The 53,433-nt window shown below is 71.5% G+C and carries 62 protein-coding genes and 3 pseudogenes (1 of these 65 only partly in view); 21 read left to right on the top strand and 44 right to left on the bottom strand.

The features are described from left to right. The 19 genes from sph to ABZZ79_RS15470 all read right to left on the bottom strand — a co-directional run. Window positions 1–383, bottom strand: partial view of a sphingomyelin phosphodiesterase gene (gene sph, locus ABZZ79_RS15560; protein WP_356689458.1) — the start only. Its footprint begins 604 nt before the window's first position; 383 of the gene's 987 nt are visible here — the first part of the coding sequence; its start codon is at window positions 381–383; the stop codon falls past the left edge of the window. Window positions 384–516: 133 nt separating this feature from the next. Continuing rightward, on the bottom strand, window positions 517–987 hold the full coding sequence (locus ABZZ79_RS15555; protein ID WP_356689620.1) for a pyridoxamine 5'-phosphate oxidase family protein: 471 nt from the start codon (window positions 985–987) through the stop codon (window positions 517–519). 395 nt (window positions 988–1,382) lie between these two features. Continuing rightward, on the bottom strand, window positions 1,383–1,628 hold the full coding sequence (locus ABZZ79_RS15550) for a hypothetical protein (RefSeq protein WP_356689457.1): 246 nt from the start codon (window positions 1,626–1,628) through the stop codon (window positions 1,383–1,385). Beyond that, entirely contained in the window at window positions 1,625–1,984 is a 360-nt protein-coding gene (locus ABZZ79_RS15545; RefSeq protein ID WP_356689456.1) for a thermonuclease family protein, read from the bottom strand. The genes ABZZ79_RS15550 and ABZZ79_RS15545 overlap by 4 nt, the downstream gene beginning before the upstream one ends. A 1-nt stretch (window position 1,985) precedes the next feature. Continuing rightward, on the bottom strand, window positions 1,986–2,261 hold the full coding sequence (locus ABZZ79_RS15540) for a phage minor head protein (protein WP_356689619.1): 276 nt from the start codon (window positions 2,259–2,261) through the stop codon (window positions 1,986–1,988). Between the two features lie 8 nt (window positions 2,262–2,269). Continuing rightward, the gene (locus tag ABZZ79_RS15535; protein WP_356689455.1) at window positions 2,270–4,441 is read right to left on the bottom strand and encodes a phage portal protein; all 2,172 of its coding nucleotides are present in this window, start codon (window positions 4,439–4,441) and stop codon (window positions 2,270–2,272) included. Next, the gene (locus ABZZ79_RS15530) at window positions 4,441–4,794 is read right to left on the bottom strand and encodes a hypothetical protein (RefSeq protein ID WP_356689454.1); all 354 of its coding nucleotides are present in this window, start codon (window positions 4,792–4,794) and stop codon (window positions 4,441–4,443) included. The genes ABZZ79_RS15535 and ABZZ79_RS15530 overlap by 1 nt, the downstream gene beginning before the upstream one ends. A 41-nt stretch (window positions 4,795–4,835) precedes the next feature. Beyond that, a complete protein-coding gene (locus tag ABZZ79_RS15525; protein ID WP_356689453.1) occupies window positions 4,836–5,348 on the bottom strand; it encodes a hypothetical protein in 513 nt (170 codons plus the stop codon). A gap of 157 nt (window positions 5,349–5,505) precedes the next feature. Beyond that, on the bottom strand, window positions 5,506–6,015 hold the full coding sequence (locus tag ABZZ79_RS15520) for a hypothetical protein (RefSeq protein ID WP_356689452.1): 510 nt from the start codon (window positions 6,013–6,015) through the stop codon (window positions 5,506–5,508). Next, entirely contained in the window at window positions 6,015–6,794 is a 780-nt protein-coding gene (locus tag ABZZ79_RS15515; RefSeq protein WP_356689451.1) for an aldo/keto reductase, read from the bottom strand. Before ABZZ79_RS15515 ends, ABZZ79_RS15520 begins: the two co-directional genes overlap by 1 nt. Continuing rightward, a complete protein-coding gene (locus tag ABZZ79_RS15510) occupies window positions 6,791–7,390 on the bottom strand; it encodes an AAA family ATPase (protein ID WP_356689450.1) in 600 nt (199 codons plus the stop codon). Before ABZZ79_RS15510 ends, ABZZ79_RS15515 begins: the two co-directional genes overlap by 4 nt. Beyond that, window positions 7,387–7,989 carry a 3'-5' exonuclease gene (locus tag ABZZ79_RS15505; RefSeq protein ID WP_356689449.1) on the bottom strand — a complete coding sequence of 201 codons (603 nt, stop codon included), beginning with the start codon at window positions 7,987–7,989 and terminating at the stop codon, window positions 7,387–7,389. Before ABZZ79_RS15505 ends, ABZZ79_RS15510 begins: the two co-directional genes overlap by 4 nt. Beyond that, entirely contained in the window at window positions 7,986–9,179 is a 1,194-nt protein-coding gene (locus ABZZ79_RS15500; RefSeq protein ID WP_356689448.1) for a radical SAM protein, read from the bottom strand. Before ABZZ79_RS15500 ends, ABZZ79_RS15505 begins: the two co-directional genes overlap by 4 nt. A 25-nt stretch (window positions 9,180–9,204) precedes the next feature. Further along, entirely contained in the window at window positions 9,205–10,257 is a 1,053-nt protein-coding gene (locus tag ABZZ79_RS15495) for a nucleoside-diphosphate kinase (RefSeq protein ID WP_356689447.1), read from the bottom strand. After that, on the bottom strand, window positions 10,254–11,234 hold the full coding sequence (locus tag ABZZ79_RS15490; RefSeq protein WP_356689446.1) for a thymidylate synthase: 981 nt from the start codon (window positions 11,232–11,234) through the stop codon (window positions 10,254–10,256). Before ABZZ79_RS15490 ends, ABZZ79_RS15495 begins: the two co-directional genes overlap by 4 nt. A 123-nt stretch (window positions 11,235–11,357) precedes the next feature. Beyond that, entirely contained in the window at window positions 11,358–12,080 is a 723-nt protein-coding gene (locus tag ABZZ79_RS15485; protein WP_356689445.1) for a hypothetical protein, read from the bottom strand. Next, window positions 12,077–12,508: a DUF6415 family natural product biosynthesis protein gene (locus ABZZ79_RS15480; protein ID WP_356689444.1), complete on the bottom strand. Its 432-nt coding sequence runs from the start codon at window positions 12,506–12,508 to the stop codon at window positions 12,077–12,079. Before ABZZ79_RS15480 ends, ABZZ79_RS15485 begins: the two co-directional genes overlap by 4 nt. After that, a complete protein-coding gene (locus ABZZ79_RS15475; protein ID WP_356689443.1) occupies window positions 12,505–12,849 on the bottom strand; it encodes an ATP-binding protein in 345 nt (114 codons plus the stop codon). Before ABZZ79_RS15475 ends, ABZZ79_RS15480 begins: the two co-directional genes overlap by 4 nt. A gap of 131 nt (window positions 12,850–12,980) precedes the next feature. After that, window positions 12,981–13,274 (bottom strand): hypothetical protein, encoded by a 294-nt coding sequence (locus tag ABZZ79_RS15470; protein ID WP_356689442.1) that lies wholly within the window; start codon window positions 13,272–13,274, stop codon window positions 12,981–12,983. Between the two features lie 524 nt (window positions 13,275–13,798). Here ABZZ79_RS15470 and ABZZ79_RS15465 point away from each other — a divergent pair. The 3 genes from ABZZ79_RS15465 to ABZZ79_RS15455 are packed head-to-tail and all read left to right on the top strand — an operon-like array spanning window position 13,799 to window position 16,191. Then, a complete protein-coding gene (locus ABZZ79_RS15465; protein WP_356689441.1) occupies window positions 13,799–15,109 on the top strand; it encodes a hypothetical protein in 1,311 nt (436 codons plus the stop codon). A 27-nt stretch (window positions 15,110–15,136) separates the two neighbouring features. Then, window positions 15,137–15,682, top strand: coding sequence for a GNAT family N-acetyltransferase (locus tag ABZZ79_RS15460; RefSeq protein ID WP_356689440.1), 546 nt, complete (start codon window positions 15,137–15,139; stop codon window positions 15,680–15,682). Between the two features lie 14 nt (window positions 15,683–15,696). Further along, window positions 15,697–16,191, top strand: coding sequence for a gamma-glutamylcyclotransferase family protein (locus ABZZ79_RS15455; RefSeq protein WP_356689439.1), 495 nt, complete (start codon window positions 15,697–15,699; stop codon window positions 16,189–16,191). A gap of 49 nt (window positions 16,192–16,240) precedes the next feature. Here the strand turns inward: ABZZ79_RS15455 and ABZZ79_RS15450 are convergent, their stop codons facing one another. From ABZZ79_RS15450 to ABZZ79_RS15415, 8 genes are all read right to left on the bottom strand, one after another. Continuing rightward, window positions 16,241–16,702: a hypothetical protein gene (locus tag ABZZ79_RS15450; RefSeq protein ID WP_356689438.1), complete on the bottom strand. Its 462-nt coding sequence runs from the start codon at window positions 16,700–16,702 to the stop codon at window positions 16,241–16,243. A gap of 100 nt (window positions 16,703–16,802) precedes the next feature. Continuing rightward, a complete protein-coding gene (locus ABZZ79_RS15445) occupies window positions 16,803–16,958 on the bottom strand; it encodes a hypothetical protein (protein WP_356689437.1) in 156 nt (51 codons plus the stop codon). Between the two features lie 117 nt (window positions 16,959–17,075). Continuing rightward, a complete protein-coding gene (locus tag ABZZ79_RS15440; RefSeq protein ID WP_356689436.1) occupies window positions 17,076–17,333 on the bottom strand; it encodes a hypothetical protein in 258 nt (85 codons plus the stop codon). Between the two features lie 347 nt (window positions 17,334–17,680). Further along, window positions 17,681–18,142 carry a hypothetical protein gene (locus tag ABZZ79_RS15435; protein ID WP_356689435.1) on the bottom strand — a complete coding sequence of 154 codons (462 nt, stop codon included), beginning with the start codon at window positions 18,140–18,142 and terminating at the stop codon, window positions 17,681–17,683. Window positions 18,143–18,180: 38 nt separating this feature from the next. Further along, window positions 18,181–18,390 (bottom strand): hypothetical protein, encoded by a 210-nt coding sequence (locus ABZZ79_RS15430; protein WP_356689434.1) that lies wholly within the window; start codon window positions 18,388–18,390, stop codon window positions 18,181–18,183. Beyond that, the gene (locus ABZZ79_RS15425; protein ID WP_356689433.1) at window positions 18,387–19,043 is read right to left on the bottom strand and encodes a hypothetical protein; all 657 of its coding nucleotides are present in this window, start codon (window positions 19,041–19,043) and stop codon (window positions 18,387–18,389) included. Before ABZZ79_RS15425 ends, ABZZ79_RS15430 begins: the two co-directional genes overlap by 4 nt. Next, entirely contained in the window at window positions 19,040–19,273 is a 234-nt protein-coding gene (locus ABZZ79_RS15420; RefSeq protein ID WP_356689432.1) for a hypothetical protein, read from the bottom strand. Before ABZZ79_RS15420 ends, ABZZ79_RS15425 begins: the two co-directional genes overlap by 4 nt. Next, on the bottom strand, window positions 19,270–19,719 hold the full coding sequence (locus ABZZ79_RS15415; protein WP_356689431.1) for a hypothetical protein: 450 nt from the start codon (window positions 19,717–19,719) through the stop codon (window positions 19,270–19,272). Before ABZZ79_RS15415 ends, ABZZ79_RS15420 begins: the two co-directional genes overlap by 4 nt. Window positions 19,720–20,147: 428 nt before the next feature. Between ABZZ79_RS15415 and ABZZ79_RS15410 the strand changes: the two genes are divergently transcribed. The 4 genes and pseudogenes from ABZZ79_RS15410 to ABZZ79_RS15395 all read left to right on the top strand — a co-directional run bounded on the left by ABZZ79_RS15410 (window position 20,148) and on the right by ABZZ79_RS15395 (window position 23,715). Beyond that, window positions 20,148–20,507 (top strand): hypothetical protein, encoded by a 360-nt coding sequence (locus ABZZ79_RS15410; protein WP_356689430.1) that lies wholly within the window; start codon window positions 20,148–20,150, stop codon window positions 20,505–20,507. 71 nt (window positions 20,508–20,578) lie between these two features. Further along, window positions 20,579–21,408, top strand: a pseudogene (locus tag ABZZ79_RS15405) (IS5 family transposase). A 686-nt stretch (window positions 21,409–22,094) separates the two neighbouring features. Then, window positions 22,095–22,487 carry a VOC family protein gene (locus tag ABZZ79_RS15400; RefSeq protein WP_356689429.1) on the top strand — a complete coding sequence of 131 codons (393 nt, stop codon included), beginning with the start codon at window positions 22,095–22,097 and terminating at the stop codon, window positions 22,485–22,487. Between the two features lie 163 nt (window positions 22,488–22,650). Then, window positions 22,651–23,715: an adenosine deaminase gene (locus tag ABZZ79_RS15395; protein ID WP_356689428.1), complete on the top strand. Its 1,065-nt coding sequence runs from the start codon at window positions 22,651–22,653 to the stop codon at window positions 23,713–23,715. Between the two features lie 70 nt (window positions 23,716–23,785). Here the strand turns inward: ABZZ79_RS15395 and ABZZ79_RS15390 are convergent, their stop codons facing one another. Next, window positions 23,786–24,295: a DUF664 domain-containing protein gene (locus tag ABZZ79_RS15390; protein WP_356689427.1), complete on the bottom strand. Its 510-nt coding sequence runs from the start codon at window positions 24,293–24,295 to the stop codon at window positions 23,786–23,788. A gap of 17 nt (window positions 24,296–24,312) precedes the next feature. Then, window positions 24,313–25,239 (bottom strand): LysR substrate-binding domain-containing protein, encoded by a 927-nt coding sequence (locus tag ABZZ79_RS15385; protein WP_356689426.1) that lies wholly within the window; start codon window positions 25,237–25,239, stop codon window positions 24,313–24,315. Window positions 25,240–25,359: 120 nt separating this feature from the next. On the opposite strand from ABZZ79_RS15385, the gene mgrA reads away from it, so the two are divergent. After that, window positions 25,360–26,352, top strand: a complete 993-nt coding sequence (mgrA, locus tag ABZZ79_RS15380; RefSeq protein ID WP_356689425.1) for an L-glyceraldehyde 3-phosphate reductase — start codon at window positions 25,360–25,362, stop codon at window positions 26,350–26,352. Between the two features lie 10 nt (window positions 26,353–26,362). Here the strand turns inward: mgrA and ABZZ79_RS15375 are convergent, their stop codons facing one another. Together ABZZ79_RS15375 and ABZZ79_RS15370 are read right to left on the bottom strand one after the other, a co-directional pair. After that, the gene (locus ABZZ79_RS15375; protein WP_356689424.1) at window positions 26,363–26,647 is read right to left on the bottom strand and encodes a DUF1905 domain-containing protein; all 285 of its coding nucleotides are present in this window, start codon (window positions 26,645–26,647) and stop codon (window positions 26,363–26,365) included. A 107-nt stretch (window positions 26,648–26,754) separates the two neighbouring features. After that, window positions 26,755–27,138, bottom strand: coding sequence for a nuclear transport factor 2 family protein (locus tag ABZZ79_RS15370; RefSeq protein WP_356689423.1), 384 nt, complete (start codon window positions 27,136–27,138; stop codon window positions 26,755–26,757). A 343-nt stretch (window positions 27,139–27,481) separates the two neighbouring features. Here ABZZ79_RS15370 and ABZZ79_RS15365 point away from each other — a divergent pair, with 343 nt between their 5' ends. The 4 genes from ABZZ79_RS15365 to ABZZ79_RS15350 all read left to right on the top strand — a co-directional run bounded on the left by ABZZ79_RS15365 (window position 27,482) and on the right by ABZZ79_RS15350 (window position 31,828). Beyond that, window positions 27,482–27,892 (top strand): hypothetical protein, encoded by a 411-nt coding sequence (locus tag ABZZ79_RS15365; protein ID WP_356689422.1) that lies wholly within the window; start codon window positions 27,482–27,484, stop codon window positions 27,890–27,892. Window positions 27,893–27,960: 68 nt separating this feature from the next. Beyond that, window positions 27,961–30,309 (top strand): FHA domain-containing protein, encoded by a 2,349-nt coding sequence (locus tag ABZZ79_RS15360; RefSeq protein ID WP_356689421.1) that lies wholly within the window; start codon window positions 27,961–27,963, stop codon window positions 30,307–30,309. 6 nt (window positions 30,310–30,315) lie between these two features. Continuing rightward, entirely contained in the window at window positions 30,316–30,861 is a 546-nt protein-coding gene (locus ABZZ79_RS15355; protein WP_356689420.1) for a hypothetical protein, read from the top strand. Beyond that, window positions 30,851–31,828, top strand: a complete 978-nt coding sequence (locus ABZZ79_RS15350; RefSeq protein ID WP_356689419.1) for a serine/threonine-protein kinase — start codon at window positions 30,851–30,853, stop codon at window positions 31,826–31,828. Before ABZZ79_RS15355 ends, ABZZ79_RS15350 begins: the two co-directional genes overlap by 11 nt. Here ABZZ79_RS15350 and ABZZ79_RS15345 read toward each other — a convergent pair whose 3' ends face one another. Next, complete coding sequence (locus ABZZ79_RS15345) at window positions 31,829–33,100, bottom strand: streptophobe family protein (RefSeq protein WP_356689418.1); 1,272 nt, start codon at window positions 33,098–33,100, stop codon at window positions 31,829–31,831. It abuts the gene before it with no gap. Between the two features lie 169 nt (window positions 33,101–33,269). Between ABZZ79_RS15345 and ABZZ79_RS15340 the strand changes: the two genes are divergently transcribed. The 3 genes from ABZZ79_RS15340 (at window position 33,270) to ABZZ79_RS15330 (ending at window position 35,508) form a co-directional block, all read left to right on the top strand. Then, window positions 33,270–34,466, top strand: coding sequence for a DUF6777 domain-containing protein (locus ABZZ79_RS15340; RefSeq protein WP_356689417.1), 1,197 nt, complete (start codon window positions 33,270–33,272; stop codon window positions 34,464–34,466). 108 nt (window positions 34,467–34,574) lie between these two features. After that, complete coding sequence (locus tag ABZZ79_RS15335) at window positions 34,575–35,048, top strand: ATP-binding protein (RefSeq protein ID WP_356689416.1); 474 nt, start codon at window positions 34,575–34,577, stop codon at window positions 35,046–35,048. 79 nt (window positions 35,049–35,127) lie between these two features. Then, entirely contained in the window at window positions 35,128–35,508 is a 381-nt protein-coding gene (locus ABZZ79_RS15330) for a helix-turn-helix transcriptional regulator (RefSeq protein ID WP_356689415.1), read from the top strand. Between the two features lie 7 nt (window positions 35,509–35,515). On the opposite strand, the gene ABZZ79_RS15325 is transcribed toward ABZZ79_RS15330, so the two are convergent. Both ABZZ79_RS15325 and ABZZ79_RS15320 read right to left on the bottom strand, forming a co-directional pair. Continuing rightward, entirely contained in the window at window positions 35,516–36,118 is a 603-nt protein-coding gene (locus tag ABZZ79_RS15325) for an ATP-dependent Clp protease proteolytic subunit (RefSeq protein ID WP_356689414.1), read from the bottom strand. A gap of 2 nt (window positions 36,119–36,120) precedes the next feature. Continuing rightward, entirely contained in the window at window positions 36,121–36,759 is a 639-nt protein-coding gene (locus ABZZ79_RS15320; protein ID WP_356689413.1) for an ATP-dependent Clp protease proteolytic subunit, read from the bottom strand. Window positions 36,760–37,003: 244 nt separating this feature from the next. Here ABZZ79_RS15320 and ABZZ79_RS15315 point away from each other — a divergent pair, with 244 nt between their 5' ends. Further along, window positions 37,004–37,486: a VOC family protein gene (locus ABZZ79_RS15315; RefSeq protein ID WP_356689412.1), complete on the top strand. Its 483-nt coding sequence runs from the start codon at window positions 37,004–37,006 to the stop codon at window positions 37,484–37,486. 8 nt (window positions 37,487–37,494) lie between these two features. Here the strand turns inward: ABZZ79_RS15315 and ABZZ79_RS15310 are convergent. Together ABZZ79_RS15310 and ABZZ79_RS15305 are read right to left on the bottom strand one after the other, a co-directional pair. Continuing rightward, window positions 37,495–37,605: pseudogene (locus tag ABZZ79_RS15310) on the bottom strand (SGNH/GDSL hydrolase family protein); the annotation flags it as partial. A 195-nt stretch (window positions 37,606–37,800) separates the two neighbouring features. Further along, window positions 37,801–38,268, bottom strand: a pseudogene (locus tag ABZZ79_RS15305) (methyltransferase domain-containing protein); the annotation flags it as partial. 459 nt (window positions 38,269–38,727) lie between these two features. On the opposite strand from ABZZ79_RS15305, the gene ABZZ79_RS15300 reads away from it, so the two are divergent. After that, window positions 38,728–39,525 carry a VOC family protein gene (locus ABZZ79_RS15300; RefSeq protein WP_356689411.1) on the top strand — a complete coding sequence of 266 codons (798 nt, stop codon included), beginning with the start codon at window positions 38,728–38,730 and terminating at the stop codon, window positions 39,523–39,525. A gap of 59 nt (window positions 39,526–39,584) precedes the next feature. Beyond that, window positions 39,585–40,295 (top strand): ribonuclease H, encoded by a 711-nt coding sequence (locus tag ABZZ79_RS15295; protein ID WP_356689410.1) that lies wholly within the window; start codon window positions 39,585–39,587, stop codon window positions 40,293–40,295. A gap of 16 nt (window positions 40,296–40,311) precedes the next feature. On the opposite strand, the gene ABZZ79_RS15290 is transcribed toward ABZZ79_RS15295, so the two are convergent. Then, entirely contained in the window at window positions 40,312–41,136 is an 825-nt protein-coding gene (locus tag ABZZ79_RS15290; protein ID WP_356689409.1) for a tyrosinase family protein, read from the bottom strand. 49 nt (window positions 41,137–41,185) lie between these two features. Beyond that, window positions 41,186–41,596: a tyrosinase cofactor gene (locus tag ABZZ79_RS15285; protein WP_356689408.1), complete on the bottom strand. Its 411-nt coding sequence runs from the start codon at window positions 41,594–41,596 to the stop codon at window positions 41,186–41,188. A 333-nt stretch (window positions 41,597–41,929) separates the two neighbouring features. Here ABZZ79_RS15285 and ABZZ79_RS15280 point away from each other — a divergent pair, with 333 nt between their 5' ends. Then, window positions 41,930–43,147, top strand: coding sequence for an FAD-dependent monooxygenase (locus ABZZ79_RS15280; protein WP_356689407.1), 1,218 nt, complete (start codon window positions 41,930–41,932; stop codon window positions 43,145–43,147). A 9-nt stretch (window positions 43,148–43,156) separates the two neighbouring features. On the opposite strand, the gene ABZZ79_RS15275 is transcribed toward ABZZ79_RS15280, so the two are convergent. Next, window positions 43,157–44,872, bottom strand: a complete 1,716-nt coding sequence (locus ABZZ79_RS15275) for a cholesterol oxidase substrate-binding domain-containing protein (RefSeq protein WP_356689406.1) — start codon at window positions 44,870–44,872, stop codon at window positions 43,157–43,159. 122 nt (window positions 44,873–44,994) lie between these two features. On the opposite strand from ABZZ79_RS15275, the gene ABZZ79_RS15270 reads away from it, so the two are divergent. Then, window positions 44,995–45,480: a DUF6328 family protein gene (locus ABZZ79_RS15270; protein ID WP_356689405.1), complete on the top strand. Its 486-nt coding sequence runs from the start codon at window positions 44,995–44,997 to the stop codon at window positions 45,478–45,480. Here ABZZ79_RS15270 and ABZZ79_RS15265 read toward each other — a convergent pair. Both ABZZ79_RS15265 and ABZZ79_RS15260 read right to left on the bottom strand, forming a co-directional pair. Beyond that, a complete protein-coding gene (locus tag ABZZ79_RS15265; protein WP_356689404.1) occupies window positions 45,465–46,130 on the bottom strand; it encodes a DUF2238 domain-containing protein in 666 nt (221 codons plus the stop codon). The genes ABZZ79_RS15270 and ABZZ79_RS15265 overlap by 16 nt on opposite strands. Before the next feature lie 94 nt (window positions 46,131–46,224). Next, a complete protein-coding gene (locus ABZZ79_RS15260; protein WP_356689403.1) occupies window positions 46,225–47,265 on the bottom strand; it encodes a hypothetical protein in 1,041 nt (346 codons plus the stop codon). A 249-nt stretch (window positions 47,266–47,514) separates the two neighbouring features. On the opposite strand from ABZZ79_RS15260, the gene ABZZ79_RS15255 reads away from it, so the two are divergent. Beyond that, window positions 47,515–48,960 carry a serine hydrolase domain-containing protein gene (locus tag ABZZ79_RS15255; RefSeq protein WP_356689402.1) on the top strand — a complete coding sequence of 482 codons (1,446 nt, stop codon included), beginning with the start codon at window positions 47,515–47,517 and terminating at the stop codon, window positions 48,958–48,960. An 85-nt stretch (window positions 48,961–49,045) separates the two neighbouring features. On the opposite strand, the gene ABZZ79_RS15250 is transcribed toward ABZZ79_RS15255, so the two are convergent. The 3 genes from ABZZ79_RS15250 to ABZZ79_RS15240 form a co-directional block, all read right to left on the bottom strand. Continuing rightward, on the bottom strand, window positions 49,046–50,608 hold the full coding sequence (locus ABZZ79_RS15250) for a serine/threonine-protein kinase (RefSeq protein ID WP_356689401.1): 1,563 nt from the start codon (window positions 50,606–50,608) through the stop codon (window positions 49,046–49,048). A 92-nt stretch (window positions 50,609–50,700) separates the two neighbouring features. Further along, complete coding sequence (locus tag ABZZ79_RS15245) at window positions 50,701–51,681, bottom strand: pyridoxal-phosphate dependent enzyme (protein WP_356689400.1); 981 nt, start codon at window positions 51,679–51,681, stop codon at window positions 50,701–50,703. Window positions 51,682–51,787: 106 nt separating this feature from the next. Beyond that, complete coding sequence (locus ABZZ79_RS15240; RefSeq protein WP_356689399.1) at window positions 51,788–53,167, bottom strand: CAP domain-containing protein; 1,380 nt, start codon at window positions 53,165–53,167, stop codon at window positions 51,788–51,790. Window positions 53,168–53,433: the final 266 nt, after the last annotated feature.

The raw sequence follows: 53,433 nt of genomic DNA, 5'->3' as shown, positions 1-53,433 counted from the left end.
TCCGGCGTGGCCGAGGAGTACGACCCGCCCGTGGCGTCCCAGCCGGACGTGCTGCGGCCGACCACGGGGGTCTGGTACGGGTACTCGCCCGCGGCGGCCTTCTTCAGCGCGTCCGAGGAGGAGTTGTCGAACATCTCCTGGAGCACGACGACGTCGTTGCCACGCACGAACGGGGCCTTCGCGATCTCCGCGGCCCGGTGGTCCTGGCCCCAGTTGGGGTACAGGGTCTTGCTGAAGAGAAAGACGTTGTACGTCAGAACCCTCAGCCGCGGTGTCTGGTCGGCGGCCGACGCGGTGGGTGTCGCGCCGGCGAGTCCGGCGACCGCGAGCGAGAGGGCGAGCACCGCCGAGCCCTGTGCACGGCGCTGTGCGAGAAGCGTCACTGGATCTCCCTGTGGTCTAAGGGGGTTGAGTGGCGACGCACATCAAACCATCAGATATTACCCTTGGGTAATACCTTGGGTAACACCTTGGGGGGAATCGGATGGCGCGGGAGGGGGCAGGTGTCGAACCTGTCTAGACAAGCCAGACCCCGTCCCGCATCACGTACCGCTGCGGCAGCTCGCGTTCCTCGTGCCAGGCCTGCACCGCGACCGGCCGCACCCGGAACCACGTGTAGTCGGCCCGGTCGGTTCGCGGGTCCCAGCCGTACTTCGCCGTGAACGCCTCGGCCGCGGCGCCGGGCGCGTCCGGACCCGCGAAGGTCTCCACGTCCCCGTCGATCAGCACGACGTCCCGCGTGTCGCCCAACGCCAGCCTGGTGCGGCCGCCCGCACGCAGGTTGCGTCCGGTCGGATTCCGCGGCCGGGTCGCCAGCCAGACGTCCGTCCCGTCCCACAGGAACCACAGCGGCACCAGCCAAGGCACCCCCTCGCCGTCGGCGGAGGCGACCCAGACGTCCTGCTCCCGGTCCAGACGGTCCAGAACGTCCCGCCGACGGTCCACGGCCGCACGCGGGGATTCGGTGACGGGTGGGAGGCGGTCCAGGGCGTCCTGCCGAGGGTCCACGGTCTCGTGCGGGGAGTCGGTGCCGTCGGGCCGCGCGACCATGCTGACCCACTTGGCGCTGGTGGTGTGCCTGCGCCCCCTGAACTCGTTCGGTCCGCTCTGGTCCTGAACGAGGATGCGGTCATGCGGGAGCGCGCGGACGACGCGCGCGAGCTTGCCTCCCCACAGCCGCACCGTTCCACCGGTCTCGATGAAACGGCCCTTGCTGTCGCGGGGGTGCAGGGCAGGGTTCCACGGTCGACGCGTGACCTTGACCTCGAGGTCGCGACTCAGGTCCTGCGACTCAGCCTGTGCAGTGGGGCGATTCAGCATGGCGCGGACCATGCACAGTGCAGGTGGTTAGCGTCGCGGCCTCGCCGTGGGGGCCGGGCGGGCTACATCGTCTCGGTGAGGATGTGGAACAGGAACCAGATCGCGCCTCCGCCGAGGATGACCGTGAATGCCGCGCGGCCGACCTTCGAGCTGCGGATGCGAAAGAGCCTGCGGGTGTTCTCGCTCAGGGTGTCGTCGTCCTTCTTGTTGGCCAGCGCGATGGTCTCGTAGACGACGAAGAACAGCGTCCATCCGCCCCACAGGAGCGCGCTGGTGTTCTTGCGGATGAAGCGGCCTATGCGTCTCACGGGGACTCCTTGGGTGCGGGGATGGGGCGGGGGCCGTGGCCGTCGTAGGCGGCGGCGTGGGACGTGGCGAGCAGGTCGGTGTTCAGGCATGCGCCGTCGGCGGCCGTGATCGTGGCGAGCCAGCGGCCGTACTTCTCCTTGCGCTGGGTCTCGACCACCAGGCCGGTGGGGTGCTGGGTGAGCCAGTCGGTGACCCAGGTGCTGGCGGCGCGCCCTGCGGGGGTGTTCTTCTCGGGCGTGTTCAGGCCGAGGAGACGAACGCGCTGGCGGACGTGGATTCCGAAACCGAGGTCTATGTCGACGTCGAGGGTGTCGGCGTCGACCACGGCCTCGACCGTGGCGGGGTAGGTATTCACGTCAGCCCACCGCCTCGTCGGTCGCGTAGTGCAGGCGGCAGCGGCAGTTGACCGTGAGGGCGATGGGGGCGAACGGGTCGCCGGGGTAGCGGAGGCTGGCGCCGTCAACGGTGTACGGGGCGCCGACGGGCAGCGTCTTGCCGTGGAGCGCCTTGTGCGCGGGCCGCACGCGGGTGTCTCCGCGGGTGACCCAGGTCCGGACGACGTCGGGGCCGGCGTGTTCCGCCGCGGCGTCTGCGGCGCCGTTGATGGTCGCCACAGCGCATGTCTCGGCGATGCGGGCGATCAGGGCGGGCTCTGCGGACTGGTAGTAGCTGACGACGGCGTGCGCCAGGTCGTCGATGTGCTTGGCGTCGTGCTGGGCGGCCTGGAGGACCGTGGCGAGTTCGGCGAGGAAGGCGGTGATGGCCTCTCCGGCGTACGCCGCGGTGACGATGGCGGCGGCAGCCGCGGACGGGGCACTTCGTCCCTGCCGGTGAGGGCCTTGCCGACCTTGCGGGCCGTGGCGACGGCGGCCTGCTGCAGGATCGGTGTCAGGGTCTGGCTGGTCTCCTCGGCCCAGCGGGGGGCGCTGACGACACGGTTCTGGTCGAGGTCGGCGTCGACGCGCCGGACGTCGTTGTCGTTCTCGGGCTCCCAGTACCGCGTGTACCTGCGGATTTTCGGGGCCCGGAGCCGGGCGAGGATGACGCCTTCCTGCCGTGCGAGGAGCGCGGTGACGGCTGCGGCCACGGCCGTGGATAGGGCGTCGAAGTCGTCGTCGGTGACCTCGTAGCCGTCCTGCGGCAGGGCCTTGGTCTCGATCGAGGCGCGGGCGGCATCGACGTCCTCGGCGGCGTCGCCGGGCAGCGCGGCGTCCTGGGTGTCGCGGGCGCGGGCGACGTCGGCGGCCGCCTCGCCAGGGCCGGTGTCGAGGTCGGTGGCGCGGGCCGCGGCGACGGCGTCAGCGGCCGTAGGTCCTGCGGGCAGTGCAGGGGGCCCGTCTTGGGCTCGTGCGGCGGCGACGTCCGCCGCGGCGCTCGGGCCGGGCCCCAGGGCGCGGGCGGCGGCCACGTCCTCGGCCGCGGTGTCCGGAGCGGTGCCCGGGGGCAGCGGCGCACCGGTGGGCGCGGCGCCTGGCGTGCCTCCGGCAGCCGGATCGGGGCCGAGGCCCAGCGCTGCGGCGTCCTGCGGGTTGGCCGGTACGGGGGCCTTCTGCGGGGAAATCCACAACGCCCGGGACTGCGGGACGTTGAATGCTGGCTTCCCAGCGATCTTCCGGTACTCGTCGATCGTGATGAGGCCGGCTTCCCACTCTTTGCGGGCTTCCTCGCGGGCCTGGCGGCGGGGGAACTCCAGCGCCTGGACGCTGGAAGTGTCGAAGCGAACGATCCACTCGTCATCGAGGTCCGGATCGAATCCGGAAGCGATCAGGTTGAGGTGGGGCAGCTGCGTGTGGTCCCAAAAGTTGTATTCCTCGCGGTCGGCGTTGGCGTAGGTCCGCTCGGAGGCGTTGCCGACGATGGACTCCGGGACGCCGAACGCGGCCAGGATCTCGCCCTTGGACGTGCCGGCCAGCGTCTCGTAGGCCATCTCGCGCGGGCGGGCGGAGGTGTCGACGTAGGTGACGCCACCGGGCCCGGTGCCGACGAGGGTGAGCTGGCCAGCGTTGTGTGCGCCGGGGGCCAGACGCTGCTGGATGCGGTCGACTTCCCGCGGGTCGACGCCGTCGAGGTCGATACCGACGATGCCGCCGGGCCTGCCGTCGTCGGCGATGAAGCTGATGTTGTAGGTGCGCGCCTTGACGTCCAGGTCGATGGACAGGCCCGCTGCTTCGAGCGGGGTGACGCCACAGAACGGGTCGGTGGGGTGGGGGTCCCTGATCCATATGACGTGCTTGGGCTGCAGCTCGCGGATGTGCCCGCTGTAGTCGGTGAACTCGAAGTGCTTGACGTAGTCGGCGTTGCGGTCGTCGGGGATGATCTGGACGCGGTCCGGCGGAAGCAGGTCAAGGCGTACGAGGGTGCCGCCGCGACTGAAGGTCTTCTCGATGAACACGCCCTTCTTCGACAGAAGGAGCTGCGCGCTCAGCCGCTTCTTGAAGACGTCGCCCGTCTCCAACGGGTTGGCCTTCTTGTTGAGCAGCTTCAGCAGTGGGTGGCTGTCGAGGGTCTCCTCGAAGCGGCGCTCATCGCCGCCGCGGCCGATCTGGATCGGGAGCGTGCTGGCGTGCTTGCTGATCGCCTCGATGGACTTGAACGTCCAGATCGAGCGCTCGTAGCCCTCGATGATGACGCGTTCCATGTCCCAGCCGTCCGCGCGGCCGGGCGTGCCCCAGACGTTCGTGACGCCGGCGTAGGTCATCGAGACGTACGCGTTGCCCGCGAGGAGGTCCTTCGTCTCTGCGGGTGGCGGTGGGGGAGCGGCGGCGCGGGGGACGAGGAGTCCCCGGAGGGTGGGGAGGAACTGGCGAGGCATCAGGCGGTCTCCTCGTCTTCGTGCTCACGGGTGGTGAGCCACAGGCCGACGAGGACGACGGCGAGGGATACGCCGATCCAGCCCAGGGGGATGCAGAGGGCGAACGCGCAGCCGGTGAGGCCGCCGTATCCGGTGATGCAGACGGCGGCGCGGACGGCACGGGCCCAGCGGGGCGCGTCCGGATGGGGCTGGAGGAGGATGCCGGCAGTGAGTAGGCCCGCCATGGCGGCGGAGAGTCCGGCGGCCCAGTGGAGTGCGCCCAACGCCACGAGGACGCCGAGCAGGCCGAACGCGGTGAGGAACAGGCCGGCGGCTTCACGCGCGAGCGCCCAGGAGGTTCGCTGAGTAGTCACGCCGCGCACAGTGGATAGTCAGCGGCGTTAGTGTCGCGCGGTCAGCGCGGGGGCCGGGAAATCCCTCCTACGTAGACTTCGATGCCGCGTCGCTGGATGCGGCCGCCGGGGACGACCCGGGCGTTCCTGGGCGGGACGGGAATGATCCTCCGCTTGGCGCGGGTGCTCTGGTCTCCGCCGATCAGGTGCCGGTTGTCGATCTTCGCTGAGCAGTCCTGGCCTGTGACCTCGTCATACGGGCGTCGGCATCCCTTGCAGTAGACCTCGAGCGCGTCGATGCGCTGCCCCTCGGTCGCCTTGAAGCTGCCGCGGTAGTCGGCCACCTTTGCGATCTTCGGTATGACCTCAATCTCCGCGGCCACGACCCAGACGTGGGAGAGGTCGCGCTTCTCTTCATCGGCGGGGGGCGCGGTCGGGCCTTCGGGGTCGACCTCCACCAGGGTCTTGGTCTCGGGCGCGGGTGCAGCATCCTCCGGGTCGAGCCAGGAGAACAGAGACTCCTGCAGGTGCGACCTGCCGGTCTTGGACGAGAGGGGAGCTGTCGCGGTAGTCACCGTTCCTCCGGGTCGCTGCGGGGTTGACGAAAAGTGTCAACCCCTTCACGGCCCAAACGTCAGCGACCGTGATCTGTTACAGGTCGCTCTCCGCTCAGTCCTCCACCAGCCGCCGGGCGCGGCCGCCTCGGGTGACGGCCAGCCGCGCCCGAGAGCTCTATGTGCCGAGGGCCGACGGCACTTGGGCCTGCACGACCCCGCCCTCGATGCAAGGCGTGTCTCCGGTTGCCAGGGCCTGCAGGCTGACGAGGAGACGCGTCCGCCCTGTCGGCCACTGGTCAAGGAACTGGAGGGTCGGCATGACGCGCACGGTAGCCCGAGGGTCCCGGTACACCAGGCCCGTCACCGCGCCGCGGGTCATGGGCGCAGCGGCCATGACGTGGGTGATCACCTTCCTGCGTCGCATCTGCACCGAGTCGACGGCGACGCGCCGCAGGAGCCTCAGCCTCCCGGAGGGGTCGGCAAGCACCCGGTGGCCGGCTTCCTGCGGCGTCTGCCCGTCGTACACGCCGCCCGCGGGAAGCATCAGCATGCCCTGGAGGTCGACGACTGTGATGCAGTCGGCGCCGACCGGAACGAGCAGCGAGACGCCGATCACCGGGGGCCGCCAGTTCTCGTAGGCGGCGTGACGGCGCTGCCCGGGCGCCGTAGCCGTTGCAGTGGGCATCAGGCCGGGCCGTCCTGTACAGCCGCCACGATCTCGTCCAGGTGCCGGGGCTGGCTGGTGCTCGGAATGGGCGCGACGTGGGAGCCCTGGTTGAGAAGCCAGTGCAGGGGAGCGGCGGGCCCGTTGGCCTGTACTAGGACACCGGCGTCCAGCGGCCGGTAGGCCACATACGGAATGGTGAGGTCGCGGCACATCTCCACGGCCGGGTCGTCGCGGTCGGTGGTGTTCAGCACGTTCTGCACCGCGGCGACGGGCCGGTACTTGAGCACGTATCGGATGTCCTCGGGCGTGACCTTCGACAGGCCGATGTGCCCGATCTTCCCCTCGTCCTGCAAGGCGTGCAGCACTGCGATCTGGTCGTCGCGCGAGACCTCGGGGTCGATGCGGTGCAGGTAGCACAGCTCCAGCCGCTCCACCTTCAGGCGGCGGAGGCTCGCTTCGACGCTGGCCCGCAGGTAGAAGGGGTTGCCGAGCGGCTTCCACTGTCCGGGGGCGGGCCGGACCATGCCGACTTTCGTGGCGATCAGCACATGGTCGGGGTAGGGGTACAGCGCTTCGCGGATGAGGTGTTCGACGGTATGGGGGCCGTAGGCGTCGGCGGTGTCGATGTGGCTGATGCCGTGGGTGTGCACGGCCTGGCGCAGCATGCTGAGGGCGGTGTCGCGGTCATCCGGGTCACCCCACGTGCCGGGGTTGGTCAGGCGCATGGTGCCGAAGCCGAGCCGAGAGACGGTCTTCCCGGCGATGTTGATGCAGCCGGCGGGCGGGGCGGGGATCATACGAGTTCCCCCTTCAAGCAGCGCTGGACGGCGACGTCAACGGCGTGGGCCTGGCTGTCGGGGTCGCTGGTCACCCGTTGGTGGGGGATGACGTCGTTGGCCAGGAGACGGTGCACGCGGTCGTCGACGAGGCGCCGGAAGGTGGCGTCGTAGTCGTGGCTGGTGTCGACGGGCACGCTCTCATCGAGCACGGTCGCGAACAGCAGGTCGTACTTGGGGAGCTGCGTGGAAGCGAGGGTCAGCAGGCGTTCGCGTGCGAGCCGGGGCAGGGTCTCGGCCCGGAACGCCATCGCGGCCTCGAAGTAGGCGATGGCGTCGTGGGCAGCGCGGTCGATGAGGACGACTTCGGCGCCCTGAGCGGCGGCGTTGGTCTCGTCGAGGATGCCCTGGGCGATGATCCACTCGGTGGACTGGGCGGTGTGGTGCTGCATCTTGGGCAGGCCGGCCGCGGCGGCGCGCTTGCCGAGCTGCCCGGTGCGAGCCACCGTTACGCCGTGACCGCGCAGCTCCATCTCTATGCGCTTCAGGAGCGTCGTCTTGCCCGTGGAGTGGGTTCCGAGTACGCCGATCCGGAGGGGCTGGGAGGAGGAAGTCACCACAGGGTGGGGTCCCTTTCTGGTTCGGGGGCGCCGGGCAGGTCGGGCGGCACGGCCGCGCCGACCAACTGGCCCCAGGTGTCGTAGCGGGAGGCCATGGCGAGGAGGAGCTGCGCCGTGGCGAAGGCGTCGAAGGTGGCCCGGTGCCGGGCGCCGGGCGCTTCTCGCAGGTCGGGTTGTACGTGCTCGATGAGCCTGTCCAGGCTGTACTTGCCGAGGTCGGGGAAGGCGTCCCGGGCCAGCCGGAGCGTGTCCAGGACGCCCGCAGGCTCCCAGCCGGGCAGGTGCGCGCTGAGCACGCGGTAGTCGGTGTGCGCGTTGTGTGCGCAGATCCAGGTGTTTCCGAGGAAGGCGTGTACCTGGCTCGCGACTTCGGCCCACGCCGGCTTGTCGGCCAAGTCGGCATTGGTCAGGCCGTGCACCCGGGTGGCGAAGGAGGTGACGGGGCGGTTCGGGCGGGTCAGCCACCAGCCCGCGGTGCCCTTGTCGGGGCGCCCGTCCCGGATGGGCAGCGCAGCGACTTCGACGAGGTCGGGCGGGTTGGTGCCGTTACCCTCGACGTCGACGACGAGCAGCGTGGGCCAGGTGGCGAAGTTCATGGCGCATCGGGTCCGTCCTCCGCCTCCCAGCCGATGGGGGCCCGGCCGTGCTGGCGGTAGTGGTGAGGCTTGCTCCGGTCGTGGCATTGGTAGCCGAACCCGTGCTGCAGGAAGTAGCGCGGCGGCTCGTCCAGTCCCTCCACGACGATGGCACGGTCGTTGACCTCGACGTCACCAACCGCCCCAAGAGCGCGCGCCTCGCGCACGACGGCGTCCAGCGGCGGCGTCACCCAAGCCTTCTCGCATAGCGAGATCTGCTCGGGCGGGCAGATGTCACACAGTTCCCGAACGCCGTAGTGGCCGTTGTAGTCGGCCTCGCCCCAGGCGTAGGCGACGCCGCAGCTCGTCTTGCGGAACAGCGTTCCCCACTGGGCGCCACCGGCAGCCTTGTCCGGGCCGAAGGCGTCCAGGATTCGCTGCTCCGCCTGCTCCGGCATGATCTTCCGCCGGGCCGTGTCCTCGTACGGCACCGGCATGCCGTGGTCCTCGTAGTACGCCTTGATCTCGTCGCGGAAGAACAGGCCCGTGAAGACGGTGGCGTGCGCGTGCAGGGACAGTTCGCGGGCGCGCTCGATGTGCTCGTCGGAGTCGTTGAGGCCGGGCACGATCGGCCGCCAGTACAGGACGGTGCGGTAGTTCTCGGCGTGCTCGTAGAGCATGCGAAGGCTGTCGGCGGCGTACGTGGAGTTGACGGGCTCGATCTCCGGATGGTCGATGCCGGAGTGGGTGACGAGGACCGTCAGGCGCAGGTGACTGAAGGAGTTGAGGACGGCGCAGTCCTCCGCGCTCACCCGCCATCGGGTGATGACGAGGACGTGGTTGGTCAGGCCCTGCTCGTCGAGCAGCCGCAGGACCTCGAACGTGTGGGACTTGACCACCGGCAGCATCGGGTCGGTGGCCCGGTTGAACACCTGGATGGGCGTCTTGTGCGGCCGGAAGTGCGGGTGGCCGACTAGCAGGGCGACGGCGGTTTCGTCGCTCATCAGCGCCCGCGGTGTCTTCATCTCGAAGTTGCCGAACAGGTGCCGGACGCAGTAACCGCAGTCCAGCGGGCAGCCGATGATGTGGTTCAGCGACAGACCCGACTTGCGGTACTCGATCACGTCGGCAAGGCCGGGACTGAGTGTGCTGATCTGCTCGGCGCTCAGGACGGGAAGCATGCGACGGCGCGGCATGGAGGGAGCAGTCACAGGGGACCTCCGGGACAGGGAGCGGTTAGCGGTAGGTGCGCGTGGTCTGGAGGGGCACGTCGGCCGACTGAGCAGTGAGCAGCACGCGGCGGCGGGCGCCGTACCATGTGCCGAAGTCGCGGCGGGCCGCGTCCGCGTCGTCGGAGGTGTGCACCAGGTTGTGCACGAGGCGCTTCTGTTCGAGGGCGGCTTCGAGACTGTCGTTGCCGAGGTCGCCACGGATGGTGCCGGCGGCGGCGCGCGTGGGGTCGAAGTGCCCGATGAGCTGACGCAGTCGGCCATGGATGCCCGGCTCGCCGTACGCGAGGGCGAGGGTGACCTGCTTGCCCGCGTACGCGTCGTCCAGGCACGCGGGGATGTCGCGGTCGGGGAAGTGGTCGGCATCGACCAGGAGGTCCCAGTAGTGCACGTGGGCTTGCCACGGCTGCACAGTTACGTTGATCCGGTTGGCGATCGTGGCTCCATCTGCGGCGATCCGGTCGAGCACGGCGTCGGCCAAACCCCGCTCGACGGCGTCCGGCTTGCACAGGACGACCGAGCAGCGGTCGAAGTCGGTGACCCGCAGGCCGCGGCCCGGCCCGTACCACGTGCCGTACTCGCGGCGGGCCCCGGCGGGATCGTCGGAGGTGTGCACCAGGTTCCGCACGAGGCGGTTCTCCGCCCGCGCGACGGCGAAGCTGTCGGCACCCAGGTCGCCGCGGATCGTCCCGGCAGCAGCGCGGGCCGGGTCGGTGTGGCCGATGAACTGCCGTAACCGGGCGTGGATGCCCGGTTCCCCGTGCGCCAGGGCCAGCGTGACGGGCTGCCCCGCGTATGCGGCGTCGATGCACGCGGACAGGTCGGGCATGTCGCGGCGGCCGGTGTCGGCGAGCATGTCCCGGTAAGCCACGTGCGCCTGCCACGGCTTGGCGATGACGTCCATGCGGTCGGTGACGGTGAAACCCGCGGATGAGACCATCTCCAGGATGCGCGAGGTCAGCCCGCGCGCCACGGCGTCAGGCTTGCACAGGACGACAGCCCACCGGTCGAAGTCGACCTCGTCCACCACGGCGCCGCGCATCGGCTTGCCGATGCTCACTGTGCGCCCCTGTCGACCACCGCGGCGCAGGCCGGCCACTTGCGGACCATCAGCCAGCGCAGGCCCGGGTCAAGAGCATGAAGGAGCGCCGGATCGACGGCGGCGACCTGGTCGTGCTGGATCTGCCGGTACAGCTCGAACAGCGTCACAACCTGCTGCCAGTACGGAGGCAGATCGAGACGGTTCTGGATGTGCGGCGCGGTGTAGCGCAGCCCGTTGGTGCGCAGCGCCTCTTCGTGGACCAGCAGACGCTCGATGGTCGCCGCGGTGGTGTCCTCGGGCATGGACGGGAAGGCGAAGTGCACCGCCGGGCTGCTGGCTGCCTCGTCCAGCACACGACGGACCCGGTCAGCGTTGTGGTCGTTGACGTGCGCGGAGCCGATCGTGTGCGTGTACGTGCCCAGGCGCAGCCTGAGTTGGATGGCCGCGTACTCCTGGATCACCGTGAAGGAGAACACGTCGGACAGCAGGCCACAGTCGAGATCATTCGCCCGCATGTTGCAGACCATGTGCAGGTAACCATCGCGTGGCAGCAGGTGCAGGCCGGCGAGGCAGGCAACGTCTGGGTTGGAGCGGTCGGCGAGTTCGGCGGCCGAGAACACGGGAAGGTAGCCGCGCTTGCTGTCCGGCTCGTTCAGCAGTAGTTCGACGACCAGGTCGAAGGGGGACTGCACCCCGTCTGCCGGGTTGAAGAGGGTGTAGCCGTACGCAGATCCACGAAGGTGGATGCCGTCCGCGCTGCTGGAACGCATGGACGGTGCGTAGTAGCCGATCATGTCCAGGTCGCGGCGGCCGGCGAGGTACCAGAGCGCTTCGGCGAACTGGAACACCGGGTTGGCCTTGCGTTCGGCCAGGTAGGGCAGCCGCTGGCGCGGATCGGGCAGGCGGAAGCTGACGCCGATCACTTCGCGGGCCGCGTTGCCGCGAGCGTCGATTCGGTGCTCGGGTTCCTTCGTCGCGAGCTGCAACAAGGACACGTACGCGTCTCTGACGCTGGGAAAAGCGGGCGCTGTGAGCAAGGCACTCTCCTGAGAGGGGGATGGAGCTACTGCCTGCCCGGTGGCCGCAGAGTCAGTGTCGTGCGGCCACCGGGCAGGGGTCTATGCGGCCAGTTCCAGCGCGTGCAGCAGCTCGTCCAGGTCGAGGAGGCGGAAGGAGCTGAGCCGCCTAATGAGCTGCGATCCGAGCAGGGTCGGAAGGTTGGGGTGGCCGAAGGGCAGGGGCTCGTCGGGCTGCGCTACGACGTGCACTTCGTTACGGGCGCTGAGGCCGTAGATCGTCCCGTGCACGCCGTACAGAGGGGCGCTGCGGGCGAGGAAGACCATCGGGTTCTCCTCCAGGTGGGGGCAGAGGGCCGCGGCCGCGCGGGCGTGCTTGGCGCACACGGGAGGCTGGTTGGTGTAGATCGTGGGCCGTGTGGGGTCCTCGTCCTTCGGCCCGGCGAGGAAGATGAAACCGAGCGGCGTGCGAGCAGGCTTCGCGCAGACCTGGCAGGACAGGGTCTGCATCGTGACCATCTGCCGGTAGGGGTGCATGAGCTTCCACTGTGGGTCACCGGTCGGCATTTGCCGCTTGTCGAGGGGGTTGAAGCCGCACCGCGCCCACAGGACCCCGCGTATCGGCCTGTCCCTGGGGTCCTCGTCGCCGTAGTACAGCCGCGGACCGGAAGGGTGCCGGAAGATGATGAGGTTGTCCCGTGCGGCGTCCTCCCCCTTCCGCTGGGTGATGAAGGGGACCAGGGTCGGCTCGGTCGTGGTGCGCACGGAACGGGTCTTCTCTCGGGTCGGGGCGTTCGGGGGGAAGGGGAGCAGGAGGCCGGTCACGGTTCCTCCTTAAGGCACTGGTTCGCCACCAGCCGTTCGAGGAGTTCCTCGGTCGTCCAGGCCATTCGGCGGACGTGTCCGACTGCCCTTCGGTGGTCCGCCGGCAGCTCCTCCGACCGCAGTGCGCGGGACAGCGTGACAAGGTCTCCGACCCGCTCGTCCTGCTCGGTTACCTGGGACGTGACGGCCAGGTTCGCCAGCCGCATCAGGTGGCCGCGGAGCCGCAGGGCGCTGTCGTCAATCTCGGCTTCGGTCGGCGTGTAGTCGTCGAGTACGCGCGCGATGTCGTCGAGTAAGAGGCCGTCGACGTAGGGCTGCCACTGCTGGACCTTGCCCAGGATCCAGCGAAGCCGTTCCGGGTCGAAGCGGTGATACTCGGCAGAGCGGACCGCGTGGTCCCATCCCGGGGCTTCAGGGGGCGCGCTCACGATGCCTTCTTCGACGGTAAGGCGAGGGTGCACCAGGTCTCGGCGCCGTCCCGGTTGGCCCCCCAGGTACCGCCGCGTTCTGCGACCACGGCCTCAACGAGGATGAGGCCGCGCCCGGACTCTGCATCGTCCTCAGCAGGCTTCGACAAGGGGTAGCCCGGCATGCCGTCGTCGACGGTGACGTGCAGGAACCCGGCCTGAATCTTGAGGTCCAGGGTGATCTCGGTGGTACCGCTGTGCAGCAAGGCGTTCGTCCAGAGCTCGGAGACGATCAGCATCACGTCTGCGATCAGGTCATCGAGCCCGCAGTGCCTGAGCTTGGCTGCTGCGATCTTGCGCATGACGCCTACGCGCAGGGCGTCCTCGGGGCGGGGCGGCGTGCCACCGTCTCGAGGGGACACGGCAATCCGCTGGTGCAGCACCTGTCCATCACAGCGAGCCGGGCGAGGCGTTCGTGCGGCTGTCATCGTCATCACGTCCTCCCGTGGGACGGCAGGACCGACATGACGGCCGACATAGCCCTGCTGAGGGGGGTGGGCTCCGCGGGCCGTGTGAGGGCGGTCCGCGCTTCGGACAGGCATCGAGCGAGCTGGACGGGGCTGGTCAGCAGCGGCGTGCCGCCGATGGTCTGCTCGTCGTCAGGGGGAACCAGCCACCGCGCAAGTCCAGCCGTCGGCCGCGGGGCGAGCGCGGGAACGAGGATGGCGTTGCCCGGTCCGAGGCAGGTCGGCCGGGGGACCCGTTCGGGCCACGCTGAGGTCGCCATCAATCCGTTCCACCTTGCACATGTGCCGCGCGGCACAAGTACCGCGGCGGAGCGGAGATTGGTGAACGCCACCGCGGGCCCGAGCGGCTGCTCATATCGGGCGAGGAGTTGATAAGCCATCGCGATCAGGGGCCGTTGAGCCAGCACGATGTCGAAGGTCACGCCGCACGCGAGACGCCGTGGGAGGTGAGGGTTCTCCTGCCACGAGTCAGGGGCCGTGTCCGGGTACGGGGTGGCCAGAGAGAGCCACGCGGACACGGCCGTGCTTTCGGCGCTCTCGCGGGTCTCCATGAGCCCTCCCACCATCACGACGGAACACAGGGTGTGTGCCACGTGACCTAGTGCAGCGAATACTGTCGGAGGTGAACAGGTCTTCTGGCCGGAACTCTGCACGCCTTCAACCCGCCTTCTACCCGCCCTCCCACCGGCCCTTTCCTCTGACCTGGGCGTTGCGTTGACGATCCCTCACGCAGCGCCAGCAACAGCCGCTACGGTGAGGCGAAAGCGGAGGGCGAGGGGTGGCCATGAGCGAACTCAAGCGGTTACGCAGCCAGGCGAACCGGACGCAGCAGAAGGTGGTCGAGGACCTGACCGGCCTTGCCACGCGCCTCCACCGCGAGGGGCGGATCGCCAAGCCGCCCACGTTCAGCGTCCGGCAGCTCTCGAAATGGGAGGGGTCCGATCCGCCCTGGCCCTATCCCGAGGCCCGCGAGGTCCTGGCCACCTACTGGGGCCGGTCCGTCGAGGAGCTGGGGTTCCGCCCGCCCTCGGTAGACGAGCCGGACGGCCTGCTGGTCCTCACACCGGTTTCTCTGATCAGCCAGTCCCCCATCCCCACTCCGCGCTTAGCCGGCGCTGGCTCCAGCCCCCTCACCGACCACGCGCCGCCTCCGTGGCTGGCCGAGACCGTCACCGACTCCGACGACTGGCGCATCGGAGCGAACGAGGTCGAACTACTCCGGGAAGCCGCCGACGACATGGACGCCATCGACCAGCAGTTCGGCGGCAACAGGCTGTGGCGGCCGACGCGAGCACACCTGTACTGGGTGCATCACATGATCGACCGCGGGATCTATGACGACGTCCTGGGCAAGCAGCTCCACGCCGTCGCGGGGAAGTTCACCACATCCCTCGGCTGGTTCTGCTACGACGCCGGCCTGCAGCCACAGGCACGCCAGTACTTCGCCGAAGCCCTGAATTCGGCCCACTTCACCGGCGACGACGTGCTGGCGAGCCGCACCCTCAGCAACATGGCCCGACAGGCAGTCGACCTCAACAAGGGCCGCGAAGCGGTTCGGTTCGCCCGCCTCGCCCAGACGCACGCGGAACTCTGGCAGGCGCCGTACCGCGTCACCGCGCTCCTGGCTATTCGCGAGGCTCAGGGGCACGCCCGGGTCGGGGATGCCTTCAACTGCGAGTCCGCTATCAGGCGGGCGTGGATGGAGTGGGAGGGCGGCGTCGACGAGCGCGATCCCGACTGGACCACGTTCCTGAACCTCGCCGAACTGACCTGCCTCGAAGGCATGTGTCGTCTCGACCTCGGCCAGACGTCGCGCGCACAGAAGCTGCTCGCCGAGTCTGAAGCGCTGCAGGACGTCGCGCACTCCCGCAACCGCGGCATGTGCCTTGGCCGACTGTCCGTCGCCGCCATCCAGAACGGCGACGTAGACCACGGCGTCGCAGCGACCGCTGAGGCTTTACGCCTCATCGAGGGCGGCATGTCCTCCACCCGAGCCGCCCACCAGTTGAAGACCGTCCATGACGGACTGATTCCCCACCAGCGCGCCAGCGGCGTATCGGATCTGCTGGAACAGATCCGCGCCCACGTTGCCTGAGCGCAGCCCAGAAGGAGAGTGCACACAGTGGATGCGGAGTACCAGCGGCACGACGCGGCGTCCGCCAAGGGCATCGCAGACGAACTCGTCGACGTCTACGCCAAGGTGTACGACGTCCCTCCGTACGTCGACGATCCGTTCTTCTCCGTCGACTCGTTCCGCGCCCGTCTGGAGGCTGCGTTCGACACCGAAGGCTTCGAGACGGTGACCGCCTGGCAGGACGGCCGGATCGTCGGCTACGTCCATGGCGCCACACTGCCCGTGGACAAGCCCTGGTGGACGTCTCTGGGTGGCCTGCGGCCAGCGTGGCTGCGCGAACTGGCCGAGGCCGGGGGCGTCTTCTGGTTGCGGGAGCTGATGGTGCTGCCTGAGCTGCAAAATCATGGTCTCGGGCGGCAGATCCACGACAAGGTCATTGCGGGCCGGACGGAGACTGTCACCGCGTTGACCTGCATCGTCGACAATCAGCCCGCTCACGATGCCTACCTGCGGTGGGAGTACACGATTATGGGGCAGATCAAGCACGCCCCAGAGTCGCCCGTCTATGACGCGATGTACCTGCCCTCACACTGAAACCGGAACCGCACATGACGCAGATGACCACCCGTACCACCTCGGTCCCGGAGACCCTTGGTCGCCGGGACCGACTCTCGCAAGGCCCCAACCTGCTGTTCGCCTACGGCACGCTTCAGTTCGACGACGTCCTCAAGGCCTTGTTGGGGCGGGTACCCGAGCGGGCCTCGGCGTCCGCCCCCGGCTACCGTGCGGCCGCGCTCGAGGGCTGTGTCTATCCAGGGCTCGTCGTTCGAGCGTTCGGAGGTTCGGCGCCCGGCGTGGTCCTGACCGACCTGAGCAACGAGGAGTGGCGCATCCTCGATGCGTTCGAGGACGAGCGGTACAACCTCCAGGAGGTCACGCTGTCCAACGGCACGCGCGGGTGGGCGTATGTCTGGCCGGGCGATGGCGTCCGAGTCGAGGACTGGGACGCCGAGGAGTTCGCGGCCCAGCATCTGTCTGCCTACGCCGCGCGGTGCGCACGGATAGCTCCCGCCCTGGCCGCGGGACAGCCGAAGGGCGAGTAAGCCGACGGCATCCCGGCGGGCTCTCACCCGCTGGATGCCGCTCCACCAGCTACTCGATCGGGTGCTCGTCGAGCCATTCGGACAGGTCGTGCGCGGAGCCGAAGACGTCGTCCCGGTTCGTCATCGCCGGGTCGGTTGCGGCGCCAGCGGGAGCGCCTTGATCGTCACCGACCGCCACCCCCTCCTCCATGGCGTCGATCAGGGCGTACGCCTCGGTCCAGAAGTCCGCACCCACAGACTTCTCCGCGTTCATCGCCTTCCGCAGGTCGCGAGCGGGCTTCATGAGCGCCTGCATCTGCTCCCAGCAAGTGCCGGGCTCCTGTTCCAGGCACCCGCCGTCCGTGTCCTGCTTGGTGACGGCAGCCTGGAAGGTGGTGGCCGCTTCCTCTACGGTCACGGTCTTTGCCTGCGCGGCCGGCTTGGCGTCGCTCTCGTCGTCGGAGCCTCCGCAGCCGCTCACGGCCGCCACGGTCACCGCCAGGACCAGCGCGCTGGCCGTCTTCCCCCACATGTGTCTCCCCATGACGGAGGATCATCGCACGGCGCTCGGACACGGACACGGCAAGGGCCCTGGCCGATCGGCCAGGGCCCTCCCCCGAAGTGCCCACGCGCTACGACTTCTTGGCGTCGTTCCCCGCGAACAGGCCGCGCAGCATCCGCGCAGCGAAGCCGACGCACAGGGCGCACACGCCACCCGCGATGAGGGCGAACACGAAGCCGACGATCACCATGAGGCCGATGGCGCTCGCGGCGAAGGCGACGCCCACGTATCGCAGCCACGGGTCGGACTGTTCCTTCGTTCGGGAGTCCCGGCGGTGCTCTCCGCCGGGGGTGGTCTGGCCATGACGCCAGATGTGCAGTTGTGGGTCGGGCTGATGGAGCGGCTACTTCGGCGTGTTCTTCTCGGTGGCCGGCAGCTCAATGGGGTCAGGCTGGCCGTCGTACCAGGCGTACGACCATTCGTGACGCACACGCATCTGGGAGGCCCAGGGGAAGACCGTAGCCGCGAGGGCCTGCACGGCGCTGGTGAACTGTTCCGCGGCCTTCCGTACGCGGGTGCCTTGGATGTTGGTGCGCAGTCCGACAGGCACGTGGAACTCGAACGTGAGCCGTAGGACGCGTGGCGACTCTTGGTCGGCCATCGGTACCCCCTCTAGATCAGCAACAGCCTCCCATTGTGCCGATCTTTCGGCGAGATTGGAAGTTCTCGCCGAAATTAGTCAGTCTCGGCGAGATGCGAGGGGTGGGGACCGACGCGGATCGCCGGAGGGGGAACTACCTTCCTGCCGCGGGCAGCGCGGGCATGGCTCCGGGGGGAACGACAGCTCGAGCCTCACCAGGTCCGGGTGCCGGTCGGACGGGCCGATCGCGTCGACCTGGCAGTGCACCGTCACCGTCCGCCAGCCCTCGAGCGGCAGCGTGGCCGGCAACTCGCCCCCGAGGAGCGTGGACAGCTCCTCGGGGGCGAGTTCCTGGTTGCCTGGGGCGTTCACTGCACCTCGCCCCAGTAGCCGGGCAGCGGGATGACGTCGATCCCCTCTTGCTCCGACAGGCGGTTCAAGCTCGGGTCGGCACTCCACACGGTGAGACCGCCGAACTGGAGGTGGGCGGCGCGCAGTCGCTCCCGCTTCACGACGGCTCCGGGCCGGAAGTCGTTGCGGGACCTCATCAGGAGGAGGGCCGCGGGTACGTCGTTCCGGGCAAGCCACGTGACGACGAGCTGCTCCAGGCGCCGGTTCCCGCCCGTCATGACCAGGACGGCCTTACCGTTCTCGTGCGCCCGGCGGGCGGCCGCCACGACGGCGCGGTTGGGCGGGCATCCGAGCATCGCGGAGTGGAACCGGGAGGCGTCGCCAGCCAGCTTGCGGATGCGGGAGACGTTGATGAGTCCGCCTTCGAGGTCGAAGGCGACTGCCTCGCGCTGGGCTTGGGCTACGGCCGTTGCGGTCACTGGGCCTCCTCATTCCAGACACGGATGATCTCTTCGGCCTAGGTGGTGCACGGCCTGCACGTCCCGCGGTGGCCGCATATCGCTGCGGCGAGGGCGTCGGCAGCGCCCGTCGAGGCGATGGTGAGGAACGCGGCGGCCTTCTCCTGGTGGTCGCCGCACGCCTCGGTCTTCCCGGGGCGGGCGCCGCAGGCGATCAGGGCGACGCGCTGCTCGAGGGCGCTGGTGTCGCGGACAAGGGTGAGGCTCATCGGTTGCAGTCCTTCGGGGCGCGCGACTTGTGGTGTGTGATGGGCTGGAGATCGCTGCCGACCTGCTCGTACGCGGTCATTTCCTGGCACGCGGTGCAGCGGTAGGCGATGTACCGGCGCAGGGGATCGGTGTGGGACATCGGGTTTCCCTGGCGTCCGCCGGCCATCTCGCCGGGGCCCGGGTCGCCGCACCACTCGCATGAGGGGTCGTAGTGCGTGATGACGGGGGCGGTGGTCCAGCGGGACCAGGTGATGGGGCGGCCGCCGTGCTCAGCGGGCAGGGGCGCCTCGGCGTACACCGGGAGGTCGGGGACGGCCCGCAGGTGGCGGCCGCTGCTGTCCTCCTCTGGTTCGGGCAGGGCCTCGGCGAATCCGGCGGGGACGAGGCGGGGTGCCTCGGGTTCCGGTTCGCCGCGCAGGGAGCGCAGGCAGGCCCGGCAGATGCTCGCTTCGGTGACCGGCCCGTCCCACGGCCGTACGCCCGGCGCCTGTTCGGCGTCCGGGGCGCACTCCAGGGGGACGGTGAAGACCGGCATCGCGGGGGCTATGACGCCTTCCCCCGCGATGTGCAGCAGCGGGCGGCCCGCGGCGCGCACGACCAGGCGGCCGCCCCAGACGGGCGCGACCGGGGTCTCGACGGCCAGGGCGCTCACCGGGCACGCCTCACCAGGAGAGGCACCAAGCTGGTGGTCTTCGGGTTCTGCAGGTACAGGTCCCGGCGGGCGGCGTGCACGCTGCGCCGGGCAAGGCACAGGACGCCGCCCGGGACGTGGCAGGTCGGGCACTGCACGGAGTAGGCGCCTTGCCGGAATCGGGCCGCGGTCTCGTGTGCGGCATCGTGGGCGGCGTCGGCGGCCGGGGAGGGGATGACGGCGGAGATCACGCGCGGCCGTCCTTCCGGTCCGGGACGGTGATGTGCGGTCGGGCCCCGTCGGGAACGACCCCGGCGAGCCGGTACAGCCACAGTCCTTCGCTGTTGGGCTCGTCGCACCGCTCGTACTGGGCTTCACCGCGGCCGGGCTCTGCGTCGTCGCCCCACGCGATCGGGACGGTGATGCTTCCCGGCCCTTCTTTCGGTTCCTTCAGCTCGCCCGGGTACATCAGGATCACCCCGGAGTAGGGGCCGTTGATGAACTGAATGGTGAAGTCCCATACGGGGCCGTCTACGGCCTCGGCAGCCTGTCGCTTCAGTCTCCGGGCCCAGTCGAAGACTTCGACGCCTGTGGGCGTGGGGGAGTAGCCGAGGAGGCCGCGCAGGGCAGCGGTGGCTCGGAGCAGTTCGCCGTACGCGGCGACCGGGAAGTCGTCCTTCCATCGGTCGCGGAGCAACGAGCACGCGCGTCGCGTGGAGGGCCGGTGGTCGGCGGAGAGTGGGTGACGCCCGGTGAGCCGTCCTCGTGCGGAGAGTCGGTGATCTTCATGCCGCGACGCTAGCGGCGGCCCCGGCCCGAGCGCCTCGGGCATCCGTCCTAGGCGGTGTCGTCAAAGTGTCACGCTCGCATCGAGAACGAGGGTCACGGCTGCTGATAGAACTGGGCCGTGCCTGCTCCGGCGCCGGCACGGATGACTCTCTTGCACGGCGGCCTCTCCCCTCCGCCCCGGCCCTCACCCTGGAGCCCTCTTTGCCCCTGCGGACAAGTGCCACCCGCCCGATATCCCTGCTCCTGTCGACCACGCTTGCGGCCGCAACGCTCACTGGCTGCGCCCTGCTGGAACTCGCCAGAGACTGCGAGGGGACTGACGACCGGGTAAGGGAGATGGCGGCGCTCGACATCCTCAACTCCCGGCCCGACGGAGCCACCATCGCTCGGGGATTCGAGGAGGTGGACGCCGGCTGCTGGGCGGACAGCGGCGATGTCGTGGTGTCCGCCGACCGGACGTACACCTTCCCCGGCACACGGGCCGAAGTGGCCGCGCACTACCGGACCGCGTTGGCACGGGACGGATGGATTCCGGACCCCGAAGCCTTGCCCGGCGACCTGAGCTTCACCAGAGATGACATGACCCTGTGGATCGTCTTCCTGACCACCGAGAGCCTCGCGGAAGCCGGTCACGGAAGCCGCCCCGACCTCACCACCGGGGCCGGCTACTCGGTCAGCATCAACTCGTATACGTGAACAGCGGCGCCGAGGCGAATTACTAGGTTCTGTCGCCTATGAAACCCCGGCTGGTGGATCATGATCGGGTGATACAACGTCATGAACTGACGGATGCCGAGTGGGATTTCGTGCGGCCATTGCTGCCTCGGACGTCGATGGGGCGGCCTCGGCTGGACGACCGGACGATGCTCAACGGGATCGTGTGGAAGTTCCGGGCCGGTGTGGCCTGGCGAGATGTGCCCGAGCGGTACGGCTCCTGGGCCAGCCTGCACACCCGCTTCCGCCGCTGGGCGGCGGACGGCACGTTCGACCGGATGCTGCAGACCGCGCAGGCCCGGGCGGATGCAGCTGGAGACATCGACTGGCTGGTGTCGGTCGACTCCAGCATCGTCCGGGCCCACCAGCACGCGGCCGGGGCCCGAAAAGGGGGCACCGCAGCCCGGCGCTCGGTCGCTCCAGAGGAGGTTTGACCAGCAAGATTCATCTGGCCTGCGACGGCCTGGGTCGCCCCCTCGCCCTGGTGGTCACCGGCGGCAACACCAACGACTGCACCCAGTTCACCGCCGTGATGAAGGCGATACGCGTACCCCGCCTCGGGGCGGGACGACCGCGTGTCCGGCCCGGCCACGTCATCGGCGACAAGGGCTACAGCTCGAAGGCGATCCGCACCTGGCTGCGACGCCGGAACATCCCGCACACCATTCCGGAAAGGGCCGACCAGACCGGCAACCGGGCCCGGCGTGGCAGCCGGGGTGGCCGACCGCCGGCCTTCGACAAACAGGTCTACAAGCGGCGCAACGTCGTGGAACGGTGCTTCAACCGCTTGAAGCAATGGCGCGGCATCGCCACCCGGTACGACAAGACTGCCGAGTCCTACAAGGCGGCCGTCACTCTCGCATCACTCCTGATGTGGGCGTGACACTTTGACGACAACTCCTAGGCCGCCGGACGTACGCCCGCGACCTCGCTCGCAACCCCGTCCCGGCCGCTCCGCGACTCCTGGCGCCTCGGGCCCCCTGTCCCCCCGCGCTCCCGCAAGCCCGTCCCGGCCACTCCGCGACTCCTGGCGCCTCGGGCTCCCTGTCGCCCCGTGACCCCTGTCGCAACCCCGTCCCGGCTGCCTCGTGGCCCCTGTCGCCTCGGGCTCCCGGCCACCCCGGTACTCCCGTCGCCTCGGGCTCCCGGCCGCTCCGCGACTCCTGTCGCCTCGGGTTCGCGGTTGGCCCGCGACCCCCGTCGCCTCCGGTTCGCGGTCGCCCCGCTTCTCCCGTCGCCCCGGGCTCCCGGTCACCCTGTGACCCCTCTCGCGAACCCTGTCCAGGCCACTCCGCGCCCCCGTCGTCTCGGGCTCCTGGCCACCCCGCGACCTCGGTCACAACGCCGTCCCGGCCACGCCGCGACCCCCGTCGCCCCGGGCTCCCGGTCACCCCGCGACCCCTGTCGCTAACCCCGTCCCGGCCACGCCGCGACCCCCGTCGCCCCGGCCCCCCGACCACCCCGCGACCCCCTCACAACCCCCGCGCACCGGGACTGGCGTGCGTGAAGTTTTACGTATAACCTCATCCGTCACCATCACCTCCCGGTCCGCCGTTCCGAAAGGTCTCGATGCAGCGCGTCGCCCTGGTCACCCTCGTCGTCGACGACTACGACGAAGCCATCCGCTACTACACCGAGGCCCTCGGTTTCCGGCTCGCCGAGGACGCCCCGCGCCCCGACGGCTCCCGCTGGGTCGTCGTCGAGCCCGACGGGGGAGCGCCCGGCACGGGGCTGCTGCTCGCCCGCGCCAAGGGTGAGGGACAGCGGGCCCGGGTCGGCGACCAGACCGGCGGACGGGTCGGCTTCTTCCTGCACACCGACGACTTCGCCCGCGACCACGCCCGGATGCTGGCCGCCGGAGTGACCTTCCTGGAGGAGCCGCGCCACGAGCCCTACGGCTCGGTCGCCGTCTTCCAGGACCTGTACGGCAACCGCTGGGACCTGCTCCAGCCCGCCGGATGATCCGCCGGGGCCCTCGCCGGCCCCGACCGAACCGCCGGAACCCGCTGCCCCGGCCCGAGGGTCGAGCCCTCCCCGGACTGCTCCGGGGCTCAGGCCGGGCCCTCCGCAGCGCTCCGACCCCTTCCCCGCCTCCCGAAACGCCCTGCTCAAGGAAAGCCCCGCCATGACTGCTACGCGCGTAGACGCCGATGTGATCCGCCGCCTCCCCAAGGCCGTCCTGCACGACCACCTCGACGGCGGCCTGCGCCCCGCCACGGTCGTCGAGCTCGCCGAGGCGGTCGGGCACACCCTGCCCACCACCGACCCCGACGAGCTCGCCGCCTGGTACTTCGAGGCCGCGAACTCCGGCGACCTGGTCCGCTACATCGCCACCTTCGAGCACACCCTCGCCGTGATGCAGTCCCGCGAAGGCCTGCTGCGCGTGGCCGAGGAGTACGTCCTGGACCTGGCCGCGGACGGTGTCGTCTACGCGGAGGTGCGCTACGCCCCCGAGCTGAACACCAACGGCGGACTGACCCTCGCCGAGGTCGTGGAGACCGTCCAGGAGGGTCTCGCCGCGGGCATGGCGAAGACGGCAGCGGCCGGTACCCCCGTCCGGGTCGGCACCCTGCTGTGCGGGATGCGGATGTTCGACCGGGTGCGTGAGGCCGCCGACCTGGCCGTGACCTTCCGTGACGCGGGCATCGTCGGCTTCGACATCGCCGGTGCCGAGGCCGGCTTCCCGGCCGCCGACCACCGCGACGCCTTCGAGCACCTGCGCCGCGAGAGCGTGCCCTTCACCATCCACGCCGGTGAGGCCGACGGCCTGTCCAGCATCCACCAGGCGCTCCAGATCTGCGGCGCGCAGCGCCTCGGCCACGGTGTGCGCATCACCGACGACATCGTGGACGGCAAGCTCGGCCGCCTGGCCGGCTGGGTCCGCGACCGCCGGATCGCGCTGGAGATGTGCCCCACCTCCAACCTCCAGACCGGCGCCGCCACCTCGATAGCCGAGCACCCCATCACCGCGCTGAAGGACCTCGGCTTCCGCGTCACCCTCAACACCGACAACCGTCTGGTGTCCGGTACGACGATGACCCGTGAGATGTCCCTGCTGGTCGAGGAGGCGGGCTGGGGCGTGGAGGACCTGCGCGCGGTCACGGTGAACGCGGTCAAGAGCGCGTTCATCCCGTTCGACGAGCGCAAGGCCCTCATCGAGAAGGTGATCCTGCCGGGCTACGAGCTCTGAGCCGGCCCGGCTGCCCTGCGCGGACCGCAGGGGCCCGGGGCCGGACGAGTCCGCGGCCGTCGCAGGCGGTTTAGGCGCCCTGGACCACCCCGCGGACGTACGCGGCCTGTCCGACGTGCTGAAGGTCGTCGGACAGGACGCTCACCAGCCGCACGCCGAGCGTGACCGGCGGATCCCAGCGCTCGTCCACGACGCGCTCCAGGTCCGCCGCCGTCAGCGCGCGCAGACACTCCAGTGACTGGGCGTGCACGGCGTCGTAGTACCCGGTCAGCAGCTCCGCCGAGTCCACCCGAACCTGGGCGACCTGGGCGGAGCTGTGGCCGTATCCGGTGTCGCGCGGCGGCAGGCCGAGGTCGAACCTCTTGTGCCAGTCCTGGGTCAGCCACACCTGGTCCAGGCCGAAGGCGTCGGCGAAGTGGTCGTCCTGGACACGGGTGAGATGCCAGACCAGCCAGGCGATGGAGTTGGCGTCGGCGGAGGGGCGGGCGCTCAGCGCGTCGGGGCCGAGGCCCTCGACGGCGGCGTGGACCTCTTCCTGGATGCGGCTGTAGCCGTCGATGAGGATGTCCTTCGCATGCATGGCTCCACCTTCGCGCATCACACGCCGTCGTGCGCCCCGCCCGCCCCGTTCCCCGTGTTGTACAAGAGGTCGTGGTCCAAGAGGTCCATCAGCGCCCGTGCCGCCGGGCTGGTGGCCGCCTCGGGCGGCAGCAGGGCGACGGTCTCGTAGACCGCCTCGCCCGTGTCCTTCAGCGGTACGGCGGCCAGCGACTCCCGCTTGTGCCGGAAGTGCGCGGGCACGGCGGCGACCCCCAGGTTCTCGTCCACCAGGTCCAGCAGGCTGTGCACGTCGTTCACCTCCAGGGCGACCGTGCGCCGTACGCCCGCGGCGGCGAACGCGGCGTCGGTGGCCCGGCGCGGTCCCCAGTCCGGGTGGAAGTCCACGAACACCTCGTCCGCGAGGTCCCGCGGCGACAGCGCCGGCCCGGCCCCGGCGAGCGGGTGCCCCGGGTGGCACAGCAGGGTCATCGGCTCGCCCGCCAGCGCCACCGAGCGCAACTGGTCGGAGTCGTCGCGCGTGCGGTACGCGAAGGCCAGGTCCAGACGGCCCGCTGCGACGTCCTCGGCCAGCGCCTGCGAACCGGACTGCCGCAGCCGGATCTCCACGTCCGGGTGACGCCGGCGGAACGCGGCCAGCAGGCCCGCCACGTTCACCCCGGCGATGCACTGCTCGTTGCCCAGCGCCAGCGTGCCGCGCAGCACGCCCTGCACCGCCGCCACCGCCTCGTGCGCGGCCCGCACCTGCGTCAGGATGCGCTCCGCCTCGCCCAGCAGCGCCCGCCCGGCCTCGGTCAGCGTCACCCGGCGGGTGGTCCGGACGAACAGCGGTGCCCGCAGCTCCCGCTCCAGCGCCCGGATCGACGCCGACAGACCGGACTGGGACACCATGAGCCGTTCGGCGGCCCGGGTGAAGTGCTGGTCCTCGGCGACCGCGACGAAGTGCTGGAGATGGCGCAGTTCCATGATTGAGAAGACTATCCGCTCAATTCCATCGGATTCTTCTGTTGGACCGCTGAGGGCTGTCCGGGGAAGAGTGGGTACGGCCCGGTCCACGGGCCCCGCCCCTCATGTCATGGAGTCGCGTTGTACACCGCACACCCCGACCGTTACGCCGAGATGCCCTACCGGCGCACCGGACGCAGCGGCCTGAAGCTCCCCGCGCTGTCGCTGGGCCTGTGGCACAACTTCGGTCCGGACCGCCCGGCCGAGACCCAGCGCGCCATCCTGCGCCGCGCCTTCGACCTCGGGATCACCCACTTCGACCTGGCCAACAACTACGGCCCGCCGCCCGGCGCCGCCGAGGCCGCGCTCGGCGAGTTCCTGAGGACGGAATTCGCGTCCTACCGCGACGAGCTGATCGTCTCCACCAAGGCCGGCTACCTGATGTGGCCGGGCCCGTACGGTGAATGGGGCTCGCGCAAGTACCTGCTGTCCTCGCTCGACCAGAGCCTGAAGCGGCTCGGGCTGGACTACGTCGACGTCTTCTACTCGCACCGCTTCGACCCGCAGACTCCGCTTGAGGAGACGATGGGCGCGCTGCACTCCGCCGTGCAGCAGGGCAAGGCGCTCTACGTCGGCGTCTCGAACTATTCGGCCGAGCAGACCCGCGAGGCCGCCCGCATCCTGGCCGGACTGGGCACCCCGCTGCTGATCCACCAGCCGCGCTACTCCATGCTCGACCGGCGCCCGGAGGACGAGGGTGTGCTGGACGCCCTCGACGAGCTTCAGGTCGGCTCCATCGCCTACTCCCCGCTGGAGCAGGGCCTGCTCACCGGCCGCTATCTCGACGGCATCCCGGAGGACTCCCGGGCCGCGAGCGACAGCCCCTTCCTGAACCGGGACGCCGTCACCGAGGACCTGGTGGCCCGGCTGCGCGCCCTGGACGACATCGCCAAGTCGCGCGGCCAGACCCTGGCCCAGCTCGCCCTGGCCTGGGTACTGCGCGGCGGGCGGGTGACCTCGGCGCTGGTCGGCGCGAGCAGCGCCCGCCAGGTGGAGGACAGCGTGGCGGCCATCGGCAACCTGGACTTCGACGCGGAGGAACTGGCCCGCATCGACGAGGTCGTCAACCCCTGAGTCCGCGGGTTCAGGCAAGCCGCTCCTGGAGACGCACGGTGACGGTGTCGCCCTCCTGCTTCCCGATGGCCCGGCGCAGCCCGGCCTTCACGGGCAGCTTGTGCGTGCCGTCGCCGAGCGCCATGAAGGAGCTCCGAAACGCGTGTCCGTCGACGGTCCCGCGGACCTTGACCAGTCCGCGGGTCCCGAAGAATTCGACGGACTCCGGCCAGACCACATAGGTCCAACCGCCTGTCGCGGAACTCTTCCGCAGTACCGCGGTGAATTCCGCGATCACTTCCTGATCCTTGGCCATGGCTTACTCCGACCGTGACGGTCCGAAGGCTTCGTATGAAGTCTCGGAGATCGGACCGTCACGGGCGGGAAAACTCATCGCGGCGCGCCGGAAAGGAAACCGGATGCTCAGACCGCGTCCGGAAGCCGGTCGAAGAATCCGTAAACGGCTGTGATCCGGTCCTCGGCGTCGAGGGTGATCACATCGGATCCGGCGACCGGAGCCGAACCCTCCGCCTCATGGACCAGCTCCCACGAGAAGCGCGCGGTGTCGTGATGTCCGTCGACCTCGCCGACGAGCCGGAAGACGAACCCGGGGAACTGCTCCTGCGTCCCCGCGATCATGGCCGTGATCTGGTCGTGGCCGCGCACGTCGGCCACCGGGTCGGTGTAGGTGCCGTCCGCGCTCCACACGTCCGACACCGCCTTCGCCAGCGCGACGGCCTCGGTGGTGTTCCACGCTTCGAGGTAGCGGGTGACGGCGTCCTGGTGACGGCCGGTGTTCGCAGACATGGGCAATAGCCTCCGCTGGTCGTATGTGCTGGTCGTATGCGCTGGTCAGGATCCGGATCGCGGTGTTCTCCGATCCGTTGTGACCACCCTGCCCCGAACGCGCGCGAGGGTCGATTACCTCCCGGGTAATAGCGCGGGGACATCGCGCGTAATAGGGCTTCCGCGCCCCCTGTCGGCTTTCGGCCATACCCCTCGGTGAATATGCCAGGAGAGTGGCTGGAAAGACGTGGTGACAGTGGTTCAAGAGTGAAGATACTCGACGTCAGAGAGCGGTTCACCGCCCTCTGAGCCGCACGAAAGCGAGGCCCGACGGCAAGGGATTGACGCAACGGGGGAGTGGATCGTGCACGACGAATTCCTGTGCCACGTCACGGCGTACGGCACCTGCGACGGCAGACGCATCGGCGTCCCGCTCGGCACCTACAGAGCACCCACTCTGGCCCTTGCCCTGTGGTGGTTACGGGACCGGGCGTCCTGGATCGCCGAACGGCTCGACCCGAGCCCCGAGGCCGAGCACTTCCCGCCGAGCGCGCTCGTCCCGGTCGCGGAGACCGTGCCGGACGTGCCCGGCCTGCTGCGCTCCTGGTGCGCCGACCCCGGCCAACAGGAACTGGTGGCCGACGAGTTGGCCACCGGACGCATGGTCCGCATCGCCACGAGCGACGAGACGACCGAGTACGAACTGCTCGCCGAGTCCGTGGACGCCGTGCGCATGCAGCGGACCATCCCGGCGCTGGTCGTCCCCGTGGCGTAGACCCGGCGGGACCGGAGCGCCCCCGCACCGGCCGGGCGCCCCCGGGGACAGATCGGTAGAATTCTGGCATGGCGGAGCGGCCGGTCGCGTCGACTGCGCCCGAACTCGTCCTGGAGACCGACTGGGGCTCCACGGTGATGAGTCCGGGCCGCGACTACCACGTGGGCCGTGACCCGCTCAGCGACATCGTCATCGACGACGTCCGCGTCTCCTGGCACCACGCGATCCTGCACCCCGACGGGGACCACTGGACCATCGAGGACGAACGCAGCACGAACGGCACCTGGACCGACGGCCGACGCGTCCACGCGTCGGACATCGGCCCCGGGACCGAGATCCGCTTCGGCAGCCTCAGCGACGGCCCCCGCGCCCTCCTCTTCGGCCGAACCCCGCCCGCCCCGGCCCGCCCCTCCGTCATCGCCGCGGTGTCCCGCCCCGGCGCCACCGGCACCTTCCGGCAGCCCACCAGCGTCCGGCAGCTGCCCGCCCGCACCGTGCGCATCGGCCGCGCCGCCGACAACGACCTCGTCATCGACGACCTGATCGTCTCCCGCCACCACGCCGAACTGCGCGCCCTGCCCGACGGCAGCCACGAGATCGCCGACCTCGGCAGCCACAACGGCACCTACCTCAACGGCGGCCCCGTCACCGCCGCCCCCGTCGGCCCCGGCGACGTCATCGGCATCGGCCACATCGCGTACTGCCTGGTCGGCGACCAGCTCCAGGAGTACGTGGACACCGGCGAGGTCTCCCTCGACGTCCAGGACCTCACGGTCGCCGTCGACCGCGGCCGCAAGACCCTCCTCGACCACGTCTCCTTCCCGGTCGGCGAGAAGTGCCTGCTCGCCGTCGTCGGCCCGAGCGGCGCCGGGAAGTCGACTCTGCTCAACGCCCTCACCGGCCAGCGCCCCGCCGACCACGGCACCGTCCTGTACGACGGCCGCGACCTCTACCGCGACTACGCCGAGTTGCGCCAGCGCATCGGCCTCGTCCCGCAGGACGACATCCTGCACGCCCAGCTCACCGTCCGCAGCGCCCTCTCCTACGCCGCCGAGCTGCGCTTCCCCCAGGACACCGCCAAGGCCGAGCGCCGGGCCCGGGTCGACGAGGTGATCCGGGAACTCGGCCTGGAACAACGCGCCCGGCAGCCCGTCCACAGCCTCTCCGGCGGGCAGCGCAAGCGGGTCAGCGTCGCCCTCGAACTGCTCACCAAGCCGTCGCTGCTCTTTCTCGACGAGCCGACCTCCGGCCTCGACCCCGGCATGGACCGCTCGGTGATGCACATGCTGCGCGGCCTCGCCGACGACGGGCGCACCGTCATCGTCGTCACCCACAGCGTCCTCAGCCTCGACGTCTGCGACCGCCTCCTGGTGCTCGCCCCCGGCGGCCGGATCGCCTACTACGGCCCGCCCGAGGAGGCACTGTCCTACTTCGGCCACGAGCAGTGGCCCGAGGCCTTCGAGTCCTTCGAGCACGACCGCGACCGCGACTGGGCCGGCGCCTACCTGGTCTCGCCCCAGCACCGCCGCTACGTCGCCGACGCCACCGCCCAGCCCCGCGTGCCCCGCGAGGGCCCGGTGATCATCGCCCCGCCGCCCCGGCCGCGCAGCTGGGGCGCCCAACTGGGCACCCTGGTACGCCGCTACACCACGGCGCTGAGCGCCGACCGCACCTTCCTCGCCATCATGATCGCGCTGCCCTTCGTGATGGGGGCCATGGCACGGGCCCTCGCGGGCGGCGAACTCACCCGTGACACCGCGATGAACGCGCTGCTCATCCTCTGCGTCGGCGGCGTCCTGACCGGCGCGGCCAACGCCGTGCGCGAACTGGTCAAGGAACGGGTGATCTACCGGCGCGAGCGTGCCGTCGGCCTGTCCAGATCCGCCTACCTGATGTCCAAGGTGATCGTCCTCGGCACGATCACCGTCCTCCAGGCCGTCGTCCTCACCCTGGTGGCCCTGCTCGGCGTGGACCTCAACGCCCCCGGCGGCGAAGGCGTGTTGCTGCCCCCGCTGGCCGAGATCACCATCGCGGTCGCCCTGCTGGCGTTCACCGCGATGATGCTCGGCCTCGTCGTCTCCGCGATGGTGCGCAAGGAGGAGGTGACGATGCCGCTGCTGGTGCTGCTCGCCATCGTCCAGGTCGTCTTCTGCGGCGCCCTGCTGAAGCTGGACGGCGTCCCCGGCCTGGAGCAGCTGTCCTGGCTGGTGCCCTCCCGGTGGGCGCTGGGCGCGATGGCCGGCACCATCGGACTGGCCCGGATCGTGCCCGGCGAGCTCACCTCCGACCCCCTGTTCCGGCACTCGGCCGGGGTGTGGCTGCTCAACATCGGCATGCTGCTCGTGCTGTCGGTGATCTTCGGCTACCTCGTCTCCCGGCTGCTGCGCCGGCAGGAACCCGTCGTGATGCGGAAGTAGGCGCCGATGACGACCCCTGGTTTCCTGCCCACGCATGTCGTCCCGGGCAGCGGCATGCCCGCCTGGGAGGCTCCCGACCCGGCCCGGCGCACCGTGCCCCTGGACCCGCTGCTGCCCGTCCAGCTGCTGGAGCGGCGCGGCGACTGGGGCCGCGTCCTGTGCGCCAACGGCTGGTCCGCCTGGGTCGACGGCCGCCTCCTGGTCGCCGTACCGCAGGACCCGCCGACCGCCGGGCCGCCGGACACCACCGCCGATCCCCGCCCGCTGCTCGCCCGCGCCGAGCGGACCCTCGCCCGCTACCGGGCCGCCGTCGAGGAGCGGGCCGCCGGTTCCCTGGACGGCGAGACCTTCACGGACCGCACCCGGGGCCTGCGCCTGGGCATCGTCGTCGACGGCGACGCGGTGTGGCTGTACGACGCCGAGAACGGGCGGTGGGTGTACGGGGACGGCGTACGCGAGGCCGTGTACGCCACCGACGAGGAGCCACGGCGGTCGGCCGCCGTGGACCCCTTCCACGCGCCCACCCAGGTCGTGAAGCCCGATGGCCCGTGACACGAGCCTGTTCTCCGGGAGGCCCTCCGAGCTGATCGGCCGGCAGGTCGCGGGCTACCGCATCGAGCGGGAGATCGGCCGCGGCGGCATGGCCGTCGTCTACCAGGCCCGCGACCTGCGCCTGGAGCGCACGGTCGCGCTGAAGCTGCTGGCACCGGAGCTGGCCCGCAACGACACCTTCCGCCGCCGCTTCACCCACGAGTCCCGGGTGGCCGCCGCCCTCGACCATCCGAACATCGTGCCGGTCTTCGAGGCGGGCGAGACCGACGGCGTCCTGTACATCGCGATGCGCTACGTCCCCGGCAGCGATCTGCGCCATCTGCTGGACCGCCAGGGCCCGCTGCCGCTGTCCGCCGCCCTGCGCATCGTCGCCCAGGTCGCCTCCGCGCTGGACGCGGCCCATGAGCACGGGCTGGTCCACCGGGACGTCAAGCCCGGCAACGTCCTCGTCGCCCGCGGCACCGACAGCGACCACCCCGAGCACGTCTACCTCACCGACTTCGGCCTGACGAAGAAGTCCCTGTCGCTGACCGGCTTCACCTCGGTCGGACAGTTCGTCGGCACCCTGGACTACGTCGCCCCGGAGCAGATCTCCGGCCGCCCGGTCGACGGCCGCTGCGACGTCTACGGCCTCGCCTGCGTGGTCTACGAGATGCTCACCGGCCGCCCGCCGTTCCGCCGCGACGACGACATGGCCCTGCTGTGGGCCCACCAGTACGACGACCCGCCCCCGCCCACCGAAGTCCGCCCGGGTCTGCCCGCGGCGGTCGACCCCGTCCTCGCCAAGGCCCTCGCCAAGAGCCCCGACGACCGGCACGACTCCTGCCTCGCCTTCGTGGCGGACCTGCGGGCCGCGGCGGCCGCCGCGCAGGAGGACCATCCGCCGACACAGGTCGTCGACCTGGACGCCGCGGCGAAGCCGCCGAAGCGGCCTCCCGCCTGGGCCGCGCCGCTCTTCCGGCGCTAGCTAGGGCCGGGACTCCGGCTCGCCCCGCCTGCGCACCCCGTGGGCCAGCAGGGCGCCCAGGAAGCCCGTCACCAGGCCCCACAGCAGGGCGAGGCCGAGGGCGGACCAGATGTCCGGGCGCAGGAAGATGTCGCCGCCCAGGCCGCCGCCGAGATCGCCGATGCCGAGGACCGACAGCCCGTAGTGCGCGGAGATCCGGCCGGCCAGGCAGATCATGAGCACGGTGAGGGCCAGCGCGACGGCCATGTGCACCGCGTGCTGCCAGGCGCGGACCCGGGCGGGTGAGCGGGCCGCCATCACGAACGCGGCCGCCAGCAGCAGGACGGCGTCGACCGCCACCAGCCACCACACCCGGCCGTCGTACTCGGCGAGCGAGGACAGATCGAGGTCGGCGGTCTCCTCCCCGCGCAGCACCTGGTCCAGCACATGCGGCATCGGCAGCCCGAACGGACCGTCCACCCGGCCGTGCCAGGTGGCGCCCAGCCCGATGGTCAGACACAGCCACACCAGGTTCGGCAGGCCGAGCAGGATCACCGCGAAGGTCTCGGCGGCATGGCCCCGGGTGGCCGCCACCACCAGGCCGACGACCAGGCCGAGGCCGACGTAGGCCAGGAGCAGCAGCACCATGGCGTACGCGGCAGGGCGCACGGACGTCTGGAAGCGCAGCAGCCGGCCTGGCAGCGGCGCCCCGCGCGAGACCAGCAGCGCGAGGAAGAGGACTCCGGCCAGCCACAGCACGCCAAAGAACAGCGTCGGCGGCAGGTCCGTCTCGAAGCTCACCTCGGGCGAGATGCCGAACACATCGCCGAGGTCGGCCACCACGGAGTCGCCGAGGGGGATCGCGAAGGTCTGGCGGGCGCCGAAGGACAGGCAGAGCAGCACGGCCAGCCACAGCACGGCGACCCGGGCCGCCCACCCGGCCAGCTCCCCGGCCCCCGCCACCGCCCGATGCCGCAGCGGACGCAGAAAGCCCGCGGCGAGCACCAGGGCGCCGACCAGGGAGACCGACAGCGGGACCACGGTCAGTCCGGCCGACGACTCGGCCAGCCCGCCGGCGTTCCCGGACAGCTCGATGGTGCCGCCGACGGCCGTGACGACGGTCGCCGCGGTCACCCGCGGGAAGGCCCCGTCGGGCAGATCGGCGGCACCGGCCGCCCACAGTCCCAGGGCGGCGACGATCCCCATGGCGAGCACCGCGGCGAGCACGGCGGCGCCGGCCTGCACCCAGCCGTGGCGGGCGACTGCCTGGTCGGAAGGGGTGTGCGGGCTCACGCTTGCCACGCTAAGCAGCCCACGCCCCGCCCGCCCGCCGGGAGGGCCGTCCGCGTCCGCTTGCGGGCCGAACGGGACCGGCAGAGACAATGGGGTCTGCACACCAGAATGGTTCAAAGCGGTACAAGGCGGTGACGTGCCGGGCGGTCGCCGTCGGGAAGAAGGCCCCGTGAGCGTCGAACCGCCGTCCTCCGGCCGCCCCACGGGCCCGCCCTCCGGCCCGCTCTCCGGTCCCAACCGGCCGCCCTCGGGCCCCGGCGAGCCACCGCCGTCGGGTCCGCCGTCCCAGCCGCCTTCCGGTCCGCCGTCCCAGCCGCCCTCGGGCCCGGGCGAGCCGCCGTCCGGGCCGCCCTCCGACTCCTTCGGCGGCGGGGCCGCGCCCGGACCGCGTCGGCCGTGGTGGCGGTCCGCGCCGCGCGTCGCGCTGCTCGCCGCCGCCGTGGTCGCCGCAGTCGTCCTGACGGTGGTGCTGACCCGCCCCGACGGCGGCTCCTCGGTCGGCTCCGGAGGCGAGGTCTTCCTCCAGGCCGCCGGCACCTCCGGGCCCGACCCCTTCACCGAGTCCACCGCGACCGACAGCACCGCGTCCACGGCCACCCCCTCCCCGGTCCCCGACGCGACGCCCTCCCGCGCCGTGCGCGGCGTGGACGGCGGCGCGCCCGGCCTCTACGGCGGCACCCGCAACGTCTCCACCTGCGACGTGGAGAAGCAGATCAAGGCGCTCCGGGCGGCCCCCGCCAAGAACAGGGCCTTCGCCTCCGTCGCCGACGTGCGGCCCGACGCCGTCCCCGGCTATCTGCGCGCGCTGACCCCCGTACAGCTGCGCATGGACACCCGCGTCACCAACCACGGCTTCCGCGACGGCGCCGCCAACCCCTTCCAGGCCGTGCTCCAGACCGGCACCGCCGTCCTCGTCGACGACCGGGGCGTGCCCCGGGTCCGCTGCGCCTGCGGCAACCCGCTGACCCCGCCCGTCGCCCAGCAGGTCGCGCCGCGGAGCAGCGGCGACCCCTGGCCGGGATACCGGCCCTCGAACGTGGTCACGGTGACCCCCGCACCGGTCGTGATCAACGTCTTCGTGCTCTACGACCACGACCTCAACGAGTGGATCCATCGCGAGCAGGGCGACACCGGCGGCCGCGACGAGCCGACCGACCCGCCCACCACACCCCCGCCCACCACACCCCCGCCGACCTCCCCGCCTCCGAGCTCCGAGCCCCCCACCACCGAGACCTCGCAACCCCCGGAGACCTCGGAGCCCCCGACGACGGAGCCGGCCCCCCAGCCCGAGCCCGTCTCGCCGGACACCCCGACCTCCGAGGCACCCGCCACCCCCGAGAGCGCACCCTCCCCGGACCAGTCGTGAGCCGGGCCCCGGACCGGTCGTGAGCCCGGCCGGGACTGCCGCGCCGCTCACTGGGTACGAGGATCTGTGCGGCAGCGATCTGCCACGCGGCCTCGGAAAGAGAAACGGATGATCGAACACCGGGACGACACAGCGACGGCGACCACCTTCGACGTGCCGGTCGAACCCCTGCGCCGGGCTACGCACTACACCGGCGAACCGGGGTGCATCGCCGAGGCGCGGGCCTTCGCGGCGCGCTTCCTCGAACGACTCAGGACCGAGTGGTGCGCGGACATCGACGAACGTGCCGAAGGCGCCGTCCTCCTCGTGGTCAGCGAACTGGTCACCAATGCCGACCGGCACAGCAACGGCCCGTACATCCTGGAACTGGAGGGCACCGACGACGCCGTCACGGTGTGCGTCACCGACAGCAGTGCCGCACTGCCGCTGCGCTTCCCCCGCGACCCCGGCCGCATCGGCCGGCACGGCCTGGAGATCGTGCACGCCCTGGCGGCGGACGTCACCGCGGAACGCATCCCGGTGGGCAAGCGGGTGCGGGCCCTGCTGGACCTGACCGGCGAGCGGGCGACGGCCGGCGGCTGACAGAACCCCGCCCTCCGGTTCCACCCAGGGCGCAACGCCGCACCCTTCCCCGCACGGCCAGGACTTCTAGGCTGAGGACGTGACCAACCGAGCGCCGAACGAAGCCCGCGTCATCCCGCTGCGCCCCGCCGACCCGATCGCGCCCAGAGAACCCCTGTGGCGCGACCTGGTCGGCGATGTGCTGCGGCGTGAACGCCTGGCCCAGGAACGCACCCTCAAGGACGTGGCCGAGGCCGCCCGGATCTCCATGCCCTACCTCTCCGAGGTGGAGCGCGGCCGCAAGGAGGCCTCCTCGGAGGTCCTCGCGGCCGCCGCGCACGCCCTGGGCCTCGGCCTCGGCGACCTGCTGTCCCGGGCCCAGGGCGAGCTGATCCGTCTGACGAGCCACCGCGGTCCCGTCCGAAGCCGCGGCGGCGCCCCCGTGTCCTCGTCCCACAACGGGCTGTGCCTGGCCGCCTGACGCAGGCTCAGACGCGGACGAGGCGCCGGCTGAGCACCTCGTCCGCGAGGCCGTACGCCACGGCCTCCTCGGCGGTGAACACCTTGTCGCGGTCCATGTCCGCGCGCAGGGTGGCGAGGTCGTGCCGGGTGTGCCGGGCGAGCACCTCCTCCACCTGGGCGCGGATGCGCACCATCTCCTTGGCCTGGAGGGCGAGATCGGACACCGTGCCCTGCCGGCCGCCCGAGGCGGGCTGGCCGAGCAGCACGCGCGAGTGCTCCAGTACGAACCGCCGCCCCGGGTCCCCGCCCGCCAGCAGCACGGCCGCCGTGGAGGCCGCCTGCCCCACACAGAACGTGGAGATGGGCGCCGACACGAACGTCATCGTGTCGTAGATCGCCATGAGCGAAGTGAAGGAGCCACCGGGCGAGTTGATGTAGATCGCGATCTCGTTCTCGGGCGCGGCCGACTCCAGATGAAGGAGCTGGGCGATGACGACGTTGGCGACGCCGTCGTCGATCTCGGTGCCGAGGAAGATGATCCGCTCGTTGAGGAGCCGGCTGAACACGTCGAAGGACCGCTCGCCCTGCGGCGTGCGCTCGATGACGTTCGGAATCGTGTAGCTCCCCATGGTCACAGTCCCATCCGTCGCTTCGTCGCGGCCGGCCGCACGTCGGCGAACGACTCCACGACCTGGTCCACCAGGCCGTACTCCCGGGCCTGATCGGCCGTGAACCAGCGGTCGCGGTCGCCGTCCCGGGAGATGGTCTCGGGCGTCTGCCCGGTGTGCTCGGCGGTGATCCGCTCGATCGTCCGCTTGGTGAACTCCAGGTTGTCCGCCTGGATCTCGATGTCCGCGGTGGTGCCGCCGATGCCCGCCGACGGCTGGTGCATCATGATCCGCGCATTGGGCAGCGCGTACCGCTTGCCGGCCGTGCCCACGCTGAGCAGGAACTGACCCATGCTGGCGGCGAAGCCCATCGCGAGCGTGGAGACGTCGTTGGGGATCAGCCGCATGGTGTCGTAGATGGCGAGGCCCGCGTGCACCGACCCACCGGGGCTGTTGACGAACAGGCTGATGTCGGTGTGCGGGTCCTCCGCCGACAGGATCAGCAGCTGCGCGCACACCCGGTTGGCGGACACCTCGTCGACCTGGGTGCCCAGCAGTACGATCCGCTGCCCGAGCAGCTGGGCGGCGAGATGGTCGTCGAACCGGGTGGGCGGCGTGTCGCCCTCCTCGGCCCGCGGGGCGAGCATGGTGAGTGGAGTCATCGGTCCTCCTCGTGCGGTCGTGGATGCCGTCGCCTCCACTGTTGCCCCACCACCGGGCCCACCGGCGGCTTCTCTGCCCGCGGCAGATCTGCTGCGGGCAGAGCGCGGACGTTCCACGGGCGCGGCGAGGGGTTTCTCCGCGCGGAGCGATGAGTTCCGCGCGGTTTCTCGCGCGGGGAGCGATGAGTTCCGCGCACTGCTCCGGTCCTTATTCGCGACCGGTTCCCCACCCCAGGAGGACGACATGACCGCCGACGGTTTCACCACGTGCCTGTGGTTCGACGACCAGGCCGAGGAGGCCGCGCAGTACTACGTCTCGATCTTCAAGAACTCCAGCGTCGACAGCGTCTCCCACTACCCCGAGGGCGCCCCGCGCCCGGCCGGTACCGTCCTGACGGCCGAGTTCACGGCCAACGGCCACAAGTTCTGCGCCCTCAACGGCGGCCCGGAGTTCACGTTCAACGAGGCGATCTCCTTCCAGATCTTCTGTTCGGACCAGGAGGAGATCGACTACTACTGGACCAGGCTCACCGGGAACGGCGGCGAGGAGGGCCCCTGCGGCTGGCTCAAGGACCGCTTCGGCGTCTCCTGGCAGGTCGTTCCGGACCGGCTCGCCGAATGGATGGGCGACGCGGACCCGCAGAAGGCGTCCCGTGCCACGCAGGCCATGCTCGGCATGAAGAAGCTGGACATCGCCGCCCTGCGGAAGGCGCACGCGGGCGAGTGACCGTGCGGTCAGCGTCCGGTGCGCTCCGCGACCGCCCAGGTGATCTCCCGCGCGATCCGCAGGATGCAGGGGGAGCGCACCGGGCACGGCTTCGGTGTGCTCGTCGTGGGGGCCGGACAGACGGAGGCACCTCAGAAGGCCTTGTCTGCTGCTCGGCGCCGCCGTCCGCACGCCGGCCCTGGCCGGGCCCTGGCCGTCCTGAACGACGACGACTTCCCCTTCTCGTCGCGACGTACGCCCGGCGAGGCGGACGACGACGAGTTCATCGCCGTCCGCCTCGCCGGGCGTACGCACGCCGCCCCGCGCGCCTTCCGTCAGACCCGGTCGGCCGCGATGAGCAGGTACTGGAAGCTGCCGTTGCGGTAGGCGTCGAGGAACGTGTCCTCGATCCCGGTGACCAGATGGTCGGCCTGGCGGCGCAACTCCCAGTAGGGGACGGCCGCTTCCGTCAGGTCGGCCACATGCACCGGCACCAGCCGGTTGCGGGCCATCGCCCGGAAGTACTCCGACCGCGGATGGATGTCGCAGATGTAGTGGGCGTTGATCAGGGACACCTCGCGCGAGGCCCGGCCGTAGGTGTCGTTGTAGCAGCCGGTGACGACCACATAGCGTCCGCCGGGGCGCAGCAGTCGGGAGTGCTCGGCGAACAGCAGGTCCAGCTCGACGTACATGGTGGACTCGTTGTTCCAGGACGCCGCGTACGCGCCGGACTCGAAGCCGGTGTCGAGCATGTTGCGGTGGTGGTAGCGCACCTTGTCGTCGATGCCGCGTTTGCGGGCCTGCGCGTTGGTGGTGGTGAGCCGGCGTGCGGCCTCGGTGCTGAGACTGGTGAGCTGACCGTCGGGAGCGGGAGCGGGAGCGGGAGCGGGGTCGTCGGTGACGGGATCGGCGGTGCTGTCCGGCGTGGACATTTTCCTCCCGGGTGAGGGACGGGCACATGAACGTCGACGGGCGAGCCGGTCGTGCTCGGCAACAAGCGAAACAGGAGTGACGCAAGGCGGGTACGGCGCGAAAGGGGCGGCTTCGCGCGTCTGCGGGGGCAAACATTCCGGTTGAGGCGGACGGCACCGGGCCCCGGCCGCGCACGCCGCTCCACGCACCCCACACCCCCGGGGGCGCACGCCCCCCTCGCCGCACCCCGCGGGCCGGCCCGTACGGGAGGACGCGTTCGGCGCGCGGGCGCGGCGTGGGGTGGATAGCGTGACCTTTCGGACATGTCCCCGAATCCGAGAGGGCCGATCATGGCCGCACGACCTGAGGGAACCCCCTGCTGGGTGGACGCGATGTTCACCGACCTGGAAGGGGCCAAGAGCTTCTACGGTGACGTCCTCGGCTGGACCTTCGGCGAGTCTTCGTCGGAGTACGGCAACTACACCCAGGCCTACGCCGCCGGCAAGGCGGTCGCGGCCGTCGTGCCGCCGATGCCCGGCCAGGAGGGCGTCTCGCAGTGGTGCCTCTACATCGCCTCCCCGGACGCGGCGGCGACCGCGACGAAGATCCGCGACAACGGCGGTGAGGTGCTGATGGGGCCGATGCAGGTCGGCGACTTCGGCACCATGCTGCTCGCGCGCGACCCGAGCGGCGTCGTCTTCGGCGTCTGGCAGGGCGGCACCCACGAGGGCTTCGAGGCGCCGCCCGAGCAGCCCGGCGCGTACTGCTGGGCCGAGGTGTTCACTCGCGAACCGGAGAAGTCCGACACCTTCCTGCCGGCTGTCTTCGGCTACAGCGCGAAGCAGATGCAGGACGACAACGTCGACTTCCGCATGTACAACCTCGGCAAGGACACCGTCCTCGGCCGGATGCGGATGACGGACGAGTTCCCGCCCGAGGTGCCGCCGTACATCAACGTCTACTTCTCGGTGCCCAACTGCGACGAGGCCGTGGAGAAGGCGACCGAGCGGGGCGGCGTGCTGCGGTTCGGCCCGATGGACACGCCCTTCGGCCGCTTCGCCGCGATCAGCGACCCGCAGGGCGCCAACTTCTCGGTGATCGACCTCACGACGACCGCGGGTGAGATGCCGCGGAGCACCGACGTCTGAGGCGGGGCTTCCGAGGCGGGGCGTCCGAGGCGCGACTGGGCGGCCCGCCGGCCCATGGCATGATCGGACCCATGCGTGAACGTGTGGTGGCCGCGTGCGACGGGGCGTCCAAGGGAAACCCCGGACCGGCGGGCTGGGCCTGGGTCGTCGCCGACGCGTCTCAGACGCCCGACCGCTGGGAGGCCGGACCGCTCGGCACGGCCACCAACAACGTCGCGGAGCTCACCGCGCTGGAGCGTCTGCTGACGGCGACCGACCCGGCCGTACCCATCGAGATCCGCATGGACTCGCAGTACGCCATGAAGGCCGTCACCGCCTGGCTGCCCAACTGGAAGCGCAACGGCTGGAAGACGGCCGCCGGGAAGCCGGTCGCCAACCAGGAGCTCGTGGTCCGCATCGACGAGCTGCTCGTGGGCCGCGACGTCGAGTTCCGCTACGTCCCCGCGCACCAGGTCGACGGCGACCGGCTCAACGACTTCGCCGACCGGGCTGCCAGCCAGGCGGCGAGCATCCAGGAGAGCGCGGGCAGCGCCCTCGGCTCCCCCGAGCCGCCGCCCGCGCCCGACGTCCCGGCCAAGGCCCCGCGCCGCAAGCCCGCCGCCCGGGGTGCCCGCGGCGGCGGGGCCGGGAGCGCGGGGTCCTCGCGCACGATCAAGGCGAAGTTCCCCGGCCGCTGCGGGGTGTGCGGCCGTTCCTACGCGGCGGGCGAGCAGATCGCCAAGAACGCCTCCGGCTGGGGCCACCCGGAGTGCCGCTCGGCCGACGCCTGACGGCTTCGCCGCCTGATCAGGCCGCGTCGAAGGTGTAGTGCGCCGTGTGGTCCAGCAGGTCGGCCGGGCGTACGTCGTTCCAGGGCGTCATCGTGTCCTGGAGATCGACGACGTCCGCGGTCCCGGCGGCCGGGAGATAGCCGGAGCCGGGGTGACGGCGCTGCCAGTCGGCCCACAGCTTGTCGATGTAGGCGTGGTGCAGCCAGAACACCGGGTCGTTGGGGGAGACCCCGGTGGCCATCTGCCCGCCGACCCAGACGTGGACGCGGTTGTGCAGGTTCACCCCGCGCCAGCCCTCCAGATGGTTGCGGAACCCGTCCGCACCGCTGTTCCAGGGCGCCATGTCGTACACCGGCATCGCCAGCACCGACTCCACCTCGGCCCGGGTGGGCAGTTCGCGCACGGACGTGCCGAGCGAGCGGCGCAGGAACGTACGGCCGTCGACGCGGACGTTGACCGGCCAGTCGCCGGTGGATGCGGCGAACGGCCCGTCCATGACCCGGCCGTCGAGGCCGCGTCCGGTGCCGCCGAGGAAGTCCGGTGCCCACAGCGAGGAGCGCGTCGAGCGGTCGGCGGACCAGTCCCAGTAGGGCAGCGCGACCGTGGCGTCGACGTCCTGGAGGGCGCGCTCGAAGTCCAGCAGGAATCTGCGGTGCCAGGGCAGGAACGACGGCGAACGGTGGCCGGTGCGGGGGCCGTTGTCGGTGTCGGCGACGATGAACTGGTTGTGCGTGCTGACGAAGGTGTCGTAGCGGCCGCTGCGCTTGAGTTCGAGGACGGCGGCGACGAAGCGGCGCTTCTCGTCGGCGGTCAGGTTCGCCTGGTTCTTGCGGACGGTCATGTGCGGTGCTCCAAGTGCGTGTGGTGCTTCAAATGCGCTTACGGCGCCGTCAGTTGGCGGGGAAGGGCAGCAGTGCCGCGCCCTGCAGCTCGTCGACGGCCGCGCGGGCGGCGGCGCGCGGGGTGGTCACGGGGTCGTAGTGGCTGACGACGCTGATCCAGGTGCCGTCGGCGTTCCGCATCACATGCAGTTCGACGCCGTCCACGAACACCGCGTAGCCGGTGCCGTGGTGATGGCCGCCGCCGGCCCGGCCCTGTATCCGGCGGCCCTTGTAGACCTCGTCGAAGGGCTGCGGGCCGCCGTGGTGGTGACCGGCGGGTGCGGCGGCGGAGTGACCGGCGGACGTGCCCGCGGTGGCGTGGGGTGCGGCGGCGACGGCGGCGGCGGTGGCGCCGACCGCGGCCGCGGCGGCTCCGGCGGCTCCGGCGGCGAGCGCGCGACGACGGGTGAGTTCCGGCATGCGGACCTCCTGGGTTCGGGGAACGGATGTCGTCGCATGCCTATCGGGCCGTGGCGAACGGCCGGAAATCCCTTCGAACCGGTTGGCTCCGATCCGGACAATTACTTACATGTCATGCAAGTTTGAACCAAGATGATCTTGCTGCGGACAGGTCTCGGTCTGCCCGGAAGGGGGAATTCCTTCCCTTTCGCGGCGGGTTCGCGGTGATCTTTCGCGTTACCTGCGGTCGGTGCGGGGCGCGACCCGCTCGGAGAAAGTGACGCGTTTCGCGACCCTCGCGCCTGCTACCCTGCGTCGCGAATCAACCGCTCTGAGTAATGACCAGGGGTGCGCGTGAAGGTCGTCATCGCCGGAGGCGGGCCCGCCGGCCTGTATCTGTCGATCCTGCTGAAGATCCAGGATCCCGCCCACGACATCACCGTCCACGAGCGCGATCCGGAGGGCTCGACCTACGGCTGGGGCGTCACCTACTGGCAGGGGCTGCTCGACAAGCTCCACGCCCACGACCCGGAGTCGGCGCGGGCCGTCGACCGGGCCTCGGTCCGCTGGAGCGACGGCGTCGCCCAGGTCCGCGGCCTCAGCACCCGCAACCACGGCGACCAGGGCTTCGGCATCGGCCGCCACCGCCTGCTGGAGATCCTCGCCGACCGGGCCCGCTCCCTCGGCGTCCGGCTGCGCTTCGAGCACGAGGTCACGGACCTGGGCGCGTGGACGGCCGAAGCCGACCTGGTGGTCGCCGCCGACGGTGTGCGCAGCGCCCTGCGCACCCGGCACGCCGGCCACTTCGGCACCGAGGTCGAGGCCGGCCGCAACTCCTACATCTGGCTCGGCACCACCAAGGTCTTCGACGCCTTCACCTTCTCCTTCGTCGAGACCGAGCACGGCTGGATCTGGTGCTACGGCTACGGCTACAGCGACACCCACAGCACCTGCGTCGTCGAGTGCGCCCCCGCCACCTGGACCGGGCTCGGCCTCGACCGGGCCGCCGGGGCCGACGGACTGCGCGTGTTGGAGAAGCTGTTCGCGGACGCCCTCGACGGCCACCCGCTCATCGGCCGCGCACAGTCCGACGGCAGCGCGCAGTGGCTGAACTTCCGCACCCTGACCAACCGCACCTGGCACCGCGACAACCTGGTCCTGCTCGGCGACGCCGCCCACACCACCCACTACTCCATCGGCGCGGGCACCACCCTCGCCCTGGAGGACGCCATCGCCCTGGCCGCCGCCCTGCGCGAGCACCCCGCCCTGCCCGACGCCCTCGCCCGCTACGAGCGCGAGCGGCAGGAGGCCCTGCTGTCCGCGCAGAGCGCGGCCCGGCACAGCGCCCAGTGGTACGAGAACCTGCCGCGCTACATCCGCCTGCCGCCCCAGCAGATGTTCGCCCTGCTCGGCCAGCGCCACTCACCGCTGCTGCCGTACGTCCCGCCCCAGCTGTACTACCGACTCGACCGCGCCGCGGGCCAGTTGGAGGCGCTGCGCCGCCTCAAGCGATGGCTCGGGCCGAAGCTGGCCCGCGGCTCCCAGGCCCGCACCCTGGAGTCCCGCAAGTAACGGGCCCGCTCAGCCCAGCAGCCGGTCCAGGAAGGCGTTGCCGAACACATGGTGTGGGTCGAGCCGGTCCAGGACGCCGGCCGCCCGCCCCCACTCGGCCTCCCCGAACGAGGCCGGTACGACCGTGCCGGTCACCTCCTCGTCGCTCCAGGCGGCCGTGTCGGTGTACGCCCACCCCTTGGACCACTCCACCCGGGCCAGGGCGCGGCCGCCGTCGAAGGCGCTCAGCAGGAACCGCTCCAGCTCGCGCAGGAAGGGCTCCGCGTCCTTGGTGCCCGGCAGCGTCAGCACGTCCAGCCACACCGCCGTGTCCCAGTCGGGACGTCCCCCGACCGGACGCAGCGCCGACAGCAGCGGCACCCTCGCGCCCGCCGACTCCGCCTCGGCCGGGTCGTCCAGCCCGGTCACCCGGATCTCCACCGCGCCGTTCACCGGGAAGCGGCCCTGCGCCGCGTACGCCGTCAGCCGCTCCCGGTAGAACGCGGTGAACTCGGCGACGACGCGCTGCACTTCGGCCCGGGACGTCAGCACCGCGTACCCGTTGGCGTGCACCCGCAGGGTGGTCGGGCGGACGTACAGCAGCGTGTTCTTCGACGGCCCCCAGAGGTCGGCGGACAGCGTCGTCACCAGTCCCAGCGCGGCCACGTCGAACTGCGCGTTGCCCAGCACCGGAGCCAGGTACCAGGCGCCCTCCGTCACGATCCGTCCCACCAGATCGGCGACCACCGTCGGAACACTGTCGGAGAACGGGTAGTTGTACGGCCGTGTCACCCGCCGCGAGGTGAGCGGCCGGGTCGGCGCCACGCTCCACACCTTCAGCCACGGGTGCTCGGTGAAGGCGAACCAGATCGCCTCCACCCGCCCCGACTCCTCGACGAAGCTCGCGAGGGTGCGCCGGGCGCCCGAGTCCGGTGCGGCGAACAGTTCGGCGGCCGGGATGTCCGTGCGGCTGACGCAGCGCAGACTGGCGTTCGTCCCCACGCGCAGCACGACCTCCGTGACCAGCGCCCGGCCGAGATGGACGAGCAGGGCCGCGCAGTCCGTCTCGTCGCGTCGGAAGGTGCGCAGCGTGTAGGCGCCCGCCTCCGGGTCCCAGACGACCGCGGTGAGCGAGAGCACCAGATTGCTCAGCGACCCGTACGTGTGTCCGGCCGGCCGCCGCTCACCTTGTGCCGGTACGGCCGTGCCGTGCGCGTCGACCGCCAGCGCGCCGCCGAGCGTGAGGTCGCCGGGAGCGGGCACGGCCGTCAGCCCCAGACCGTGCTCCTCCAGGCGGGTGAGCAGGGCCTCCATGGTCACGCCCGTCCCGGCGCGGACGGTACCGGAGGACTCCACGCTCAGGCCGGTCAGACCGCGGGTGGTGTCGACCAGCAGCACCGGAGCCCCGGCCGGGGTGCCGGCCGGGATCGTCAGCGGCGACCAGCCGTGCGAGGCGCCCCTGGCCCGCACCCGCGTGCCGTGCCGCCAGGCCCAGTTGACGGCCGCCACCACCTGCCCGGGGGTCTCCGGAGCGCAGGCCCACAGCCCGTGGGCGGTGATGTCCCCGACCCAGTTGCGGTACGCCGTGCGGTACAGCGGCACGTCCGCGGGGAAGTCCGGCAGCTCCACGGCGGCCACCGCCGGATCGGCCCGGACCAGCACGGGTCCGGCCGCCAGGGCGGCGGCCGAGGAGAGGAAGCCGCGGCGGCTCAGCGCGCCGGGCGGGGAGGGCTCATGATCGGTCACGGCCACACCGTAGGGTCGGCGCCCGCCACGCCCGGCCCGCGGCCGATTCGCCTCACCCGCGTGGGTGACGGCTGTGCGAATCACCGCCGTTTGAGGGTCCGATGTCACGGTACCCGGTGCGCATGGCAGAGCCGACGCAGCGCACGGGCCGCGACGAGACCCGGGAGGAGCGCGCCGACCGCATGTGGGGTGAGCTGCTCCAGGAGGTCCGTGTGGCCCAGATGGGGGTGCAGATCCTCTTCGGCTTCCTGCTGACCGTGGTGTTCACGCCGACCTACCGCAGGCTGGAGGACACCGACCAGACGATCTACATGGTGACCGTCGTGCTGGGCGCCGCCGCCACCGGCACCCTGATCGGGCCTGTCTCCCTGCACCGGCTGGTCTCCGGCCAACGGGTGAAACCGGAAGCGGTGCGCTGGGCCTCGCGCTTCACCCTGGCCGGACTCGTGCTGCTGCTCGCCACCATGACCGGCTCCCTGCTGCTGATCCTGCGGGTGGCGACCGACGGGGACTTCGTCCCCTACCTGGTCGGGGGGGTCCTGCTCTGGTATCTGCTGTGCTGGTTCGGCATCCCGCTGTGGGCCAGGCACCATCACACGGACCGCTGAGCCGCCGTCGCCCGCGCGAGCTGCCGGTCGTGCGCCCGGCCGAGCAGCAGGAGCGAGACCGTGGCGCCGACCAGGGCGCAGAACATGTCCCACTGGGTGTCCCACACATCGCCCTGGGTGGCCAGGAACGCGTCCGCCGAGTGCCCGCCGATCACGGCCGCCGCCCATTCGAACATCTCGAAGACCGCGCTGAAGGCGAGGCACGCGCACACTGTCAGCGGCGCCAGCCAGCGGCTGCCGCGCAGCGGCGAGGTACGGCTGAGCAGCTCCCGGACCAGGATCGCGGGTACGAAGCCCTGCATCAGATGCCCGAAGCGGTCGTAGGGATTGCGCTCCAGGCCCAACGTGTCGCGCACCCAGTCACCCATGGGCACCTCGGCGTACGTGTAGTGGCCGCCCAGCGACAGCACCAGGGCGTGCGCAGCGAGCAGCCCGCACAGCAGCCCGGTGAGCGGGAAGCGCCGCCAGGTCAGGGCGACCAGCGGCAGCCCGACGAGCACCCAGACCGTCTCCAGGAACCACGTCGTACGGTCGTGCGGCGCCCAGGCGGACACCGCGAGCCCCGCGAGGGCCACCGCGGCGAACACGAAGGGCGGCACCCGGCGGCGCGGGGCGGCGGTACCTGCGGGCAGGACGGACAGGGCGGTCATGGGTCGACTCCTCTTCGTGGGAGCCCCATCGTGGCGGCGGCCCGAGGACGGCGACATGAGTACGCGTACTCAACCCCGGGTGGGGGCCGGGACCTCACTCCCCGGAGCGGCCCTCCTGCGCCCCGCGCAGCGCCGTGATGCAGCCGGCGACGGCCACCTGGAGTTCCTCCAACTGCTGGACCATGTCGTCCTCGTAGAAGTCCTGCGCGTCGTCGAAGGTCAGCTCCTCGAACGCCTTCGTCGCCTTCTGCAGGCTGCTGTAGAACCTCGTCCGACGCTCCTGGACGCGCAGTTCGGGGTCGGCCTCCACGGCCTCGGCGACCAGCGACTTCATCGTGCCGTACGCCTCGGTCGCCCAGTCGCCGCAGTCCTCGTCCTCCTCCAGCTCGTCGATCAGCGACAGATGCCGCTCGGCCTCCTGCCGCACATCGACCGGGGCGTCGACGGTCTGCCCGGCCGGGGTGCGGATCTGGCCGGACTCGGCGATCTGCCGGACGTAGCCGATCCGGTCCGCCGCCCTGCTCTCGCTGGCGACGGCCTTCTTCAGATCGTCCGTGCGGACGACGTCCCGCGCCAACTCGGCCTGGAGTTCCGGGTCCTCGCGCACCCGGTCGAGCAGCGCCCGGCGGGCGGCGCGGGCGGTGGAGGGATCGGCAAGGATCGCGGCGCGCAGCGCGGTCGGGTTCTCGGCGACCTCCAGCGCCTTCGTCGGCCGGATGCCCTCGGCCTCGGCGGCCTCCGTGATGGCGGTGCCCCGCTCGGAGGCGGCGCTGGAGCGGGCCGTGTAGTAGCTCGACCACGCGTCCGCGTCCGGCAGTTCGACCTCCTGGCCCGGCGCGAGCGCCTCGAACTGCGGCACGAGCGCGTCGTCCGCGGCCCGGTCCCACGCCTTGTAGTAGCGCATGACCCGCTCCGCGGAGCACCCGGCCAGCTCGGCGAACTCCTTCGCCGACACCTTCGGTGTCTCCTGCGCGCCCTGGCCGCCCGGCCGCACGCTGCGCGCCACCATCAGGGCGAAGGCCCACCCGCCGGTGCGCGCGTACGCGCCGAACTCGCGCGCGTCACGCGCCACGAGATCGGACAGCGGCGCGGGGGAGGCGGGGGTCGGGTCGAGCGGGGCGGGCGCCAGCGTCACGGACGTTCTCCTGGTAGCGGGGTCGCGGGGACGCGGGGCCGGGGCCGCGTCCGGTGCGGACGGAAAGCCTATATCCACCCTTTCGCCGATCTTCGCCACCCCCACGGCCTGTCCGGCGAATCCCGGCCCGCCGGGCGCCGCCCGGCCCGCGCTCCCCGGAGGGGATATCCCCCGCCGCGTCGCCCCGGTCCTGACCCACGCCTCGAAAAGAGGCTCGATATCCGGGCCCCGCCCGGACAGGATGGCCCCATGACCGCGCGCCCCCTGCCCTTCAGCACCCCGGCCGCCCAGGGTGTCGACGCCACCGGTGTCCTCGCCCTTCTCGACGCCCTCGACGCCGCGCCCGACATCGAACCTCACAGCCTCATGATCCTGCGCCACGGCCGGGTCGTGGCCGCCGGCTGGTGGGCGCCGTACACCCCCGAGCGCCCCCACCTGCTGTACTCGCTGAGCAAGAGCTTCACCTCGACCGCCGCGGCCTTCGCCGTCGCCGAGGGGCTGATCGGCCTCGACGACCCGGTGATCTCCCACTTCCCCGAGTTCGAGGCCGAGATCACCGACCCGCGCAGCCGCGCCATGCTCGTCCGGCACGCGGCGACCATGTCCAGCGGGCATCTCGCCGAGATGGTCGACGCCGCCTACGGCACCGACCCGGCCGAGCCGGTCCGCGGTTTCCTGCTCCACCCGCCGGAGCGCGACCCCGGCACCGTCTTCGCCTACAACCAGCCCGCCACCTACTCCCTCGCCGCGATCCTCCAGAAGGTCACCGGCCAGCCGCTGAGCGTGTATCTGCGCCCCCGGCTGCTGGACCCGCTCGGCATCGGCGAGGCGGCCTGGCTGCGCGACGGCACCGGCCGCGAACTCGGCTTCAGCGGACTGCATCTGACCACCGACGCCGTCGCCCGGTTCGGCGAGCTGTATCTGCGCGACGGTGTCTGGCGGGGGCGGCGGCTGCTGCCGGAGGGCTGGGTCGCCGAGGCCACCCGCGCGCATGTGCCGACCGACGGCGGCATGGGCTTCAGCGACGTCCCGGACTGGGACCAGGGCTACGGCATCCAGTTCTGGCGCTCCCGCCACGGCTTCCGCGGCGACGGGGCGTACGGCCAGTTCTGTCTGGTGCTGCCCGAGCAGGACGCCGTGGTCGTGACGACCGCGGCCACCGAGCAGATGCAGACCGTGCTGAACCTCGTCTGGCAGCACCTGCTGCCCGCCTGCGGGCCCGCCCCCCTGACCGGCGCCGACGAGGCCGACGCCGCCCTGCGTGAGCGGCTCTCCCGGCTCGCGCTGCCGCCCGCGGCCGGCGAACCCGCCCCGCCCGAGCGCGCCGAGGACTGGGCCGGGGCGTCCTTCACCCCCTACGGCGGTGTCTGCGCGGACCAGCGCAGCCTGAACGGTGTCGAGCTGGACTCGGGCCCCGACGGCTGGACAGCCACCCTGACCGAGAACGGCCACCGGATCGCACTGCGCCTCGGCACCGGCGGCTGGACCGTGAGCGAGGAGCCGCTGCCCGTCGCCGTCAGCGGCGGCTGGGCCGACCCGGGCACGCTGGAGTTCGAGACGCAGTTCCTGGAGACCCCGCACCGGCTGGTGATCACCTGCACGCTCGCCGACCGCGCCTTCCGGGCCCGCTGGCGGACCGCGCCGCTGCACGGCGCCCGGCTGGACCGCCTGCGGGCGCCGGTGACCCGGGCCTGAACACCCGTCAGCCGCGGGACACCCGTCACCCGGGCCTGACACCCCTCACCCAGGCCTGACACCCCTCACCCAGGCCTGACACCCCTCACTCGGGCCGGAAACTCCGCAGGAAGACGTCCAGTGCCGCGCGGTTGGCGGCGCTGTCCCAGTCGGCGGCGGGTGTCGACCAGCGCAGCGAGTAGCCGCGGCCGCCGCCGACGAGGAAACCGCGGCCGAGGGTGCGCACCCGGTCGTCGCCCGCCGTGGTGACCCACTGCATGTCCGCCGCCCTGCGGCCCTGGTACGTCAGCGCCCGGATCGCCCCGATCCGGCGGTAGCCGCCCGCCGCGCGCAGCCCCGGCTCCACCTCCCGCCAGACGGCGACCGGGTCCGGGCCGAGGCGCTCGCTGTAGGTGACGGTGAGCGTGCGCGGCTCGCCGGACCGGCCGAGGACCACGCGATAGGCCAGGTCCGCCATCCGGGTCGTGCTCAGCGGCGCCCAGCCCTCGGGCAGATCGACGGAGAAGCCCTCGGGGGAGTCGTACGTGCGGAAACCCGCGGTCGGAGCGGGGGCAGCCGCCGCGGGCCCGGAGGGCGGCACGGCCGACGCGCCCGGCGCCGTCGGGGCCGGGTCGGCCGGAGTGGTGGTCCTGGGCGCCGTACCACCCGACGCGGCCGTGTCGGAGCCGGACAGCGCGCCCGTCGCGACCAGCACCGCCAGCGCGACCGTGACGACCGCCAGGGTCGTGCCGACGGCCAGCATGCGCCCGCCCCGGCCCGAACCCGCGTGCCGCACGGACGCGTACGCCCGCCGCAGCCGGGGACGCTGCAACACACAGGACGCGTCGGACTCCTCGCGCAGCGCCCGGTTCAGCGCCTCCCGGACCACCGGCCGGGGCAGCCGCTCCCGCGAGTTCTTGCGGAGCAGCCCCTGCACGGCCCGGCCGAGCGGGCCGGCGCGCACCGGGGCGCGCAGCGGCAGCCGGTCGACGCCCTTCAGCGTGACCTCGGGCCGCTCGCGCTCCCGGTACGGCGGACGGCCCTCCACCATCGTGTAGAGGATCGCGCCCAGCGCCCACAGGTCCGCCGCCGGACCGATCCGCTCGTCGCGTGCCTGCTCGGGCGAGGCGTACGACGGGGCCGCCAGCCGGGGGGCGAGCGTAGAGCCCGCCAGCCCGAACCCGCCCACGACGGCCGGGCCGCGGTCCGGGACGATCACCTGGCCGGGGCTCAGCTCACCGTGTGTGATGCCCGCGGCATGCGCGGCGTCCAGTACATCGAGCAGCTCCAGACCGATCCGCGCCGCCCGCACATAGTTCAACGTGCCCCGCTGGGCGATGAGTTCCCCGAGCGGAGTGCCGCCCACCCAGTCCGTGACCGTCCACAGCGCGCCCGCCCAGGTCACCGCGTCCAGGACCGCCGGGACCCGGTCCGGACACAGCGACCGCATGGTCTCCGAGGCACGCAGCACCCGGCCCACCGTCCGCCGTGCCGCCTGCTCGTCCAGCCCTTCGGGCAGCCCCACCTGTGTCAGCAGGCACGGTCGTCCCGTCTCCAGGTCCTCGCCGTACCATCCGACCCGGTTCGTCTCCTGGTGCACCATGTGAAGGGGCCGGTATCTGCCGGCGATCAACTCTTCCGCGGAGACATGCGCCTCGACCATCGTCATTCCCTCGCTGCACCCCTGGCTGCCACCCTTTCCCAGAGGTACGGCGGGCGAGCGGCCGGGTGTTCAACGGTCGTGACAACGTTGACTCACCGTCAGGACGAATCGTCCGCGGCGGGGAGCAGCCCGAAGCGCCGCGTCCATGCGGCCATGTCGGCGGGCGAGGCGTTGCCCCCGCACACCACCAGGCCGAGCCGGGCACCCTCGCCGACCCGTTCCAGGACCTGACGGGCGGCCGGCAGCAGACAGCCCGCGGCCGGCTCGGTCCAGAGCTTGGCGTGCTCGGCGAACTCCAGCGAGCCCCGCACCGCCTCCCGGTCGGGGACCACCAGCACCTCGGTGACCAGGGCCGCCACATGCTCGTAGGTCAGCCGGGACACGGACGGGGCGCTCAGGGTGCTCACGATCGAGGACAGCGGCACCGGCACCGGGCCGCCCGCCGCGAGGGCCGCGGACATCGCCTCGGCCCCCTCGGTCTCCACGCCCCACACCCGCACCCCCGGCCGAAGCGCCGTCAGCGCCGCGGCGACCCCGGAGATCAGCCCGCCGCCACCGATGCTGACCAGTACGTCCGTCAGCTCCCCGGCGTCCGCGGCGAACTCAAGCCCCACGGTGCCCTGGCCCGCGATCACCAGCGGGTCGTCGAAGGGGTGCACCAGGGTCATGCCCTCGTCGCGCAGCCGCTCGGTCAGCGCGAACGCCTCGTCCATCGCGTCGGTCAGCCGCACGGAGGCCCCCGCCGCCTCGGCGATGCGCACCGCACGGGCCGGGGCCGAGCGCGGCATGACGAGTGTGGCCTTCACATCGAGGGCGGCGGCCATGGTCGCGAACGCGATGCCGTGGTTGCCGCCGCTCACCGCCACGACCCCGGCCGCGCGCTCGGCCGCCCCGAGGGACAGCAGCTTGGCCGTCGCCCCGCGCACCTTGAACGAGCCGGTGTGCTGGAGCAGTTCCAGCTTCGCGGTGACCGGTGCGCCGAGCAGTTCGCCGAGCCCCGGGCTCGCCACGGTGGGCGTGCGGACGATGTGCCCGGCGATCCGCTCCGCCGCGCCTTCGATGTCCGAGATGCTGATCAAGACCTTGCCTTTCGCTGTGCCGCCCACCCATGAGGCCGGGCCGGGGTTGCGGAGAGGGCCGTCCTCCTGCTGTCAGGGGTCCCCGTCGCCGGGCTCCGCGCGGCTGTCAGGCGCCGAACAACTGGGTCCAGTAGGTGCCCGCCCGGCCGCCGCCCGCGAAACCGATCCCTATGTGGGTGAACCCGGCTCTGAGGATGTTCGCCCGGTGCCCCGGGCTGTTCATCCAGCCGGTGACCACCTCGGCCTCGGAGCGCTGCCCGCAGGCGATGTTCTCGCCGGTCGAGCGCCGCACGGCGCCCGCGGCGGCGGCCCGGTCCCGGGGCCCGCTGCCGTCCGGCGAGGTGTGGGAGTAGAAGTCCCGGGCCACCATGTCCGCGCTGTGCGCCTGCGCGGCCCTGGTCAGCAGCGGGTCCGTGGCGAGCGGCGGCAGCCCGGCCGAGGCGCGCTCGCGGTTGGTGAGGGCCACGACCTCGGCCTCCGTACGGCCCAGGTCGCCTGGTCCGAGCGGCCGGGCCCAAAGCGCGGTCCAGAACACGTCACCGCCCCGGTCGCCCGTCGCCCGGCCGAGACCCGCGTGGGTGAACACGGCGTCGTGCACCGTGCGCCGGGCCTGGTCGGTCCGCAGACAGGAGGCGAGCAACTCCTGCGGGGTGCGTGGCCCGGACACCAGATGCTCGCCGACGTTCACATACGCGTATCCCGTACGGGTCACGCGCTGGTAGACCGCCAGACCGTCCCGCCCCTCCACGCCGAGCCGTCCGGCGGCGGCCATCACCGAGGCGTGCTCCTGCGCGGCGGCCGCGAGCCGGGCATCCCATGTCACACCCGGTGAACCGGCGTGCGCGCGAGCGGAGTTGACCGGTCCGAGCCAGGCGTCGGCCACGCTGGAACCGCCCGGTTCGGTGCGGCCGGACAGGGCCGGGCCGACGCGCAGATCCACGACCGTGGGGACGGCACCCACGGGCGCGGGCCCGTCGCCCACCGAGGCCGTCGCGGTCTCCGCCTCGCTCTCCACCACGTCCACCCCGAAGTCCCGGGCGACACCGGCCAGTCCGTCGGCGTACCCCTGGCCCAGGGCCCGCACCTTCCACATGTCGCCGCGGCGGTAGATCTCCACCAGCAGCAGCACGGTCTCCGTCCGAGGGCGCGGCGCCGCGAACCGGGCGAGGGACCGGCCGTCCGGCCCGCAGACCTGGAGGACGGGGGAGGGCAGACGGCTGAACGGGGTGTCCGGCTCGTCCGGGCTCACGACGACCGTGACCCGCGTGGCGCCGGACCGCAGGGCGCCCGGATCGACGGTGAGCGTGTCACCGCCGAGGCGGGCGCCCGGCGCGGACGGCTGGTTGTAGAACACGAAGTCGGCGTCGTCGCGCACCCGGCCGCCGTCGTCGGTGATCAGCGCGGAGACGTCGAACGGCCCCGGCACCCGCACGGTCAGCGCGCCGCGCGGGAGCGCCAGATTGCCCCCGGGGACCAACGCGGTCATCACGCCCCCCTGCTGTCGTGACCAGGGACGCGGCGGCCCGGCCGTGACCCTCGACCGGACAACGCGCGGGCCGCCCGACGGGTTCCCGTACCTGGCAGGTGGCGGGCGCCGGCCCTCACCGGGTGGTGGGGGCCCGCCGGATCGACGACCGCCCCTGGCCCTCGTCTAGCCCCAACGCCGTTCAGTTAAGGGCGGGGCCGGGGCGTCAAGTGCTGGTTGTGAGCATGGTGATGTTGATGGCTGCTTTGTAGGTGGTCCGGTCGATG

The organism is Streptomyces sp. NPDC006458 (genome assembly GCF_040612135.1).
Classification (GTDB): Bacteria; Actinomycetota; Actinomycetes; order Streptomycetales; family Streptomycetaceae; genus Streptomyces.
Note: the sequence above shows the minus strand (reverse complement) of the source record. Positions and strands in the feature narration are given on the sequence as shown.

What these genes read in the sequence shown, in the direction of transcription:
- ABZZ79_RS15535 (WP_356689455.1), bottom strand. Translation starts at nt 4,441, where the DNA reads ATGCCTCGCCAGTTCCTCCCCACCCTCCGGGGACTCCTCGTCCCCCGC.
- ABZZ79_RS15520 (WP_356689452.1), bottom strand. Translation starts at nt 6,015, where the DNA reads ATGCCCACTGCAACGGCTACGGCGCCCGGGCAGCGCCGTCACGCCGCC.
- ABZZ79_RS15515 (WP_356689451.1), bottom strand. Translation starts at nt 6,794, where the DNA reads ATGATCCCCGCCCCGCCCGCCGGCTGCATCAACATCGCCGGGAAGACC.
- ABZZ79_RS15505 (WP_356689449.1), bottom strand. Translation starts at nt 7,989, where the DNA reads ATGAACTTCGCCACCTGGCCCACGCTGCTCGTCGTCGACGTCGAGGGT.
- ABZZ79_RS15475 (WP_356689443.1), bottom strand. Translation starts at nt 12,849, where the DNA reads ATGCGCAAGATCGCAGCAGCCAAGCTCAGGCACTGCGGGCTCGATGAC.
- ABZZ79_RS15470 (WP_356689442.1), bottom strand. Translation starts at nt 13,274, where the DNA reads ATGGCGACCTCAGCGTGGCCCGAACGGGTCCCCCGGCCGACCTGCCTC.
- ABZZ79_RS15465 (WP_356689441.1), top strand. Translation starts at nt 13,799, where the DNA reads ATGAGCGAACTCAAGCGGTTACGCAGCCAGGCGAACCGGACGCAGCAG.
- ABZZ79_RS15455 (WP_356689439.1), top strand. Translation starts at nt 15,697, where the DNA reads ATGACGCAGATGACCACCCGTACCACCTCGGTCCCGGAGACCCTTGGT.
- ABZZ79_RS15450 (WP_356689438.1), bottom strand. Translation starts at nt 16,702, where the DNA reads ATGTGGGGGAAGACGGCCAGCGCGCTGGTCCTGGCGGTGACCGTGGCG.
- ABZZ79_RS15440 (WP_356689436.1), bottom strand. Translation starts at nt 17,333, where the DNA reads ATGGCCGACCAAGAGTCGCCACGCGTCCTACGGCTCACGTTCGAGTTC.
- ABZZ79_RS15430 (WP_356689434.1), bottom strand. Translation starts at nt 18,390, where the DNA reads ATGAGCCTCACCCTTGTCCGCGACACCAGCGCCCTCGAGCAGCGCGTC.
- ABZZ79_RS15410 (WP_356689430.1), top strand. Translation starts at nt 20,148, where the DNA reads ATGGCGGCGCTCGACATCCTCAACTCCCGGCCCGACGGAGCCACCATC.
- ABZZ79_RS15400 (WP_356689429.1), top strand. Translation starts at nt 22,095, where the DNA reads ATGCAGCGCGTCGCCCTGGTCACCCTCGTCGTCGACGACTACGACGAA.
- ABZZ79_RS15395 (WP_356689428.1), top strand. Translation starts at nt 22,651, where the DNA reads ATGACTGCTACGCGCGTAGACGCCGATGTGATCCGCCGCCTCCCCAAG.
- ABZZ79_RS15390 (WP_356689427.1), bottom strand. Translation starts at nt 24,295, where the DNA reads ATGCATGCGAAGGACATCCTCATCGACGGCTACAGCCGCATCCAGGAA.
- ABZZ79_RS15385 (WP_356689426.1), bottom strand. Translation starts at nt 25,239, where the DNA reads ATGGAACTGCGCCATCTCCAGCACTTCGTCGCGGTCGCCGAGGACCAG.
- ABZZ79_RS15375 (WP_356689424.1), bottom strand. Translation starts at nt 26,647, where the DNA reads ATGGCCAAGGATCAGGAAGTGATCGCGGAATTCACCGCGGTACTGCGG.
- ABZZ79_RS15370 (WP_356689423.1), bottom strand. Translation starts at nt 27,138, where the DNA reads ATGTCTGCGAACACCGGCCGTCACCAGGACGCCGTCACCCGCTACCTC.
- ABZZ79_RS15360 (WP_356689421.1), top strand. Translation starts at nt 27,961, where the DNA reads ATGGCGGAGCGGCCGGTCGCGTCGACTGCGCCCGAACTCGTCCTGGAG.
- ABZZ79_RS15355 (WP_356689420.1), top strand. Translation starts at nt 30,316, where the DNA reads ATGACGACCCCTGGTTTCCTGCCCACGCATGTCGTCCCGGGCAGCGGC.
- ABZZ79_RS15350 (WP_356689419.1), top strand. Translation starts at nt 30,851, where the DNA reads ATGGCCCGTGACACGAGCCTGTTCTCCGGGAGGCCCTCCGAGCTGATC.
- ABZZ79_RS15335 (WP_356689416.1), top strand. Translation starts at nt 34,575, where the DNA reads ATGATCGAACACCGGGACGACACAGCGACGGCGACCACCTTCGACGTG.
- ABZZ79_RS15325 (WP_356689414.1), bottom strand. Translation starts at nt 36,118, where the DNA reads ATGGGGAGCTACACGATTCCGAACGTCATCGAGCGCACGCCGCAGGGC.
- ABZZ79_RS15320 (WP_356689413.1), bottom strand. Translation starts at nt 36,759, where the DNA reads ATGACTCCACTCACCATGCTCGCCCCGCGGGCCGAGGAGGGCGACACG.
- ABZZ79_RS15315 (WP_356689412.1), top strand. Translation starts at nt 37,004, where the DNA reads ATGACCGCCGACGGTTTCACCACGTGCCTGTGGTTCGACGACCAGGCC.
- ABZZ79_RS15300 (WP_356689411.1), top strand. Translation starts at nt 38,728, where the DNA reads ATGGCCGCACGACCTGAGGGAACCCCCTGCTGGGTGGACGCGATGTTC.
- ABZZ79_RS15295 (WP_356689410.1), top strand. Translation starts at nt 39,585, where the DNA reads ATGATCGGACCCATGCGTGAACGTGTGGTGGCCGCGTGCGACGGGGCG.
- ABZZ79_RS15290 (WP_356689409.1), bottom strand. Translation starts at nt 41,136, where the DNA reads ATGACCGTCCGCAAGAACCAGGCGAACCTGACCGCCGACGAGAAGCGC.
- ABZZ79_RS15285 (WP_356689408.1), bottom strand. Translation starts at nt 41,596, where the DNA reads ATGCCGGAACTCACCCGTCGTCGCGCGCTCGCCGCCGGAGCCGCCGGA.
- ABZZ79_RS15270 (WP_356689405.1), top strand. Translation starts at nt 44,995, where the DNA reads ATGGCAGAGCCGACGCAGCGCACGGGCCGCGACGAGACCCGGGAGGAG.
- ABZZ79_RS15265 (WP_356689404.1), bottom strand. Translation starts at nt 46,130, where the DNA reads ATGACCGCCCTGTCCGTCCTGCCCGCAGGTACCGCCGCCCCGCGCCGC.
- ABZZ79_RS15255 (WP_356689402.1), top strand. Translation starts at nt 47,515, where the DNA reads ATGACCGCGCGCCCCCTGCCCTTCAGCACCCCGGCCGCCCAGGGTGTC.
- ABZZ79_RS15250 (WP_356689401.1), bottom strand. Translation starts at nt 50,608, where the DNA reads ATGACGATGGTCGAGGCGCATGTCTCCGCGGAAGAGTTGATCGCCGGC.
- ABZZ79_RS15240 (WP_356689399.1), bottom strand. Translation starts at nt 53,167, where the DNA reads ATGACCGCGTTGGTCCCCGGGGGCAATCTGGCGCTCCCGCGCGGCGCG.